Source organism: Streptococcus australis, from assembly GCF_015553625.1.
GTDB lineage: Bacteria > Bacillota > Bacilli > Lactobacillales > Streptococcaceae > Streptococcus > Streptococcus australis_B.
Map to the genome: position 1 here is coordinate 144812 of NZ_JADNGY010000004.1, position 57671 is coordinate 202482.

The window sequence follows — 57671 nt, forward strand, 5'->3', positions numbered from 1 at the left end:
GGAAGGAAATGAGCTTAAAACTTCTGTAACTGATATGGATAAAGAACCAGTTGATTCAGCTTACGACACAGTAGTAGACAACCGTCCAGAAGAAATCGAAAAAGACGGTAAGACTTATGTATTGGTACCAGCAGGTAACTACACAGTTGGTGAAGTTGATGACCAAGGCCACCTTACATCATCAGATGACACAACTGGTAAAGTAGCTGAACAAGATAAGAATGTTACTTATATCTACAAGCTTAAAGAAGAGCCAGCTCAACCAAAAGGTAGTGTCTATGTACACTATAAAGATACAGAAGGAAATGAGCTTAAAACTTCTGTAACTGATATGGATAAAGAACCAGTTGATTCAGCTTACGACACAGTAGTAGACAACCGTCCAGAAGAAATCGAAAAAGACGGTAAGACTTATGTATTGGTACCAGCGGGTAACTACACAGTTGGTGAAGTTGATGACCAAGGCCACCTTACATCATCAGATGACACAACTGGTAAAGTAGCTGAACAAGATAAGAACGTCACCTATGTATACAAACTGAAGGAAACTCCAGCTGAGCCGAAGAAGGGTGAAGTTATCATCACTTACATAGACGAAAATGGTAAGGAAATCGAAAAACCTCGTCAAGATACACCAAACTCACCATATGACACACCATATAACACCACTGAGGAAGGTGAAAAACCGAATACTATCAAGACACCAGATGGTAAGACCTATAAGATCGTACCAAAAGGTGACTACCCAGTAGGTAAAGTTGACGAAGATGGACATTTGGAATCATCTGATCCAGTTAAAGGTAAAGTTGACAAACCAAAATCAACCATCACTTACGTTTATAAAGAAGTGAAGGAAACCCCAGCTGAGCCTAAGGGTAACGTCTACGTACACTATGTAGATACAGAAGGTAAGACCATCAAGTCAGATGTGACCGACGAAAAAGCTCAACCAGTGGATAAAGACTACGACACAGTTGTAGACAACCGTCCACAAGAGATTGAATTTGAAGGCAAGACTTATGAATTGGTACCTGCAGGTAACTATACAGTTGGTGGAGTAGATGACCAAGGTCACCTCAAGTCTACTGATCCTACCACAGGTAAAGTGATCGAAGGCGATAAGAATGTAACGTATGTTTACAAACTGAAAGAAACTCCAGACAAACCTGTAGAACCAACTCCAGACAAGCCTGTAGAGCCAACTCCAGACAAGCCTGTAGAGCCAACACCAGACAAGCCTGTAGAACCAACTCCAGATAAGCCTGTAGAGCCAACTCCAGACAAGCCTGTAGAGCCAACTCCAGACAAGCCTGTAGAGCCAACTCCAGATAAACCAGTGAATCCAACACCAGATAAACCAGTGGACCCAACACCAGGTAAACCGGTGAATCCAACACCAGATAAACCAGTGGATCCAACACCAGGTAAACCAGTGAATCCAACACCAGGTAAACCAGTGAATCCAACACCAGGTAAACCAGTGGATCCAACACCAGGTAAACCGGTGGATCCAACACCAGGTAAACCAGTGAATCCAACACCAGGTAAACCAGTGGACCCAACACCAGGTAAAGGACAACTTCCAAATACTGGTGAAACTACATCTGTAGGATCAACTGTACTCGGACTAGTTGCAGGCCTTGTAGGATTCGTGGCATTTGGTCGTCGAAAAAAAGAAGACGAAAAATAATTCTTCTTTCTTTGGTGAAAGATTGATTTTGCTGAATTCCAAATAGCAAGGTCTACTCGATGACTAGAAAAGGTTTTATAGCCTTGAAAAAGGGGATGATGCATCCCCTTTTTTAGACTAGTCAATAATTTTTGTTATCACAATGAGATTTTTATAATAGGAGCCTCAAGTTCTAAACAGGTTGAAAGCTACAACCTGTTTGTCTCAAGAGGCTCTTTTTAATAGGTAAGAAAGTCATACAACTTCATTAATTTGGAACGTTGAAAGAAAGTTCTCCTTTGGAGGAATCACCTATCCATACGAGCTGGCACACTCAGAAATGGTCAATAGAAAAGTATGGGGTAAAATAATCAATTTTAAGACGACAAGATAAAATTTTTTTGATAGATATCACTATATAAAAAACGCTTTTTGTGGTAAAATAATACAGATCATAAAAGGAGTGACAAAATGGTAGAACCTAAGTATAAACGTATTTTAATTAAGTTATCAGGTGAAGCGTTAGCCGGTGAACGGGGTGTCGGAATTGATATCAAAACGGTTCAAAAGATGGCCCTTGAAATCAAAGAAGTTCATGACCTTGGAATTGAAATTGCTCTCGTTATCGGTGGAGGAAATCTCTGGCGTGGAGAACCTGCGGCGGAAGCAGGTATGGATCGCGTTCAAGCAGATTACACTGGAATGCTTGGAACAGTTATGAATGCCTTGGTGATGGCGGATTCTCTTCAACAGGTTGGAGTAGATACGCGTGTCCAAACAGCGATTGCTATGCAACAAGTCGCTGAGCCTTATATCCGTGGCCGCGCCCTTCGTCACTTGGAAAAAGAGCGTATTGTTATCTTTGGTGCAGGCATTGGTTCTCCATACTTCTCAACGGATACAACGGCTGCTCTTCGTGCCGCTGAAATTGAAGCAGACGCAATCTTGATGGCTAAGAATGGTGTTGACGGCGTTTATAATGCTGATCCAAAGAAAGACAAGACAGCTGTGAAGTTTGAAGAATTAACTCACCGTGATGTCATCAATAAAGGCCTTCGTATCATGGATTCGACAGCATCGACCATCTCAATGGACAATGATATTGACTTAGTCGTTTTCAACATGAATGAGCCAGGTAACATCAAACGCGTTGTCTTTGGAGAAAATATCGGTACTACCGTTTCTAATAATGTAGAAAAATAAGGAAGTTAGAGGAATAAAATGGCAAATCCAATCGTAGAAAAAGCTAAAGAAAGAATGTCTCAGTCTCACCAAAGTTTGGGACGTGAATTTGGAAGTATCCGGGCAGGTCGTGCAAACGCAAGTCTCTTGGACCGTATCTATGTTCAATATTACGGAGTTGATACTCCATTGAATCAAATCGCATCTATCACGATTCCAGAAGCCCGTGTGATGTTGATCACGCCTTTTGACAAGTCTTCATTGAAAGATATTGAGCACGCTTTGAATGCTTCTGACCTTGGTATTACTCCGGCTAACGATGGTTCGGTCATTCGCTTGGTCATCCCAGCTTTGACAGAAGAAACCCGTCGTGACTTGGCCAAAGAAGTGAAAAAAGTTGGTGAAAATGCTAAGGTAGCGATCCGTAACATCCGTCGTGATGCTATGGATGAAGCGAAGAAGCAAGAAAAAGCTAAAGAAATCACTGAAGATGAATTGAAGAATCTCGAAAAAGAAATCCAAAAAGTAACCGATGATGCTGTGAAACATGTTGATGAAATGACAGCACACAAAGAAAAAGAATTGCTTGAAGTTTAATCATTTCCAGCAGTTTACAGAGGAAATGAACTCAGTTGGCACTGCTGGCTGAGTTTTATTTCCATTAAGGGGCTATTGATGAGCTTTAGCCAGAAAGAAGGAAAAAATGAATACCAACCTCGCACATGATATCGTGGGCCTTGTAACGGATGAGAATGATCGCTTTTACTTTGTCCAAAAGGATGGGCAAACCTATGCCTTGGACAAGTCTGAAGGAGAGCGTGCTCTTGGAGAGTCTGTCAAGGGCTTTGCCTATACGGATATGAAGCAACGTTTGCGCCTGACCACACTTGAAGTCACTGCTCGTCGGAACCAATTTGGCTGGGGGACAGTGACAGAAGTTCGTAAGGACCTGGGTGTTTTTGTCGATACTGGTCTACCTGACAAGGAGATTGTCGTCTCTCTGGATATTTTGCCTGAGATCAAGGAACTATGGCCTAAAAAAGGTGATAAACTTTTTGTTCGCCTGGAAGTCGATAAAAAAGACCGGATTTGGGGTGTCTTGGCCTATCAAGAAGACTTCCAACGGATTGCTCGTCCAGCCTACAACAATATGCAGAATCAGAACTGGCCGGCTATCGTCTATCGCTTAAAACTTTCAGGGACCTTTGTTTACTTACCTGAGAACAATATGTTAGGCTTTATCCATCCAAGTGAGCGCTTTGCCGAACCTCGTTTGGGACAAGTCCTAGATGCCCGGGTTATTGGTTTCCGAGAGGTGGATCGGACCTTGAATTTATCCTTGAAGCCACGCTCGTTTGAAATGCTGGAAAACGATGCACAGATGATTCTGGCATATTTAGAAAACAACGGAGGCTTTATGACCTTGAATGATAAGTCCTCCCCAGAAGAAATTAAGGCAACCTTTGGCATTTCCAAGGGGCAGTTCAAAAAAGCTCTGGGAGGCTTGATGAAAGCAGGGAGAATCACACAGGATGCCTTTGGCACAGAATTAAAATAAGAGGAGTCCTATGCGAAAATCGTTTTATACTTGGTTGATGACAGAGCGCAATCCCAAAAGCAATGCTCCTAAGGCTCTTCTGGCAGATCTGGCCTTTCATGAGACAGCCTTTCCAAAGCATACAGATGATTTTGATGAGGTTAGTCGCTTTCTGGAAGAGCATGCCAGTTTCTCCTTTAATCTAGGAGATTTTGATGCAATTTGGGAAGAATACCTAGGTCATTAAGTACAAGAAAATCAAAGTGGGCCGGGGATGGTCAATTCTCGGTCTCTTTGTTATAATAGAGAAAACTTACAGAAATAGAGAGGTTCTTTATTTGAAAGAACATTCAATTGATATTCAATTAAGTCATCCAGATGATCTCTTCCATCTATTTGGATCCAATGAACGTCACTTGCGCTTGATGGAGCAAGAGTTGGATGTGGTCATCCATGCCCGAACAGAAATTGTACAGGTCATCGGTCAAGAAGAAGATTGTGAAAAAGCCAGACAAGTTATTGAGGCTTTGCTTATCTTGGTGAATCGTGGCATGACTATCGGGACGCCGGATGTTGTAACAGCTATTCAAATGGTTCGTAATGATGAGTTGGATAAGTTCGTGGCCTTGTATGAAGAAGAAATCATCAAGGATAGCTACGGCAAGCCCATTCGGGTCAAAACGCTAGGTCAAAAGATTTATGTAGATAGTGTCAAGCACCATGATGTGACTTTCGGGATTGGACCAGCAGGGACTGGGAAGACCTTCTTGGCAGTAACTTTGGCCGTGACCGCCCTCAAGCGTGGTCAAGTCAAGCGCATTATTTTGACTCGCCCAGCCGTGGAAGCAGGAGAGAGCCTTGGTTTCCTTCCAGGGGATCTCAAGGAAAAGGTAGACCCTTATCTACGTCCAGTCTATGATGCCCTCTATCAAATCTTGGGCAAGGACCAGACCACTCGGATGATGGAGCGGGAGATTATTGAGATAGCTCCCTTAGCTTATATGCGGGGTCGGACCTTGGATGATGCCTTTGTTATTCTTGATGAAGCGCAAAATACAACCATCATGCAGATGAAGATGTTCTTGACACGTCTTGGTTTTAACTCCAAGATGATTGTCAATGGAGACACTAGCCAGATTGACCTTCCTCGAAATGTCAAATCCGGCTTGATTGATGCCCAGGAGAAGTTAAAAAATATTTCTCAGATTGATTTTGTGCACTTCTCTGCTAAGGATGTTGTTCGCCATCCTGTAGTAGCAGAAATTATCCGGGCTTACGAGCCCCTCCCAAATCCAGTGCACAAAGAAAAACTGGATGTGGAAGAAGAAACGGAATAAAAGAAGAGGCAAAGATCAGAGGATCTTTGCCTTAAATTGACGATAAAATCATTTTCTAGACTTTCCTTAGGTGAGAACGGAGGTTAGGTGAAATTATCCAGTGGATGATTTCAGCAATCCAGGAAGTTCCATGACTAAATCAAGATACAAAGGGCGTCTGCGGATAAAGTCAAAATAGGAAGTTTGACGCAGAATCTTTTGATTCTAGAAAAACTTATCTTTTTGACACAATCCGCAGCCCGTGTTCAATTTTTATTGAGCCCCTTCGCTCTTTAATTTCTGGGCTCAGGCTAAAACAGTTTCCTAAACTGTTTTACTCTCAATTATTCCGAGTGCTTGAAACTAAATTGTTTCAGGCACTTTTCTCACAGCGGAAAATCTCTGAAAATGATTTAAAAAACTCAAAACAACTTGTTTTTTTTTTTCAAAACTTTTTTATTAGTTCATATGAAAAAATAAGTTGCTTATTTTTTCGATGATAATTCTTCAAATATATGATCGTTTAAACCAATTCGTCGATTGGAGTGAAGTTGCGTTCTAGACCTTCTGCAACTGGTTGGCTTGTGATATGGCCTTGGTAAGTAGTAACACCTTGGCGCAAGCCTTCGTCGAGGGCGATGGCCTTATGGAAGCCATTGTCAGCTAAAGCTTCGACATAAGGTAGGGTCACGTTGGTGAGGGCGATGGTAGAAGTGCGAGCGACAGCGCCTGGGATATTGGCAACGGCATAGTGGAGCACGCCATGTTTTTCGTAAACAGGCTCCGTATGCGTTGTGACACGGTCTGCTGTTTCAATAACCCCACCTTGGTCCACAGCTACGTCCACGATGACAGAACCTGGACGCATTTGTTTAACCATATCGTCTGTCACTAATTTAGGAGCTTTAGCCCCAGGAATCAGGACAGCTCCGATAACAACATCGGCATCACGGACACTGGCTTCAATGTTAAATGGATTGGACATGAGGGTTTGGATTTGGTGACCAAAGACATCTTCCAGAACGGCCAAACGTTTGGCACTGATATCCAAGATAGTCACTTGGGCGCCGAGTCCAAGGGCGATCCGAGCTGCGTGGGTTCCAACGACCCCGCCTCCGATGATGGTAACTTTCCCTTTAGGAACACCAGGTACCCCACCTAGGAGGACACCAGATCCACCTTCTTGTTTGGTGAGGAAGTGGGCCCCGATTTGCACGGCCATTCGTCCAGCAACCTCACTCATTGGCACCAAGAGTGGCAACTGTCCATCGATATCTCGAACGGTCTCGTAAGCTACCCCAGTTGTCTTAGCAGTCACCATGGCATCAGCTAATTCAGGAGCTGCAGCCATGTGCAGGTAGGTGAAGAGCAAGAGGTCTTCACGAAGGAAGTCGTATTCTTCAGCGAGGGGTTCTTTGACCTTGACCACCAATTCAGCTGCCCAAGCCTCAGCAGCGGTTGCGACAATAGTCGCTCCTTGCTTGCTGTAATCTTCATCCGCAAAGCCAGAACCAAGTCCGGCATTTGTTTCCACCAAAACTTGATGGCCCTTTCCAACCAAGCTGTGTACGCCAGCTGGTGTCAAACCAACACGATTTTCATTGTTTTTAATTTCTTTTGGAATACCAATTAACATGATTATTTCTCCTTACTTAGATTTAGGTGTAAAAAGGTCATTGGCATGAGATTGCTCTCCTAACTCAATGACCTTTTCACTCCTCATCTGATTGTTTTGATTGATTTAATTGTATAGAAAAGTGGGTTAAAAAGCAAGAAAAAATTGAGCTTGCCTTCCTTTATGTTATTTGCTAAACTAATCCCTAAAGAAGGAGTGTCAAATGGAAAATTTATATGTGAAGTTAGCGGCTTATCGAGAAATAGAGACTGAGCGCTTGCACTTGCGTCCGGTCACTCTAGAAGATGCACCGTCTATGTTTAAGTACGCTTCTAATGAAACAGTTACGCGCTATACCTTTACAACCAATCAAAGTCTTGAAGAGACGCGTAATAACATTGCCCTCTTTTACCTAGCTAGCCCACTTGGAAAATGGGGGATCGAGCTCAAAGAAAATGGAAAATTTATCGGGACGATTGATTTACTGGATTTGGATCTTTGTCTGAAGAAGGGGAGTATCGGCTATGTTCTGAATAAAGATTATTGGAACCAAGGTCTTGCGACAGAGGCTACCAAGGCAGTCATTGCCTTGGCTTTTGAACAGTTAGGGATGAACAAGCTCATTGCCGTTCATGATCAGGACAACCCAGCTTCTGGACGGGTGATGGCCAAATCAGGGATGAAATTTTCCCACGAAGAAGCTTATGCGATGCTAGACCTGCATGAAGAGGGGCGAATGGTGACGAGAGTTCATTATGTCCTCACGAAGGAAGAATATTTGGCAGAAAAATGAGTCAGGATATTGACAAAAGGCCTATCTCCATGATATAGTAGATAGGTACTGCTGGTTTAGCTCAGTCGGTAGAGCGCATCCATGGTAAGGATGAGGTCGCCGGTTCAATCCCGGCAACTAGCATAGAAGAAGAGAGAAGCTTAGAGAGGATCTAGGCTTCTTTTTTGTGCTTTAATTTCTAATTGAGTGCCTATTTATTGATCTTTTTTCAACAATTTTCAAAAAAACGTTGACAAGCACAGAAATCCGTGGTAAAGTTAGAACAACAAAGAGAAAGGAGAAAACCATCATGAACAAAGTAACATTCTTGATGACACAATTGAATACACAACTTCTCCAATCTCAGTTGAGTTCTATGTAAAAATTGAATGAAACCCAAGATGGAGGAGTCTGTCTTGGGTTTTTTGTATGCATTTTTGCCTGCCTTAACTGAATTGGTGACAGGCATCAGAAGGCCCAAGTGTGGACTGAGTACGTACTCAGCTCCTTGCTTGGGTTTTTTCTGTGCCATTTTGAAAGGGGAGAATATGATAGGAGCCTTATGGAAGTACATCTGGGAACATAAGTGGCTGTATCTCAGCATCGCTGTGGTCCTAGTGATTTATGATTACACCTTATTGATCCCGACGCAAGTCATCCAGCGCTTAGTGGATCATTTGAGTCAGCAGACGCTGACGCAATCCAACTTTGTATGGGATATGGTCCTCTTGGTGGGATCAGCCATCCTCAATTACCTGACGGCTTTTTATTGGCAGTTGCGACTCTTTCAGTCGTCAGTCCATTTCAAGGCGACCCTTCAGGGACAAGCTTTTCGTAAGCTAGTAGCTATGCGGCGTCCCTTTTTTGAGAAATTTCGCTCAGGGGACCTCTTGACGCGCTTTACGACGGATGTGGATGGCATGGCCGATATGGCTGGTTACGGGATGATGGTGCTCCTGTTTGGCGGTGGCTTGTTTGCCTTTATTATTCCGACCATGTTTTTCATTTCTTGGCAATTAACCTTGATTTCCTTTATTCCCATGATCTTCCTTGTCGTCTCTACCTATTTTTTGAGTAGAAAGCAGGAGGAGTATGTTGAGCAAAACCGGGAAGCGGTTGCTCAGTTGAACGATGAAGTCTTGGAGTCCATCGAAGGGATCCGGGTCATGCGGGCCTATAGTAGACGGGATCAGCAGGTCAAACAGTTTCAGAAGAAAACGGCTAGTCTATCCAAAACAGGGGACAAAATTGCTTCTATCCAATATTCTTTTGGCCCCTTAGCCCTGTTGTTTATTGGATTCTCGACAGTCTTGCTCCTGCTATTTGGAGGACAGTCCCTAGCAAGTGGGCAGTTGAGCCTTGGCAAGCTATTGGCCTTGCAGCTGTATTTGGTCTTTTTAATTGAGCCTATGTGGATGATGGCGGACCTGATCTTGGTCTATCAGACAGGGCAAATGTCCTATAAAAAACTAAAAGAAGTGATTGATGAGACAGATGATCTGGAGCCAGATGGTACACACTATTTAGAGCAGATCGATTCGGTAGAGTTTAAGGATTATTCCTTCAGTTATCCTGGTGCTGAGCGAAAGAGCCTATCAGGCATTGATTGGACTATCCAGCGAGGACAGACGGTTGGAATTGTTGGTCGTACCGGTGCAGGAAAGACTACCCTGGTTCGACAATTCTTGCGGCAATACCCAGTTGGTGAGGGAGAATTCTTGGTCAACCAGCAACCGATCGTGGACTACAACCGACACTCGATTGAAGAAAAAATTGGTTATGTTTCCCAAGAACATATTTTATTTTCTAAGTCTATCCGTGAGAATATAGCGCTTAGTAAAAAAGGAGCCAGCCAAGAAGACTTGGTGGAAGCAGTAGCCCAAGCTGCTTTTGCGGATGATCTCGAGCGGATGTCTCATGGAATGGACACCCTGATCGGTGAGAAAGGGGTCTCTGTATCAGGAGGTCAAAAACAGCGGATCTCTTTGGCGCGTGCCTTCTTAAGAGATGCAGATTTCTTGTTGTTAGATGATTCCCTTTCGGCAGTGGATGCGAAGACCGAACAGGCCATTATTGACACCATTCAAAAAGAACGAAAAGACAAGACGACCATCATTGTTTCTCATCGCTTGTCGGCTGTCCATCAGGCTGATTGGATCATCGTCTTGGATCAAGGACAGATTGTTGAAGAAGGCAGGGCTAGTGATTTATTAGCTCAAGAGGGCTGGTATTATGAACAATACCAACGGCAACAAAAACAGGAAGGAGAATAAGATGAAAGTATTGAAACGATTATTATCGAGAATCACGCTTTATCCAACTGTCTTTCTTGCTGGCTTTATTTGCCTCTTGCTAGCTACCATTTTTTCTGAATTGTCTCCCTTTCTTCTCCAAAAGATGATCGATGGGCCATTGACCGCACTGACCCACGGTGGCGGACAAGGGGACTTGCTTCAGATGGGAGCATTCTATCTCTTGGTCTTGAGCCTAGGGCAGCTGATTAGCTACATTGGAAATCGGATCTTGCTGCATGGAAGTAATCAAGTAACTGCTAGTCTGAGAGACCAAGCCTTTCAAGTCATGCAAGGGCTGCCTATTTCTTATTTTGATGATAAGCCGGCTGGGAAGATCGCGACAAGAATTGTCAATGATACAGAGACATTGAGGACCCAGTTTTATAACTCTTGTATGATTTTAGTCATCTATTTGGTACGCTTTCTCTTTATCCTAGGGATTCTCTTTTACCTGAGTCCTATGATGGGTCTTCTCTTGTGTTTGGTCTTTCCGATTTTCTATGGGATCCAGTATATCTACAAGGTCATGACGGACCAGCCCATGAAGGATTTCTTTGATGCGCGAAGCGAGGTCAATACCCAGGTCAATGAACTCTTGCATGGTGCCAGTATGATTCAGCTCTATCATCAAGAGTCTGGTGTGGTGGATGAGTTTGAAGCCACTACTCAGAAGATGTTAGGAGCCAATGATCGAATTCTCTTAGCCGATTCTATTGCTTCTTGGACCTTGACGGAATTGCTCAAGTTTTTAGTGATTGCAGGCATTTTGACTATCGCTGGGATTTCTTTCCTACAGGGTAATATCGGTGTGACGGCTGGTTTCTTATTTATCAATATTAACTATGTGATCAATCTGTTTGATCTCATGGCCAATCTTAGTCGTCAATTCCCAAATATTCGGCGATCACTAGAGACGGGGAGTCGCGTCCTTGCTTTCTTAGACCAACCCTTAGAGGCCGATGGTGCATCGGAACTGAAGATAGAAAAAGCTCAAGTCGTGTTTGACGATGTTCAATTTGCCTATGAAGAAGGCAAGCCAGTTCTGAAGGACATTTCCATCCAAGCTCATCCGGGTCAAACCCTTGCCTTGGTTGGCCATACCGGTTCGGGTAAATCCTCCATTATGAACTTGCTCTATCGTTTCTATGATCCGCAGGAGGGGGAAATCCGGATCGACGGCCAGAATATTCGCCATTTCTCTAGAGAGAGTCTTCGCTCCCATATGGGAATTGTCTTACAGGATCCCTATCTGTTCTCAGGGACCATTGCTAGCAATGTGGCCATGAGTCAAACAGATATCGACCGTGATCGCGTCTTGGATGCTCTAAAACAGGTCGGTGCCCTGCCTATGATCCAGAGATTAGAAAAGGGAATCGACCATCCAGTGGTTGAAAAGGGATCTGCCTTCTCAAGCGGGGAGCGCCAATTGATTTCCTTTGCGCGGACCCTCTACATGAACCCGAAAATTTTGATTCTGGACGAAGCAACCTCCCACATTGATACGGAGACAGAGGAGATCATTCAGAAGGCTATGGCAGTCCTGCAAAAGGGCCGGACGACCTTTATTATTGCCCACCGCTTATCGACCATTCAAGATGCAGATCAGATCTTGGTTCTATCAGAAGGGCTCATTGTCGAACGTGGGCAACATGCAGACTTGATTGCTCATGGTGGCATCTATGCCCAGATGCAAGCTATCCAACAGACGGTTGAATAAAAGGGCATTCTTCAAATAGTAAAAGTAGCGTGTATTCTAGTATATACGCTATTTTTATGCTATAATTGAAATGATAGTGAGGTGATCCAAGATGTATATTGAAATGGTTGATGAGACCGGTCAAGTCTCTGAAGAAATGATCAAACAAACCCAGGAAATTTTAGAATTTGCTGCAAAAAAATTGGGCAAAGAAGACAAGGAAATGGCAGTGACCTTTGTAACCAACGAACGTAGCCATGAATTGAACTTGGAATACCGGGACACGGATCGCCCAACGGATGTAATCAGTCTGGAATACAAACCAGAGATGGACATTGCTTTTTCGGAAGAAGATTTAGAAGACCATCCAGAGTTAGCCGAGATGATGGCTGAATTCGATACCTATATTGGAGAGCTTTTTATTTCTGTAGACAAGGCGCGTGAGCAAGCAGCTGAGTATGGTCATAGCTTTGAGCGCGAGATGGGCTTTTTAGCAGTGCATGGCTTCCTTCATATCAACGGTTATGATCACTATACGCCGGAAGAAGAAAAGGAAATGTTTGGCTTACAGGAAGAGATTTTGACAGCCTATGGACTCACAAGACAATAAACGAAAATGGAAAAATCGAGAACTGATTGCCAGTCTTGAATTTGCTTTAACAGGGATTTTCACAGCCTTTAAAGAGGAACGAAATATGCGTAAGCATGCACTTTCAGCTATCTTAGCGATTGTTGCAGGCTTCCTTTTTGGCATTTCAGCAACAGAGTGGCTCTTTCTACTCTTAAGTGTTTCTTTGGTCCTTGCCTTTGAAATCATGAATTCTGCTCTTGAAAATGTAGTGGATTTGGCGAGTGATTACCATTTCTCCATGCTGGCAAAGAATGCCAAGGATATGGCGGCAGGAGCGGTTCTCGTTATTTCGGGCTTTGCCTTTGTGACAGGTCTCATCATATTTGTGCCCAAGTTGTGGGCTTTGGTATTTGGATAAGAGGGAGACTTCCCTCAAGAAAGGAAACTATGACATTTAAATCAGGCTTTGTAGCCATTTTAGGACGTCCCAATGTCGGGAAGTCAACTTTTTTGAACCACGTCATGGGGCAAAAAATTGCCATCATGAGCGATAAGGCGCAGACAACGCGTAATAAGATTATGGGAATCTACACGACCGATAAGGAACAGATTGTCTTTATCGATACCCCAGGGATTCACAAACCCAAGACAGCGCTTGGAGACTTCATGGTAGAGTCGGCCTATAGCACCCTTCGAGAAGTCGATACCGTTCTCTTTATGGTCCCAGCAGACGAGCCACGTGGGAAGGGTGATGACATGATCATCGAACGCCTCAAGGCAGCCAAGGTGCCCGTCATCCTTGTGGTCAATAAGATCGACAAGGTCCATCCAGACCAACTTTTGGCGCAAATCGATGATTTCCGTAGTCAGATGGACTTCAAGGAAATTGTGCCGATTTCAGCCCTTCAAGGAAACAATGTTTCGCGTTTGATTGATATTTTGAGCGAAAACTTGGAAGAAGGTTTCCAATATTTCCCTGCTGATCAGATTACTGACCATCCAGAGCGTTTCTTGGTCTCTGAAATGATCCGTGAAAAGGTCTTGCACTTGACGCGTGAAGAAATTCCCCACTCTGTTGCCGTAGTGGTGGATTCTATGAAGCGGGATGAAGAAACAGATAAGGTTCATATCCGTGCGACCATCATGGTGGAACGTGATAGCCAAAAAGGCATTGTCATCGGAAAAGGCGGCGCCATGCTCAAGAAGATTGGAACCCTTGCGCGGAAGGATATCGAGCTGATGCTAGGGGATAAGGTCTTCCTAGAAACCTGGGTCAAGGTCAAGAAAAATTGGCGGGATAAGAAATTAGATCTTGCCGATTTCGGTTATAACGAAAAAGAATACTAAGAAGAGGTGGGCAGAAGCCTGCTTCTTGTTTTTGAAAGGAGCCCCATGCCCGAGTTACCAGAAGTAGAGACTGTCCGACGCGGTCTTGAGAAATTAATTCTTGGAAAAACCATTCAGTCAGTGGAAGTAAAGTATCCTAAGATGATTCATACGGATCTAGATGCTTTTTGTCAAGATCTTCCAGGTCAAGAAATTCGGGCCATGGGGCGCCGCGGGAAATACCTCTTGTTTTATTTGACGGATTTGGTTCTCATCTCGCATTTGCGGATGGAAGGCAAGTATTTCTTTTATCTAGACGAGGTCCCTCCTCGCAAGCATGCCCATGTCTTCTTTCGTTTTACGGATGGCAGCACCCTGGTCTATGAAGATGTTCGCAAGTTTGGGACCATGGAAGTCCTAGTACCTGAGCTTGTCGACAGCTATTTTTTGGCAAAAAAAATTGGTCCAGAGCCGACAGAAGCAGATTTTAAAGAACCAGCCTTCCAAGCAGCTCTTAAACAATCAAAGAAACCCATTAAGTCAGCTCTTTTGGACCAAAAATTAGTGGCTGGTCTGGGCAATATCTATGTAGATGAGGTCCTTTATCGAGCTAAGGTTCATCCAGCCCGTTTGGGTCAAAGCTTAACTGCTAGAGAAGCCAAAGCTGTTCGCAAAGAAACAATGGATGTCCTTGCCCAAGCTGTGGAAAAAGGTGGCTCGACCATTCGCTCTTACAGCAATGCCTTTGGAGAGGATGGAACCATGCAAGAGCAACACCTGGTCTATGGCAAGACAGGTCAACCTTGTAGTCGTTGTAGCACTCCAATCGAGAAAATCCAACTAGGGGGACGCGGAACCCATTTTTGCCCTCACTGTCAAAAGGAGAACTAGATGGCAAGAATCATCGGATTAACAGGAGGGATTGCTTCAGGAAAGTCCACTGTCACCTCCTATTTGAAAGAAAAGGGATATCCTGTCATTGATGCTGATCGAGTGGTCCATAACTTGCAGGCACCAGGTGGAGAACTTTATCAAGCTTTGGTAGATCATTTTGGAAGGGACATCCTCCTAGATACTGGAGACTTGAATCGTCCTGCTCTGGCTCAACGCATCTTTTCAAGCCAGAAAGAGATTGCCTGGTCCAACCAAGTACAAGGGGAGATCATTCGCAAAGCCCTGGCGCGAGAACGGGATCGCTTAGCTAAAACAGAAGACCTCTTTTTCATGGATATCCCCTTGTTAATCGAGCAAGGATATCTGGGCTGGTTTGACCAAGTCTGGCTGGTTTATGTGACGGAAGAGACCCAGTTGCAACGTCTAATGGAAAGAAACGCCCTAAGGGAGGTCCAGGCGCGCGATCGTTTGGCAGCCCAGATGCCTCTAGATGAGAAAAAAGCTTTTGTCGATCTTGTGATCGATAACAATAGCCAGCGTGATTGCCTCTATCAGGAAATCGATCGGGCTTTAGAACAAATAGAAAGAAGATGATCCTATTTCACTGGAAATCAATTGGCGTAAAAATCTTTTTATTGCCTGGATTGGCTGTTTTTTCGTAGGTGCCAGTCTTTCATTGGTGGTCCCTTTTATGGCTCTCTTTGTGGAGGAATTGGGGATGAAAGGTCCCGAAGTTCCTTTTTATGCTGGGATTGCAGTCGCCTCCTCCTCCTTGACATCTGCCCTGATGGCCCCAATCTGGGGGAGTTTGGCGGACCGTTATGGTCGGAAACCCATGATGTTGAGAGCCTCGATTGCTATGACCTTGACCATGGGAGGAATTGCTTTTGTCCCTTCCGTCTTTTGGTTGCTACTTCTACGCTTATTAAATGGTGTCTTCTCAGGCTTTGTCCCTAACAGCACGGCTCTCATTGCCAGTCAGGTGCCAAAGAATCAATCTGGATACGCTCTAGGAACCTTATCGACGGGAACTGTTGCCGGTACTTTGATGGGCCCCTTGTTGGGGGGATTGATCGCAGAGCAATTTGGTATGCGGAATGTCTTTCTCCTCGTTGGTTTTTTCCTCTTTCTTGTCTCTGTCTTGACTTGGTGGGGCATTGAGGAAGACTACCAACAAATATCGAAAGAGGAGCACCTTTCAAGCTGGGAATTACTGGCTTCTATCCAGCATAAGGACATTTTACTGGGCCTCTTTTTGACCAGTATGACCATTCAGATGATCGGCCAATCCATTTCTCCCATTCTTCCACTCTATGTGAGAGAGCTTGGCCAGAGCGACAATGTTATTTTTGTATCTGGGCTGATCGTATCAGCGATGGGGATTTCCAGTATCCTGACCTCGGGATGGATGGGAAAGCTCGGAGATAAAATTGGAAACCATCGCCTCTTACTTTTAGCTCTTCTCTATAGTGGCATCCTCTATATCTTCTGTGCCCTTGCTCAGACCCCTTTTCAATTAGGATTTCTTCGTTTCTTATTTGGAATTGGGACAGGAGCCTTAATGCCCGGAGTGACGGCTCTCTTAAATCGCCTGACTCCCAAGGAAGGAATTTCTCGGATTTTTAGTTACAATCAACTCTTCTTTTATATAGGGGGAGTTCTTGGTCCCATGATGGGCTCTAGTATTGCTATGCATGTCAATTACCATTGGGTATTCTATGGGACTGCTATTCTGGCCTTTATAGATTTGGCCTTCCTTTTATTCATCTTTAGAAAGTATTTGAAAGTGAGAGAAATCAGTGCGCATTAAAGTACAACTAACCTGCACGAGCTGTGGCAGTCAGAATTATTTGACAAGTAAAAATATGAAGACCCACCCTGAAAAAATTGAAGTTTTGAAGTATTGTCCCAAAGAGAGAAAAGTGACATTACATCTTGAAACAAAATGATTTTTATGGTAAAATAGATAAGATTTTAAGGAGTTTTTTAATTATGACTAAACCGTTGATTACTATTTTATTGGTACTATCTGTATTAATTATTATCGCTATTTTCATGCAACCAACTAAAAATCAATCTAGCAACGTATTCGATGCAAGTTCAAATGATTTGTTCGAACGTTCAAAAGCTCGTGGATTCGAAGCAGTGATGCAACGATTGACAGGAGTAATGATTTTCCTTTGGTTACTCATTGCGATGATTCTAATGGTATTATCCAGTAAATAAGATAGGCTTAGACATTGTCTTTGCCTATTTTTTCATCTATGTTTTGTTGGATAGGGAGATTGTCACTTGCAAAGAAATCTCTCTGAAAGAAAGAAAATAAAGGAGGCTGGGTATCCAGCACAAAATATGAAAAGTAAAATTATTGATTATTTAAAACAGGAGGGAAAAGCTCAGGTTGATCAATTGGCTCAAGCCATTGGCAGTACAGACGCCAAAGGTTTTCGTGAACTGATTAAGACCATTTCGCTGATGGAGCGACGTCGTCAACTAACCTTTGAAGAAAATGGTTTTTTAAGTCTCCTTGATGCCAAGCCAAAAGGCGTCATTACTGTGAAAGGGATTTTCCATGCTCATAAGAGTGGCTTTGGCTTTGTTAGCCTAGAGGGGGAAGAAGAGGACCTTTTTATTGGACGAAATGATGTCAACCATGCCATTGATGGGGATACAGTTGAGGTTGTAATCACCAAGGTCGCCGATCGGCAAAAGGGGACCGCGGCAGAGGGGAAAATCATTGATGTCTTGGAGCACAGCCTCCAAACAGTCGTCGGCCAAATCGTTTTGGATGAGGAAAAACCCAAATATGCAGGCTACATCCTTTCAAAGAATCAAAAGATTAGCCAACGCATTTACGTGAAAAAACCTGCCCTACAATTAGAGGGAACGGAAGTTCTCAAGGTAGCTATTGAACAGTATCCAAGTCGAAAACACAACTACTTTGTAGCCTCAGTACAAGATGTGGTTGGGCATGTGACAGATCCTGGGATCGATGTCTTGGAAGTCTTGGAGTCTATGGATATTGTCTCAGAATTTCCAGAAGCAGTCCTCAAAGAAGCAGAAAGCATCCCAGACCAGCCTAGTGAGAAGGACATGGAGGGACGTTTGGACCTTCGAGATGAAATCATCTTTACCATTGATGGTGCCGATGCCAAGGACTTGGATGATGCGGTTCACATCAAGCGCTTGGAAGGTGGGAATTTTGAGCTTGGCGTTCACATAGCCGATGTCTCTTATTATGTGACCGAAGGTTCTGCCTTGGACAAGGAAGCCCTCAACCGGGCGACCTCTGTCTATGTGACAGACCGGGTCGTGCCCATGTTACCTGAGCGTCTCTCTAATGGGATTTGTTCCTTAAACCCTCAAGTGGATCGCTTGACCCAGTCAGCCATTATGGAGATCGACCAGCGTGGTCGGGTACTTCGCTACCAGATCACCCAAACGGTCATTAAAACGACTTTCCGTATGACCTATAGCGATGTCAATGAGATCATTGCTGGGGACCAGGAGAAGCGTGAGGAATACCAAGCTATTGTGCCAAGTATCGAAGCCATGGTTGGTCTTCATCAGATCTTAGAAGGAATGCGGGAAAAACGAGGAGCCCTGAACTTTGATACCAGTGAAGCAAAAATCCTAGTCAATCCTCAAGGAAAACCAGTAGACATCGTCTTGCGTCAACGTGGGGTTGCGGAACGGATGATTGAATCCTTCATGCTGATTGCAAATGAGACAGTAGCAGAGCATTTTGCCAAACGAAAACTTCCCTTTATTTACCGGATTCACGAAGAACCCAAAGCAGAGAAAGTGCAAAAGTTTATCGATTATGCTTCTAGCTTTGGCCTACCAATTTATGGGACAGCTAGTTCCATGAGTCAGGAAACCTTGCAGGACATTATGAAGAAGGTAGAAGGGGAACCCTATGCTGATGTCTTGTCTATGATGTTGCTCCGTTCCATGCAACAAGCGCGTTATTCCGAGCACAACCACGGCCACTATGGGCTAGCAGCTGAGTTCTATACTCACTTCACCAGTCCGATTCGCCGGTATCCAGACTTATTAGTCCATCGCATGGTGCGAGAGTATGGAAAAGATTCTGAAGTGGCTAGCCATTTTGAACAGGTCATTCCAGATATTGCTAGCCAATCCTCTAGTCGGGAACGCCGCGCCATTGATGCGGAACGGGAAGTGGAAGCCATGAAGAAGGCAGAGTACATGGAGGACTATGTTGGCGAAGAGTACGATGCATTGGTGTCCAGTGTCGTCAAGTTTGGTCTCTTTGTTGAATTGCCAAATACCGTAGAAGGTTTGATCCACATCACTACCTTACCTGGTTTTTATCATTTTAACGAGCGCGATTTGACCTTGCGCGGGGAAAAATCAGGCGTCACTTTCCGTGTCGGTCAGGAGATCCGAATCAGGGTCGAAAGAGCGGATAAGATGACTGGTGAGATTGATTTTTCTTATATCCCAAGTGAGCTGGATTTGATTGAAAAAGTCACTAAAACATCGGGTCGTAAAGATCGAAATGGACACTCTAAGCGCCCTTCTTCTAAGAAAGAAGAACGAAAGCAAGGAGGCATTAGAGAGAACAAGCGCAAGCATTCTTCAAAAGACAAGAAGAAAAAGAGTAAGAAACCTTTTTACAAGGAAGTAGCTAAGAAAGGAGCTAAGCATGGCAAAGGGCGAGGGAAAGGTCGTCGCACAAAATAAGAAAGCAAGCCACGATTATACAATTGTTGATACCATTGAAGCAGGAATGGTCCTGACTGGTACAGAAATCAAGAGTGTTCGAGCAGCTCGTATCAACCTCAAGGATGGGTTTGCCCAAGTGAAAAATGGGGAAGTTTGGTTGAGCAATGTTCATATCGCTCCTTATGAAGAAGGCAATATCTGGAACCAAGATCCAGAGCGCCGTCGCAAACTTCTTCTTCATAAAAAACAAATCCAGAAATTAGAGCAAGAAACCAAAGGAACAGGGATGACGCTGGTCCCACTTAAAGTCTACATTAAAGACGGCTATGCCAAGCTCTTGCTGGGCTTAGCAAAAGGGAAGCACGATTATGACAAACGTGAATCCATCAAACGGCGGGAACAAAATCGCGATATTGCTCGTGTGATGAAACAATACAATACACGTTAAAACAAGAAATAGGAACAGCTGAAGCAAAGGCTTAAAACTGTTCCTATTTTTAATGATCTTTTTTGAAACCGCTTGCATTTCTATCTGGATAAGGGTATACTGAAGGTAGCGTTGGTATAGTTGTTTTTCGTCGGCTTGAAAATTTTTTCTAGCCTCTTTTGTAGTCATAAAGGAGATCGACTATGAGAAAACTACTGGTCAAACTAATGATTGCTTTCATGGCCTTTGCCTTGATTCCAGTTCAAGTTGCTCAGGCTTGCTCAGCCATCATTGTTGGGAAGGAGCTCACGACAGATGGTTCCATGCTCTTCGGGCGGACTGAAGACTATCCTTATGCTCCCGATGGTGGTCGCCACAATAAAACTTACGAAGTGGTACCTGCCAAAGACTATAAGGATGGGGATATGTTGGAGGATGAATCCAATGGCTTTGCTTATCCGCACTTGAGTCATGAAATGAAATATACCGCAACTTATGATGCGGCGCATGGAGATGGTTCCAACGGGAACTTCGGAGCACACGGCTTTAACGAAGCTGGTGTTTCCATGACCTCTACAGTATCGGCAACCCCACACGATAAAATTTTGAAAGCAGACCCACTCGTGAAAAATGGATTGGCTGAGGCTGCTATGGTAGACTTGGTTCTTCCACGTGCCAAAACAGCTCGTGAAGGAATTGAGTTGGTTGCCAAGGTACTTGATGAAAAAGGATCTGCCGAAGGAAACATTATTGTCGTAGCAGATAAAAATGAACTCTGGTACATGGAAATCCTATCTGGACACCAATATGTAGCTATTAAATTCCCTCAAGACCGCTATGCCATCTTTGCCAATACCTACTATCTAGGAAATGTGGATTTCAAGGACAAGGACAATGTCATTGCTTCGAAAGATGTGGAAGCAGTTGCTAAAAAGGCAGACCACTACAAGACTGATAAAGATGGGAACTTCCATATCGCAGACTCTTATGGTCCAGATGAATATACCGAACGCAACCGCTCACGGACCTATGCAGGGATTACCTTGATGGATCCGAAAGCGGATGTCAAATATGATGATAAGCACTTTGACCTCTTGCGCAAACCAACGGATCCTTCTAAGAAGTATAGTCTAGAGGATGTTTTCGCTGAACAACGGAACCGGTTCGAACACCTCAAACAATATACTCCAGATGACTTGGTGGAACCAGGTAAAGAAGTAGATACCAATAAGTATAAGTATGCTCTTGGAAATGAAAACGTCATCAACGCCCACGTTTACCAAATTAAGAAGGACTTGCCAACTCCATTTGGTGGTGTCGTTTGGTTGGGGCTCGCTCAAAGCCGGAACACGCCTTATGTGCCATTCTATGGTATTGTCAACGATACCTATGCACCATTCAAAGTTCGCTCTGCCAAATACGATCCAACTTCTTGGTATTGGGCTGTTTGGCATATTGACCAAATGGTCATGAAATACCCAGACCTCTTTGGCAACAGCATCCAAGAGAAGTGGAAAGAATTGGAAAAAGGCTGGATCAAGGAACAAGCGGCTTTGGATCAAAAATATAGTGGACTCACTGATGACCAAGCGAAAGCTACTGCAGACGAAGTAACAAGTGACTCACTTAAACGTGCGGAAACGATCTTCAAACAAATCAAGCAAGTTGAAAGCGAGATGGAAGATAAGATTCGTACAGAAAAAGGTTTGGAAGCAGACTTTGTTTATGATGGCTATAACAAGGCCAATCTGGTAGCAGCAGCTCAAGCTGAAAAAGACGCATCGAAAGAAACTGATAAGAAGGAAGAAACAGCTTCTAGTCAATCATCTAGCAAGGCAAGTGATTCAAACAGCAGTTTATCTGCCGTCTTAGGAGTTTTGGCTCTTGCAGGATTTGGCTTGGCAGGTTTCTACTTTAAAAAATCAAAAAAGAATGAAAATGAAGAATAAGTAGACAGAGACTGTTAAATCAGCATCCTGCCTCAACTGGATTCTAAGAGAGTGGAATAGAAGTCTTCACAAAAGGAGCTTGTAATTCCACTCTTTTTATTGTTATTTGCATGCAATTTTTGTATGATAGGGATAGATAGAAAGAAGGAGAAGAAACGGATGCCTGAAAAATTAATTGCCTATAAACGGATGCCTTTGTGGACCAAGGATACCATGCCTGAAGCAGTCCAAAGAAAACACAATACCAAAGTAGGTACTTGGGGAAAGATTACCGTCCTAAAAGGAAAACTCAAGTTTGTTGAGCTGACGGAAGATGGGGAAGAAGTAGCCAGCCATGTTTTTGAGGCAGGTGCGGATAACCCGATGGCACAACCGCAAGCTTGGCACCGTGTAGAGGCCCTTACAGATGATGTGGAATGGTTTTTGGAATTCTACTGTGAGCCCAAAGATTACTTCCCCAAAAAATATAATAGCAATCCCGTCCATTCGGAAGTGCTAGAAGCCATGGAGTCCCTTTCTCCAGGAAAGGCCTTGGATTTGGGGTGTGGACAAGGACGAAATGCTCTCTTTTTGGCCCAGCATGGCTTTGAAGTGACAGCAGTCGATCAAAATGAATTAGCCCTAGAGATCCTACAAAGTATTGTAGAGCAAGAAGATTTGGAAATGACTGTGGGGCTCTATGATATCAATTCAGCGAACTTAAAGCAAAGTTATGACTTGATTGTCTCAACGGTTGTCCTCATGTTCTTGCAAGCGGATCGCATTCCAGCGATTATTCGAAATATGCAAGACCAGACCAATCCAGGTGGCTATAACTTGATCGTTTGTGCCATGGATACAGAGGACTATCCTTGCCAGGTTCCTTTTTCCTTTACCTTTAAGGAAGGCGAGCTAGCAGACTACTACAAGGATTGGGAACTCGTTAAATACAATGAAAATCCAGGGCATCTGCACCGACGTGATGAAAATGGCAATCGAATTGCCTTACGCTTTGCGACCATGCTAGCCAAGAAAATATAAATAGCTCTCTAGACAAGGACACCCTTGCAGTCGTCCTTGTCTTTTTATATCTGAAAACTTTCTGAAAATACTTGATTTTTCACAGAAAAGGAGTAGACTGTTAGTGTATCTTTCAAGAATTTTGAGGAGAAGCGCGTGAAACTCTATGTTCAACTGATGATTATCTTTACCATCTCTTTGATTGGGGAAGGGATATCGACCCTCTTTCATTTGCCAATTCCAGGTAGTATTATTGGTCTACTGATTCTATTTCTTTGCTTGCAGTTGAAATGGCTTCGTATCCGCCATGTGAATCTGGTCGGATCTTTTCTCTTAGCCAATATGACGATTTTATTTTTACCTCCAGCGGTTGGGATTATGGATAAGTTTGATGTCATCCAGCCCTATTTATTGCCCATCGTATTGATTATTTTAGGGGCTATCATCATCAATGTAACCCTCATTGCGCTTGTTGTTGGCTTTATCAAGACAAGGTATGAGGGGGATTATGAAGGAGGGAAGAAATAATGGAAAGTTTGTGGTCAAATCCTCTCTTTGGGATTTCTTTATCAGTCTTTGCCTATCTGATTGGGATGATGATTTTTCGTCGCTTTCCCCATCCGATCACGACCCCCCTCTTAGTTGCAACGGTCTTGATCATTGGATTTTTAAAGCTGACAGGGATTTCCTATAAGGCCTATAATATTGGCGGAACCTACCTCAGTAATTTGATTGTGCCCTCAACGGTTGTCCTGGGAATTCCCTTGTATAAGAGTTTCCATCTGATGAAACACCATGCCAAGAGTATTCTTCTTAGTAGTTTTCTAGCAGTAGTAGTCAACACAGTTTTTACAGCTGTCTTGGCTAAGCTTTTTGGGATGAAGTACTTTCTAGCTATTTCCCTCTTTCCTAAGTCTGTGACAACAGCCATGGCAGTGGGGATTGCTGAAAAAATGCAGGGAATTACTACCATTACCCTGGTTGTCGTTGTAGCGACAGGTATCCTGACCAGTGTACTAGGACCAACGATTCTTAAATTCCTAAAAGTAGAGGATCCTGTTGCCATTGGTTTGGCTCTTGGGGGTACAGGTCATGCGGTAGGGACTGGTACAGCCTTTCAGTATGGTCAAGTAGCCGGAGCTATGGGTGGCTTAGCAATTGGGATAACTGGCGTTTTCTACGTCTTTATAACTCCCCTTGTCGCGAGCCTGATTCTTTCCTAAAAAGGTAGAGAGTATTCAGAAAAAGCTTGGAAGAAGTTCCGAGCTTTTTTGTGTACAGTTAGATAGAGAAGGTTGTTTAATAATTTGAAGGTCAAATAATTTTCAGATAGATTACTAATTGATTACAGTCGTTGTAAGCGCTTGCCAAACTTTGGTTCAAAAGGTATACTAAAAGAGGTTATACGGTTAATATCTAGTTAAAGGAGTTCAATATGAAGAAACGTTATGCTCGATCAGCCTTGGGCTTGATCACTGCTCTCTTCCTCTTTGTCCAACCGGTAGAGGCCTGTACAGGTTTTATCATCGGTAAAAAGTTAACAGCAGATGGGAATGCTTTGTACGGACGTACGGAGGACTTAGAACCAAACCACAATAAGAACTTTGTGGTCAGAGAACGAACTTATAACAAGAAAGGGGAGGTCTTTGAAGATGCCACCAATGGCTTTAAGTATGAGCTCCCAGAAGTAAGTTATAAATATACAGCTGTCCCAGATGTTACACCAGAACAGGGTGTATTTGATGAAGCTGGTTTTAATGAGCATGGTGTGTCCATCTCGGCGACCGTCTCAGCTTCAGCAAATGACAACATTAAAAAGGTCGATCCTTATGTAAAGGACGGCTTGGCTGAGTCTGCCCTCACCACTGTCGTTCTTCCAAGTGTCAAAACGGCTCGTGAAGGAGTCGAGCTCATTGCGAAAATTGTGGAAGAAAAAGGGGCAGCAGAAGGAAATATTGTGACGATCGCGGACAAGGAAGGTATCTGGTACATGGAGATCCTTTCTGGTCACCAATATGTAGCGATTCTCTTCCCAGAAGATCGCTATGCAGTCTTTCCAAATACCTTCTTCTTAGGACATGTCGATTTTTCAGATAAGGAACGGACTATTGCCTCGAAGGATGTTGAAAAAGTGGCCCGTGATGCAGGAACCTATAAAGAAATCGATGGCCAGTTCCATGTTTCCCAATCCTACAATCCTCCTTTGCATGAGGCAGATCGTTCTCGTGTTTGGTCTGGTATTAAGTCACTGGATCCAGATGCAGATGTGAACTACGATGACGAGTATTTTGACTTGATGCATACAACGGATCGAAAATTGACGCTACGAGATGCGATGAATCTCCAACGCAATCGGTTAGAAGGAACAGACTTCAAACCACAAGATCAAATGGAGTTGGATGGAAAAGGGATTCCAGAAAAAGGGAAGTTTGATGAAGTTTATAAATACCCGATTTCGAACCCGAATGTCATGGAAGCCCATATTTTCCAATTAAAGGAAAATGTTCCTGATAGTGCAGGTGGGGGAACCATGTGGTTAGCGATGGGAAGCCCACGAAATGCTCCTTACCTGCCTTACTATGGCAATATCACCAATACCTACCAAGCCTATCAAGAATTAGGAACAGCCTATAATCCCCAATCTTGGTATTGGACCATGTCTCGCATTAATGATTTAGTTGCCAAATATCCTGATTTATTCGGAGATGGGGCCATCCGTACTGAAATGGAACGCTTAGAATCTCAATGGATGGCTGAGCAAGAAATCAGTGATCAAGAACAAATCGCCCTCGCTTCACAGCCAGAGCAGGCGAGCCTAAAAGCGACAGAAACGAGCATGACTCGAGCTCAAAAGACCTTCGATCGTCTGCAAGAAATTCGTCAAGAAGCAGAAGAAAAGGTGATTGCTCAATATGGACAAGGTGCTATTGACGATTTAACAGATGAAGAAGATGCAAACCAAGAAGAAGAGATCAATTTGGTACCGTTTGACTATGACTTTGTCATTACAATTGGCTTAGCCCTTGTGACAGTGATAGGAGTAGGAATTTTCTTCATCAAATCAAAGAAAGCAAAGGGAGGTAAGAAGGATGAATAAGTTTCAACGAATATTGCTCTTCCTATTTCTGGTCTTAGCAGGGATTGGGATGGAGTTTGAGCTAGGCTCTCTCTCTCAACAAGAGTTTAGCCAAGTAGCAGGAAGAGATTTGGTATTAAATCTGCTCGTTTTAGCGGTGATTGTCGTTCCTCTTTATCTCTTTATTAAGCGACTTGCAAAAAGATTTGAGGTTCCTCTTCTTGTTTTGTGGGCGACCATGTTTGGAGGTGCTTTTGTTGCTGGCTGGCTCAGTTTTTCAGGGAACAGCCTCATTGACCATTTCAATAGTCATCTCATTCAGGATGTTAGTACCTTTAATAAATGGACAGATGCTTTGACAGCTCCTTTTGCTGAAGAATTTTTCAAAGCTCTAGTGGCTTTCTGGATCCTCTTGATTTTGGGTCGCAAGGATTTAAAATCGATTTTAATTGCCGGCTTTGGATCTGGTCTTGGTTTCCAAATCATTGAGGATCTTGGTTATGTGGCGCGTCAAACGCGATCTGGAGACCTCTCAGCAGTGACAGAGGCAGTGAACCGCATTTCTGGTGGTTTAGCATCTCATGCAGTCTACACAGCTGTTGTATCTGTTGGAGCCTTTCTTATCCTATCTCAGTGCACCAAGCAAAAAGAAAAGCTCTTTGGTCTCTGGTGTGTAGTTTCCACGGTGGCCAATCACTTCTTATGGAACTCTCCATTCTATGAAACAGATCATCGGGTTAATATTTTAGTAGGCTTGCTCTTTGCCTTTCAAGTAGGAACCTTTATTGAGGTCGTTCTCTTTGCTCATAAAAATCCGAATCTAAACCTTTTAAAGAAAAATTAAGGAAAAGATTCAGTAGGTATCATACATGAAAAAGCTTAGAAACTTTTGTTTCTAAGCTTTTTTCTAGATTCTATTTGCTTTCTTCTTTTTTCTTAAGACCAAAGAAGGCTAAGACGGATGTCAACAGAGCGAGCATGTAGATAGCAGGAGAGTCGGAAGTTCCTGTTTCTGGTAGGGTAGCAGAGCCCGCTGTGAATGTTTTAGCGACTGTCACTGACAAGTGATGGTTGTTGGCCTTGATCTGTGTATCGTCTTTAGCAGATGTTAAAGTATTCTTTGTTTGGCTAGCTAGCTGATTAGGAGAATTCGTACCAACTAGAGCTGGAATGTATGTTTGATCCATTTTACCGGTAGATGGATTAGTTGGTTGAGCATTTTTACCGGTAGATGGGATAACTGGTTGGTCATTGCTTCCTGGGTAGGACTTTGGATTAGCAGGATCTGTTCCTTGTTTGATTTCCTCAATATCTGCCACACCATCTCCATCTGTATCTTTGTTAGCAGAAATAGAAATGGTACGAGAATTTGGATTGATGGTTGCATAGGCTGTGAGATCTGCCTTAGCAAGGTAATCTGCAAAGGCAACGCCCATGGAAGGACCTTCCTCACGAGCTCCACCTAACATGGTGTAGCCATCCCCACCTGCTGCTAAGAAGTCATTGGTAGTCAAGTAGTAATCCTTAGCAAGGTTGAGCGGTTCATATTGACCAGTTTCTGGGTTTTTAATTTCGATATAGAGGACGCGTTTTTCAGCTGGTAGGGTTGTATCGTAATAAACTTTCGCTCCAGATACTTGGAGGAAGCCACCGCTTGGTTCAAGAAGGGGTTGACCGTTTTCGTCAAGAACAGTTTTGCCATCTTTTTCTTGTAAAATAGAGCCAAGAGATTTAGCAAACATATCGGCAATATTTTGACCAGTTACTTTAATTTGAGAGATGGTATTCCCAAATGGGAGAACAGCAATAACGTTTCCTTTGGTGATTGGCTTATCTTTTGCAATGGTTTCGCGCAAGCCACCACCGTTGGTTACAGCAAGGTCAGTCTTGTGACTAAAGCCAGTTTGTCCATATTCGTAGAGGGCATCCGCTACAACATTTCCAAGGTTGGTCTCGCGGACACGGACATTTTCCCGTTGACCATTTAGTTCTACCGGACTATTGTCACGAACGATTTTTGCATTCTCAGCATCGTACTGTTCCTTGATTTTTTGGACCATGGCAGCTACTTTGGCATTTGGCACGACATTTTTGGTTGAAGCTGCTGAAATTTGTTGAGGGTTACCAAGCAATTGGTTGGCTTGGTAAGTAATTTTACCGATATTGTTCAGGTAGCTACCGGTTTGGTTATAGGTGACATTATCTCCGTATGTGGTTGATTGAACAGTATGGGAATGCCCATCAATAACGGTGACGCGTTTTCCTTTCAGTTTTGAGTTTTTAGAAAGTTCTTCAGCTAAGGTAGATCCTCGCCATTCGATTGGTGTAGTCGTATCTACTCCCAAGTGAGCAAGGACAACATAGTTTTTGTAAGTCTTGCCTTCTGCAGTAGCGCGTGCTTCAATTTCATCGATGACCTTGTTTACTTCTGAAATAGGATCTGTAAAGGTAACACCTTGGACATTCTTAGGGTGAGTTTTAGTGGCTGTTTCAGGCGTTGTCACCCCGATGACGACAAACTCATCCCCAACGACATTCTTATCTTTATCTACAATGGTGGAAGCCTCAAATAAACGAGCACCGTTGATGTAGGTGTTGGAGCTGAGAAGTGGGAAGTTCAAGATTTCTTTGTATTTCTTAGCCTCATCCAAACCAAAATCGAACTCATGGTTTCCGACTGCCATAGCATCGTAGCCAATTTCGTTCAAAATTTTAGCTCGTTCTTCCCCTTTTGAACTATTTGAAATCGGTAGTCCTTGGAAGGCATCTCCAGCATCTACGACCAAAGTAGATGGATTTTTCGCCCGTTCTTCATCGATGACTGCGGCTAATTTAGCATCACCAATCACACCCTTTTCTTCGACGATCCGACCATGGACATCGTTGGTATGAATGATATTTGCTTCAGGCAAGTCAGCTGAGCTCTCTGTAGCGCCTTCTGAAGTAGCTGTATTAGCTTCTGTTGAAGCAGGAGTAGCAGCATCTGTAGCATTTGTGGAAGCAGCAGCTACTTCAAGGTTAGTTTCTGGAGCTGTTTGCTCATCTGCAGCTACCTGAGAAGCTAGGAAGGCAGGAGCAAGCAATAAGATCGGTAAAAGAAGTTTCTTCTTTTTCATAAACGGTCCTCATTTCTATTTTTTTCCATACTAAATATTATAGCTAAAAAGGAAAGAAAAGGAAAACGTTTTCTGATAGTTGGGCAAATAATCTTGTGAGAGCGTTTAGGTTCCAGCTAATTGCTCTTATCCATAAAAAAAGAAAACTGTCGTTTTCTCATTTTCTTATTCAGTTATGGGTTGGTTCCAAGTGGTAAAGTCAGTTACACTTAATACGACTGTAGCGATTTCAATCGGCTCTTCTTTTGCACCAGTTGACAACCATTTTGTGATTACGGCTTCAATCGTAGCTGCAAAGATCTCAACAGCATACTTATAAGGAACTTGGAATTTATTAACCAAGTGGTCTTTGGCGTGTGGAGTATCGTCAAGAAGTTGCAGGGTGAAATTTTTCATTAGAAAATGAAACTCTTGGTAATCCATCTGCATCAAGGCATAGATAAAGTCATAATTATCTTGAATATATTGAAGTGAGGCAAGAAAATTTGCTCGATTGACGGTGCTTGTAGCGAAAAGTTCTCCCAACTCGCCTAAAAGTTCAGATTTTAGCTGGTTGAACATATCTTGTTTGTCTACATAATGGAGGTAAAAGGTACCTCGATTAATGCCGGCTTCCTTTGTTAGTTGGCTAATTGTAAGACTTTCAAGTGATTGTTCAAGAAGCAGGCGTGATAGGGCGCTTCGGATAGCATTTTTAGAATTCGTTTTTCTCTTTTTTCGGGTCATAGTTCCTCCTTTATCATGTATTTGGTATAAATGTTGTTCACTAATCATCATATTATACAGAAATCAAATTTATTCATCAACAGAATAAAATTTTAGTATCATTCTATAAGTCTAAATGGCTTGAAATCAGGTCTTATTCTTATACTGTAAAAGCCATTTTGGAAGGATTATAAAATTTTTTCCCAGATCTACTTTCAAAGGGGCTATTATATAAAAATGAAAGAAAAACTTGAAATATCAGTTATTTAAACGATCATAACAATTCATACTTATTTGTTATTATATCACAAACTAAGGAGAGGAGGGCAGATGATGCTTGGAGATTTCTATATCAGGAACTAGATAAGATCAAGCTTTTTCCTTGTCTATTTTTGCATAGAAAAGTATTAGTTTATTGGATAGCTTTATTCATAAAATAGAGGAAATGCATCCCTCACAAATTTCTTGTTTTTTAGTCGTTTTAAGGGATTGATTGTTCTTGGTCTTCCGGTAAAAAAGGACTATAATAAAGATAGGAACTTGTGTTTAAGTGGGAGAAAAGATATGGCTTATATTGAGATGAAACATAGTTATAAACGCTATCCGTCAGGAGAAACTGACATCATTGCCAATAAAGATGTTACTTTTGAAATTGAGAAAGGCGAATTGGTCATCATTTTGGGGGCATCAGGCGCAGGAAAATCAACAGTCCTCAATATTTTGGGAGGTATGGATACCAATGATGAAGGGGAGGTTTTAGTGGATGGGAAAGCCATCTCAAGCTTCTCCTCGCACCAACGAACGGATTATCGCAGAAATGATGTTGGCTTTGTCTTCCAGTTTTATAATCTCATCCCTAATTTGACAGCCAAGGAAAATGTTGAGCTGGCTTCTGAAATTGTTTCTGATGCCTTAGATCCTGAACAAGTCTTGAGAGAGGTTGGATTGGGTGAGCGTTTGAACAACTTTCCAGCCCAGCTATCTGGTGGGGAACAACAACGGGTAGCCATTGCGCGCGCAGTGGCTAAGAACCCTAAGATTCTCCTTTGTGATGAACCAACAGGGGCTTTAGACTACCAAACCGGTAAACAGGTTTTAAAGATTCTTCAGGACATGTCTCGTAAAAAAGGGGCAACAGTGATTATCGTCACTCATAATGCTTCTTTAGCGCCAATAGCCGATCGTGTCATTCAGATGCATGATGCTCAAGTAAAATCGGTGACCATCCATAACACTCCACTAGATATCGATAGCCTAGAGTATTAGGGAGGTTGTTCATGAAGCGAAAAGTATATTGGAAAGATCTATTCCATTCTTTTACTAGTTCCAAAGGGCGCTTTTTATCCATTTTAACACTGATGATGCTAGGAACCTTAGCCCTCGTCGGTTTAAAAGTAACGACCCCAAATATGCATCGGACTGCCCAACGCTTTATTGACCAACAAGAGATGTTGGACCTAGCAGTAATGGGGGATTTTGGTTTGGACAAGACTGATCAAGAGGAACTGAGAGGCTTGACTGGGGCTCGCTTGGAATTTTCCTACTTGACGGATGTGACAATAGATGGAAAGGACAAGGCTATTCGACTTTTTTCCACTCCAGAAGCCATCTCGCGCTTTCAGCTGACTTCAGGGCGACTTCCGCAGAAACAAGATGAGGTAGCTCTAGCAGCATTTTGGAAAGATAGTTACCAGATTGGGGATCAGATAAGTATCCATGCAAAGGCAGGAAGTCCATCTGTTCTAAAGTCAAAAAATTATCGAATTGTTGGCTTTGTAAAGTCTGCTGAGATGTGGTCCGAAAAAGACTTGGGACAAGCTACGAGTGGAAGTGGTTCCTTAGATGCTTATGGGGTCCTCTCAAAAGGAGCCTTTACTAGTCCTGTTTATAGCCTTGCTCGGATTCGGTTTGATGATTTGAGGGGGCTAAACCCATTCTCAACTAGCTACCAAGATCGTCTGGCCTCCCATCAAAAGGAGCTGGAAAAACTCCTAGCTGGAAATGGACAGGAGCGCTATCGAAAACTTCAGGCTGATGGGAAACAAAAGATCAAAAAAGGCCAAGAAGAACTCGATGGTGCAAACAAACGGTTAGCAGAAGCGCGTGAAAAGGCAGGCCAAGCACAGACACAATTGACGGAGCAAGCCAATAAACTAAATCAGCTTTCTACACTCTTTCCCAAAGAAGAATTAGAAGCGAGACGACGCGAGTTGGCAGAAGCCCAAAAGCAACTAGATCAGGAATTGGTCAACATACAGACGGGTGAATCAGAACTAGCAACTAAACAAAAGGACCTGGAAAAGACAAAGGAAGAATTAGAGAATCTAGCTCTACCAAACTATCATGTTTACGATCGAAAAACCATTCCAGGCGGACAGGGTTACCTCATGTATAGTAATGCCAGTGCCAGTATCTCCGAGGTAGGCAATCTATTTCCTGTGGTGCTCTACGCAGTCGCTGCCATGGTCACCTTTACGACCATGACTCGTTTTGTTGATGAAGAATGGAGCCATGCTGGCTTGTTCAAAGCCTTGGGCTATCGAACGAAAGATATCTTGGCAAAGTTTCTCCTGTATGGCTTTGTTGCTGGAACAGTTGGGACAGGCCTAGGAACTCTTATCGGTCATTATGTTCTATCGGGGACCATTTCGCAAATTATCACTCAGGGGATGGTCGTAGGACCAAGCCAACAATATTTTTATTGGTCCTATACTTTGTTAGCCTTAGGACTTTCTCTCCTTTCTAGTGTCTTTCCAGCTTATTTGGTTGCTAGAAGAGAATTGAAGGAAGAGGCCAGTCTGCTCCTACTCCCCAAACCACCAGTTTCTGGATCCAGTATTTTGCTTGAGCGCTGTCGTTTTGTGTGGAAACGTCTTAGTTTCACTCAAAAGGTGACAGTAAGGAATATTTTTCGTTACAAACAGCGGATGATTATGACTATCTTTGGTGTTGCTGGTTCGGTAGCCCTTCTCTTTGCGGGTCTGGGAATTCAATCATCTGTCGGTGAAGTACCCCAACGTCAGTTTGGGGAAATCCTTAAATACGATATGATTCTCTCGATCAAATCCAGTCTGACAGACGAAGAGGAACAATCCTTGAAGAAGCGCTTGAAGCAGGCAGATATAAAAGAAACAGAAGCCATTTTTACAAAACGACTGGAGGCTTCTTATCCATCCGGACTTGGAAAGCAAACAGTTACATTAATGGTATCATCAAAAAACAGCTTGGAACCTTTTATCAGTCTCCGCTCAGAAGAGGGAGGACTCGACCTATCCAATGGGGCGGTGATTAGTAGTAAATTAGCGCAATTAGCTAAGGTGGGAGTTGGGGATGACTTACGGCTAGATGGTCATAAGATTAGGGTAGCTGCGATTACTGAAAATTATGTAGGCCATTTCGTCTATATGAATCAAGCAAACTATCAGAAAATCTATGGAAAAAAGGCTAAGAAGAATGCCTATTTGGTCCGATTACAGTCACCTTCGCATCAGTCGGTCCAGAAGGTCAGTCGGGACATGATGGAAGATGGAGCCGTGCTTGCTGTCACGCAAAACACTTCCTTGATTTCTCTCTTTCATTCCGTAGCCCAATCATTGAATAAGACCATGATGATTTTAGTTCTAGTATCTATTTTGCTGGCGATTGTTATTTTATACAATTTAACCAATATCAATGTTGCAGAACGAATCCGTGAGTTATCAACCATAAAGGTATTAGGTTTTCATCATCAAGAAGTCACACTTTATATTTATCGAGAAACCATCCTTTTATCTCTTGTTGGGATAGGATTGGGCCTGGTAGGAGGCTATTATCTCCATCGCTTCTTGATTGCCATGATAGCCCCAGATGCCATTCTCTTTTATCCACGAGTAGCTCTTGGTGTCTATCTTTATCCTATTGTTGGTGTCATTCTGATCCTAGCTATTCTAGGAATCTTGGTCAATCGCCATCTACGCAAGGTAGATATGCTGGAGGCTTTGAAATCTGTTGAATAGAAAATAAACTTCTACCCAAGGGTGGAAGTTTTTAATAGCTTTGGTATAATGAGAAAAGGAGAAGAGACATGATAAAAATTGCTTTGCTTTCGGATATACATGGGAATACAACTGCTTTAGAGGCTGTGCTTGCAGATGCCAAGCGTGCAGGTGTAGAAGAATACTGGTTATTAGGAGATGTCCTTATGCCAGGGACTGGTAGACGCCATCTCTTGAACCTTCTTGAGGAACTGCCCATTACCGTACAGATTCTAGGAAATTGGGAAGATAGCTTGTGGCGAGCGATGAAGGGATTGCTGGATCCATCAAGGGCTAGTCACCGTTATTTGATGCGCCATTGCCAATATATTCTTGAAGAGATTCGACCAGAAGAAATAGAGTCTATGCAAAGTCTGCCCATGCAAGTGCATCGGGAAGTTTCTGGATTAAGAGTGGGCATCACCCATCATTTGCCGGACAAAAACTGGGGACGAGAATTGATTCATATAGGGGACCAGAAAGATTTTGATCGCCTCGTAAGCAATCCTCCATGTGATATAGCAGTCTATGGCCATATCCATCAGCAGTTTTTCCGATATGGAAGTGGTGGAGAGCTCATCTTGAATCCGGGCTCCATCGGACAACCCTTCTTTTTGCAGGCCAATCTTCGAAAGGATCTTCGTGCCATGTATGCCATCCTAGAGTTTGATGACCGGGGCTTGAAAGATGTTGACTTTCGGCGGGTGACCTATGATATTGAGAGAGAACTCCAACTGGCCAAGGATCTGAAACTCCCTTACTTCCAAGTTTACTATGAAAGTTTAGTCAATGGAATCCACCATACCCATAATCATGAGCTTCTACATGAAATAGCTCAGCGAGAGGGACATAATGTAGAAGTAGACGCATGGTTAAGGGAGTTTTTCAACTAGTGTAACAGTTGACATTACAACAAATTAGGGTATAATAGACTAAAAGAAAGAACTCTAACGTCGGAAGAATAAATGTACTAGTTACTAATGGCTTTATACCCAGTTTAAAACATTCCTACCTGGATGGAAGAGAGGATAGCAATGCAAATTTCAAGTCGTTTTACCATTGGAACTCATGTATTAGTGATGATTGCTTTAAAAGGAGACTGTACCAAGGTGACCAGTGATATGATTGCTGGCAGCGTTGGAGTGAACCCTGTCATTATTCGGAAGACCTTGTCCCAATTAAAAAAGGCAGGATTGATCCATGTGGCGCGTGGAACAGGTGGCGCCGAGATGGCCAAAGAATTGGAAGCAATTAGTTTGTTAGATATCTATCAGGCTGTTGAATGCCTTGGGAAGACTGGTCAATTATTTGGTTTCCACGATCATCCAAATCCAGACTGTCCGATTGGAAAAAATATTCATGGAGTACTCGATGGAAAACTTGAAGAGATTCAATTGGCCATGGAAAAGGAAATGTCTCAGACCAGTCTCAAAGAAGTGGTAGAGCAAGCTAGGAAGCAAATGGAGTTGGCAACCGTTTCTTGATTTGAGTCTGTGAGAAACTCGATGTAAAAAAGCCTTTCAGTTTAGACCGAAAGGCTTTTTGTTTTGTTTGACTAATGATTTAAAGTTTGTCTGATTTTTATTTTTTACCGGCTAGAAAACTAACTAGAGTAAATCCAATTGCAAAAATCCATGTCCAGTAACGATTAGGAATGAACATGAAGGAAGAACGATCGCGAAAAGCAATGCGTTGTCCTGTTGCTTCATCAATCATATACCGCACTTGATCGGAAACAAATTTTTTTGTCAGTAGATAATTAATGCCAGCAGCAAATATGCCCCAAACACATCCAAAAATAATGCTATCATTTTTTTCGTTTATATTAAGATGCAGAACTGAATAAATCACATTTGCTAAAAATGCTCCGATGATGAAAGCAAGGGGAACGAGCAAGCCTTTACCACGCCAAACAATCATAAAACAATCTCCTTATTACTAACTTAATCAAAATAGAGCAAGTCTTTGCTAGTTTCGGTAAAGAGGCCAAAGCCATCTTTTGTCACATAGCCACAGTCTTCAATCCGAACACCGACTTTTCCAGGAATATAGATACCTGGTTCGACAGAGAAGCACATGCCTTCTTCGATAACCATGTCATTTCCTTCCATGATAGAAGGAAATTCATGCACATCCATCCCAATGCCGTGTCCGAGGCGATGGTTGAAGTATTCGCCGTAACCTGCTTTTTCAATGACACTGCGAGCAGCGCGATCGACGTCGTGAGCCGTCACACCAGGTTTGATCATATCCAGAGCAGCTTGTTGAGCTTCTAAAGTTAAGTGGTATATTTCTTTTTTGAAGTCATCTGGTTTTCCAACCGCAACGGTACGAGTCATATCGGAAGCATAGCCGTTCACCATACATCCCAAGTCGAAGAGAAGAAGAGCATCCTTTTCAATTTTGTTGCTTCCAGGGATGCCATGAGGGTTGGCTGCATTGTTGCCGGTTAAGACCATGGTTTCAAAGCTCATTTCGTAGCCCAAGCGTTTGATGCCAAAGTCGATCTCTGCGACGATATCAGTTTCAGTTTTTTCCAGAGAGATGGCGTCAAATCCCATGTTGACAGCCTTATCCGCATATTGACCAGCAACTAACATTTTTTGGATCTCATCAGCAGATTTGATCAAGCGCATGCGGTTAATCCGAGGGCTGAGATTGGTAAATGTTGCTTGTTCAAAGACTGAACGAAGTCCATGGTATTTGGTCAAAATCAAATTATCAAATTCCAAAGCGACTTTTTTGGCTTCTGGATTGGCGCTAGCTCCTTTGATTTTTTCCCAAGGATTTTCAGAATCCACATAACCAACCACTTGGAAATCCACAACAGCAGTCGCCCGTTCTACCTCAAGAGCAGGAACAAACAGAAGTGGTTCATGGTCTGGATAGACAAATAGGAAGAGCTGACGTTCGTGAGGATCGCTATAGAATCCTGTTAAGTAGTTGATAGTGACAGGGTCAGAAACTACTGCAATATCCGTTTTTTCGGTTTCAAGAAATGCTACAATTTGATCTAATTTAGACATAAGCTACCTTCTTTCTATTGATAATATTTTGTCAAATTTTTCCTAAAAAATCAAGAGTTTGCAAAAAGATGTCAAAATGCTTGAAAGTGTTTACAATAAGTGATAAAATAGTTGTTATAGAAGACTGAAAACGAAATTTTCAATAAAGAAAGGAAGTATTATGAATACAGACGATACTGTAACCATTTACGATGTTGCCCGAGAAGCGGGTGTATCAATGGCGACTGTTAGCCGTGTCGTGAACGGTAATAAGAACGTTAAGGAAAATACTCGTAAAAAAGTATTGGAAGTCATTGAACGTTTGGACTATCGTCCGAATGCGGTTGCTCGTGGACTTGCGAGTAAGAAAACCACAACGGTAGGTGTTGTGATTCCAAATATTACCAATAGTTACTTCTCTACTTTAGCTAAAGGAATTGATGATATCGCAGAAATGTATAAATACAATATCGTCCTTGCCAACAGCGATGAAGACGATGATAAAGAAGTTTCTGTTGTCAACACTCTTTTCTCAAAACAAGTCGATGGAATTATATTCATGGGCTACCACTTAACAGAAAAGATTCGTTCTGAATTCTCTCGTTCTCGGACGCCGGTGGTCCTTGCTGGGACAGTCGATGTCGAACATCAATTGCCAAGTGTCAATATCGATTACAAGCAAGCGACAGTAGACGCGGTTACACTATTGGCTAAACGAAATAAAAAGATTGCTTTTGTAAGTGGACCATTAGTAGATGATATCAACGGTAAGATTCGCTTGGCTGGCTACAAAGATGCTTTGAAAGCAAAAAAATTGTCTTACAGTGAAGGCTTGGTCTTTGAGTCTAAGTACCGCTATGAAGAAGGCTATAACTTGGCTGAACGCATCATTGCATCTAAAGCAACAGCAGCCTTTGTAACTGGGGATGAATTGGCAGCAGGTTTGCTTAATGGTCTAGCTGATCAAGGTGTGAACGTACCGGAAGATTTTGAGTTGATTACCAGTGATGATTCACAAATTACACGCTACACTCGTCCAAATCTTTCAACTGTTGGCCAACCACTTTATGATTTGGGAGCTATCAGTATGCGGATGCTGACAAAAATTATGCATAAGGAAGAATTGGAAGAAAGAGAAGTTCTTCTTGCCCATACCATCAATCATCGTGGGACTACGAAGAAGTAAAAATCAAAGGAAGCCAAGGCTTCCTTTTTTCTTGTCTCTGCATGAATCTCCGGTAAAACTTGAAGGGGTCTGCTAAATTAGGTATAATAGAGGGTATGAAAGTATTACTGTATTTAGAAGGAAAATCCGTTTTACAAAAATCGGGGATCGGTCGAGCTCTCCAACACCAGATGCATGCCTTGGATTTGGCTGGAATTCCCTACACAACAGATATTTTAGGAGACTACGATGTGGTTCATATTAATACCTATGGTCCTCGGAGTTTGTTGCTATTACATGCTACCAAACGTCGAGGGAAAAAGGTCATTATGCATGGACATTCCACACGGGAAGATTTCCAAAATTCATTTATTGGGTCCAATTTGTTTGCTCCCTTATTTGGCAAATATTTGGCTCATATGTATAAAAAAGCCGATTTTATTATTACCCCTTCAGAGTATTCGAAACAACTGATTCAGTCCTACGGGGTCAAGACTCCAATTGTCGCTGTTTCTAATGGGATTGATTTGTCTAAATATAAAAAAGATCCCAAAAAAGAAGAGGTTTTTCGGAAGCACTTTAATATCCAAGAAGGAGAGAAGGTCGTTTTATGTGCGGGTCTCTACTTTAGACGAAAAGGGATTGAAGACTTTGTAGAAGTGGCTCGTCGGATGCCAGATGTCCGCTTTATTTGGTTGGGGTCGATTAATAAATGGTTAATCCCTCGGGCTATTCGTCGTCTGGTAGAGAAAGACCATCCGAGCAATGTGGAATTCCCTGGCTATTTTAAAGGAGCTGTTTTCCAAGGGGCCATGACGGGTGCGGATGCCTTCTTCTTCCCGTCTTACGAAGAAACGGAAGGGATTGTTGTCCTAGAGGCCTTAGCGGCTCACCAGCATGTCGTCCTCCGGGATATTCCAGTTTATCATGGTTGGGTGGACCAAGAGTCGGCAGAATTATGTCATTCGGTGGATGAATTTGTGGACTCTCTTGAAAAAGTCTTGTCTGGTCAAGTGGATAAGCGAGATGCGGGAGACCGGGTCGCTCAAAGCCGCTCAATTGATTTGGTAGCCGATCAACTAGTCAAAGCTTATCAGCAGGTATTGGAGATGTAATATGCGTATTGGATTATTTACAGATACTTATTTTCCGCAGGTATCGGGGGTTGCGACCAGTATTCGAACTCTTAAAACAGAATTGGAGAAGTTGGGACATACTGTTTTTATCTTTACGACGACGGATAAGGATGTCAACCGCTATGAGGACTGGCAAATTATCCGCATTCCAAGTATCCCTTTCTTTGCTTTTAAGGATCGGCGGATTGCTTATCGAGGGTTTACCAAGGCTTTGGCCATTGCCAAACAATACAAACTGGATATGATCCATACACAGACAGAGTTTTCTTTAGGACTACTCGGAGTTTGGATTGCTAAGGAGCTTCGGATTCCAGTGATTCATACCTATCATACCCAGTATGAGGATTATGTGCGTTATATTGCTAAGGGGATGGTTATCCGACCAAGTATGGTCAAATACATCGTCCGTGGGTATATGAATGACTTGGATGGGGTAATCTGTCCAAGTGAGATCGTCTATGACCTCTTGCTGAAATATAAGGTCAAGGCTGAAAAACGGATTATTCCAACAGGAATTGAGTTGGCAAAGTTTGAACGACCTGAAATCACGCAAGTGGAGACGCAAGCCCTTCGTGAAAAATTAGGAATTCAAGAGGGTGAAACCATGCTCTTGAGCTTGTCACGGGTTTCTTATGAAAAAAATATCCAAGCAGTTATTGCGGCATTGCCTAAAGTGTTAGAAGAAAATGCGCATATTAAATTGATTGTGGCAGGAGATGGGCCTTATTTAGGGGATTTGAAAAAACAGGTGCAAAAATTAGGCATCGAACAGGCTGTGATCTTCACAGGGATGATTCCACCGAACGAAACAGCTCTTTACTATAAAGCGGCAGATTTCTTCATTTCTGCTTCAACGAGTGAGACGCAAGGTCTTACTTATCTGGAGAGCATCGCTAGTGGGACCCCCCTAATTGCTCAGAAAAATCCTTATTTAGATAATGTGATCAATGATCGGATGTTCGGAATCTTGTATGACCAGGAAGAAGATTTGGCTGCAGCTATTTTAGAAGCGACCATAGCCACCCCAGAGAAGGATGAGGCTAAGTGGGAGGAGAAGCTGTATGAAATTTCTTCTACAAACTTTGGTCGCAGGGTCTATGAGTTCTATCTAGACGCCATTATTTCGAAAGATTTTTATAATGAGCGTCATCCTGAGGAAAGTCGTACCAAACGGGTAACCAAGTCCATTGTGAAAATTCCACAAAAGGTCATCGCTATGCCAGTGAATGGGTCTGTGCGAATCATGAAGGGATCTTTTAAACAGGTCAAGAAAATTCGTCATATCACCAAGTTGTTGGATTAGCCTTCATCCAATAAGCAAGGGGCCTAAAGAAGGGCTTCTTCCTTATTGGATGGGATTTTTTTTCTCTTGCAAAAATTTTCAATCGTGCTATAATACTAGTCAGAGACATATCAAATCTAGGAAATCTGATAGAGAGCGCGTGGAGCTGGAAATCGCGTAGAGGATGGATTTGGGACTACTCGAGATACTTTTATGCAAACATAAAACGGTGGCCACGTTAGAGCCAATCAGAGGTGAGACTCTTTTTGAGTGTCATAAATGAAGGTGGAACCACGTTGCGACGTCCTTTTTGGATGTCGCTTTTTGTTTTTCTTGATTTAAGACTACATAATAAGGAAACACTTCTGTTTTAGAAATAATAGATAACCAATATAAGGAGAACATCATGATTAAGATTACTTTCCCAGATGGCGCTGTTCGTGAATTCGAATCTGGCGTTACAACTTTTGAAATTGCCCAATCAATCAGCAATTCCCTAGCTAAAAAAGCTCTTGCTGGTAAATTTAACGGCAAACTCATCGATACGACTCGTGCGATCACTGAAGATGGAAGCATTGAAATTGTGACACCTGATCACGAAGATGCCCTTCCAATTTTGCGCCACTCAGCAGCCCACTTGTTCGCTCAAGCTGCTCGTCGCCTTTTCCCAGACATCCACTTGGGTGTTGGGCCAGCGATTGAAGATGGTTTCTACTACGATACAGACAACCAAGCAGGTCAAATTTCTAACGAAGACCTTCCTCGTATCGAAGAAGAAATGCAAAGAATCGTTAAAGAAAACTTCCCATCTATCCGTGAGGAAGTGAGCAAGGATGAAGCACGTGAAATCTTCAAAAACGACCCTTACAAGTTAGAATTGATTGAAGAGCACTCTGAAGATGAAGGCGGTTTGACCATCTATCGTCAAGGTGAATATGTGGACCTTTGCCGTGGACCTCACGTCCCATCAACTGGTCGTATCCAAATCTTCCACCTTCTCCATGTAGCAGGTGCTTACTGGCGTGGAAATAGCGACAACGCGATGATGCAACGTATCTACGGTACAGCTTGGTTTGATAAGAAAGACTTGAAAAACTACCTTCAAATGCGTGAAGAAGCCAAAGAGCGTGACCACCGTAAACTTGGTAAAGAGCTTGACCTCTTCATGATTTCTCAAGAAGTTGGACAAGGACTTCCATTCTGGTTGCCAAATGGTGCGACCATTCGTCGTGAATTAGAACGTTATATCGTTGACAAAGAGTTGGCTTCAGGCTACCAACACGTCTATACTCCACCACTTGCTTCTGTAGAACTTTACAAGACTTCTGGTCACTGGGATCACTATCAAGAAGATATGTTCCCAACTATGGATATGGGTGACGGTGAAGAATTTGTTCTTCGTCCAATGAACTGCCCGCACCACATCCAAGTATTCAAACACCATGTTCACTCTTACCGTGAGTTGCCAATCCGCATCGCTGAAATCGGTATGATGCACCGTTACGAAAAATCTGGAGCCCTTACAGGTCTTCAACGTGTACGTGAAATGTCTCTTAACGATGGTCACCTCTTTGTGACTCCAGAACAAATCCAAGAAGAATTCCAACGTGCCCTTCAGTTGATTATCGATGTTTATGAAGACTTCAACTTGACTGAATACCGCTTCCGTCTCTCACTTCGTGACCCTCAAGATACCCACAAGTACTTTGACAACGATGAGATGTGGGAAAATGCCCAAACTATGCTTCGTGCAGCACTTGATGAAATGGGCGTAGACTACTTTGAAGCAGAAGGGGAAGCTGCCTTCTACGGTCCAAAATTGGATATCCAGGTTAAGACAGCTCTTGGTAAAGAAGAAACTCTTTCTACGATCCAGCTTGACTTCTTGCTTCCAGAACGCTTCGACCTTAAATACATCGGAGCTGATGGTGAAGAGCACCGTCCAGTTATGATCCACCGTGGGGTTATTTCAACTATGGAACGCTTCACAGCTATCTTGATTGAGAACTACAAGGGTGCCTTCCCAACATGGCTAGCACCACACCAAGTAACCCTTATCCCAGTTTCTAATGAAAAACATGTGGACTACGCATGGGAAGTAGCGAAGAAACTTCGTGACCGTGGGGTTCGTGCCGATGTGGATGAACGCAATGAGAAAATGCAATTCAAGATCCGGGCTTCACAAACGCAAAAGATTCCTTACCAATTGATCGTTGGTGACAAGGAAATGGAAGAGCAAGCCGTCAACGTTCGCCGTTATGGTCAAAAAGAAACAGAAACCATGCCGGTAGATGCATTTGTCGAATTGATTCTTGCTGATATCGCAAATAAATCTCGTGTTGAAAAATAAAAGATAGAAAGAGGCTGGGACAAAAGTCCTAGCCTCTCAATTGTCTTTGGATTGTCGATCAAGACGCAGTGGTTGAGTGGGCTCTACTACGCTGATTTCATCAGCTTTTACAGCCCTAATCAACTGTGCGGAGGTGGGACGACGAAATAGAATTCTAACGAATGACCGATTTCTGTCCCACTCTCTTTTGTATTGATGAAAAATAATAATTTAAGAGGTGTTTTACTAGCTTCTATTATCTAGATATCATTTTTCCATTGCACAACCTTTTTCTTTCTCTTTCTTTACAAATCAAAGTATAACTCCCATTTTTCAAAGAAATTTGCTATAATGAAAGGACAGAGATTTGAAGAAGCAAAGAAAAAATAGAAGTAGGTACATGTATGAAGAAAATTCTTGTTGTAGATGATGAAAAGCCGATTTCGGATATTATAAAATTCAATATGGCCAAAGAAGGCTATGAAGTCTTGACTGCCTTCGATGGAAAAGAAGCACTGGCTATTTTTGAAGCTGAGAGCCCAGATATTTTGATCTTGGACCTCATGCTTCCTGAAATTGATGGTTTGGAAGTAGCACGTACCATTCGAAAGACCAGTAATGTGCCGATTATTGTCTTATCTGCAAAAGATACAGAATTTGATAAGGTCATCGGTCTTGAAATTGGTGCGGATGACTATGTGACTAAGCCATTCTCAAATCGTGAGCTTCAAGCTCGCGTAAAAGCTTTATTGCGTCGGACAGAACTAACGGTAGAATCACAGACAGAGTCTACATCAGATTCAGATATTGTGATTGGTGATTTGAAAATCATTCCGGATGCCTTCCTTGCTCAGAAAAAAGGCAAAGAGCTCGAGTTGACCCATCGCGAATTTGAGCTGCTCTATCACTTGGCAACCCATGTAGGCCAAGTCATGACCCGTGAGCATTTGCTGGAAACAGTCTGGGGCTACGATTATTTTGGAGATGTTCGGACAGTGGACGTAACGATTCGACGTTTGCGTGAAAAAATCGAAGATATTCCAGGCCGTCCGGAGTATATTTTAACGCGCCGCGGTGTCGGTTACTATATGAGAAACAATGATTAATCACATCAAAGAAGTCATGACCTCTTATAATTTTGTTTTTATATTACTCACTCTTGGATTTATTATCGTGGTGGCCTTGCTGATTCTAGAAAATCGTCGGGATAACATGAAGCTACGCCTGTTGAATGATAAAATTAAGAGTTTGATTGCTGGAGAATATTCAGATATTATTGATTTACAAGGAGGTCCTGGATTGACAGAGATTTCCAACAGTATCAATGATTTATCAGAAGTTATCCGTTTGACGCATGAAAATTTGGAGCAAGAAACCAAGCGCTTGACCAGTATTCTTTCCTATATGACAGATGGGGTTTTAGCGACCAATCGTCGTGGGCAGATTATCCTAGTCAATGAAATGGCTGCCAAACAACTTAAAGTCGTGGTCGAAGAGGTCATGAACATCAGTATTCTGGATTTGCTTGGTATTAGTGAAGAGTATGAACTGCGAGACTTGATTACCAATGTTCCAGAATTGACGATCGATTCGCAGGATGAAAATGGGGAGTACATCTCTTTACGGGTTCGCTTCGCCTTGATTCGGAGAGAATCTGGTTTTATTTCTGGTCTAGTTGCCGTTTTGCATGACACAACCGAACAGGACAAGGAAGAGCGGGAACGTCGTTTATTCGTATCCAACGTTAGTCATGAACTCCGAACCCCACTGACCAGTGTCAAATCCTACTTGGAGGCCTTGGATGACGGAGCGATTTCCGAGCCAGTTGCACCGGAATTTGTTAAAGTATCTTTGACAGAGACCAACCGGATGATGCGGATGGTGACGGATTTATTGAGTCTTTCACGGATCGATAATGAAACCAGTCAATTAGATGTTGAATTGACTAACTTTACAGCCTTTATCACCTTCATTTTGAACCGCTTCGATAAGATGAAGAACCAGGCTGGAGAGAAGAAATATGATATTGTTCGTGATTATCCTATTTCTCCTGTCTGGGTTGAAATTGACACAGATAAGATGACGCAGGTTTTAGACAATATCTTAAATAACGCTATTAAATATTCCCCAGATGGTGGGGAAATTCGTGTGGGGATGAAAACAACGGATGCCCAGTTGATTATTTCGATTTCAGATGAGGGATTAGGGATTCCTAAAAAGGACCTTCCTCGTATTTTTGACCGCTTTTATCGCGTGGATAAGGCACGTAGTCGCGCCCAGGGTGGGACTGGTTTAGGACTTGCCATTGCGAAGGAAATTATCAAGCAGCACAAAGGATTTATTTGGGCCAAGAGTGAATATGGAAAAGGTTCTACTTTCACGATTGTCCTACCATATGATAAAGATGCTATCCTGGATGATGGATGGGATAATGAGGATGAATAAGAAAACTAATGGATGAAAAAGGGTTTAAATATAGTATTTTAGCTTCAGGATCGAGTGGTAATTCGTTTTACTTAGAGACTCCTAAGAAGAAAATTCTAGTAGATGCAGGCTTGTCCGGGAAGAAAATTACAGGTTTGCTTGCAGAGATTGATCGCAAACCCGAAGATCTTGATGCTATTTTGATCACACATGAACATTCAGATCACATTCATGGCGTTGGTGTGCTAGCTCGTAAATACGGGATGGACCTATACGCCAATGAAGCTACCTGGAAGGCCATGGAGGGAAGCAAGTACCTTGGGAAGGTCGATGACTCCCAGAAACATCTTTTTGAAATGGGCAAGACCTTAACCTTCGGAGATTTGGATGTGGAAAGTTTTGGTGTCAGCCATGATGCTGCGGCTCCCCAGTTCTATCGGTTCATGAAGGATGGGAAGAGCTTTGTCATGCTGACGGATACAGGTTATGTCAGTGATCGAATGGCAGGGATTGTTGAAAATGCAGATGGCTATTTGATCGAGTCCAACCACGATGTGGAAATCCTACGAGCTGGCTCTTATGCTTGGCGATTAAAGCAACGGATCTTATCCGATTTGGGCCACCTCTCTAATGAAGATGGTGCAGATGCCATGATTCGGACCCTAGGCAATAAGACCAAAAAGATTTATCTGGGCCACTTATCCAAGGAAAACAATATTAAAGAATTGGCCCATATGACCATGGTTAATCAACTGGCTCGAGCAGATCTAGCAGTGGGGCACGATTTTGACGTCTTGGATACTTCTCCAGATACAGCGACTCCATTAGTAGATATCTAGATGATTAAAAAAGGAGATGAGCTCATCTCCTTTTTAGGTCAGTAGTGTAGGCTTGAAATGAGTGGAAAGGATAGGAGCAGTTAGTTTGAAATATGTGTATATAACAGTAGGGTTTATTTCCTTAGGGTTAGGGATTATTGGGATTCCATTACCTATTTTACCAACGACCCCGTTTCTTTTATTAGCTATGGCTTGTTTTGCCAAGAGTTCTCAACGCTTTGAAAAATGGTTGCATGGGACCAAGTTGTACCAAACTTATGTAGCGGATTATCGGGAAACCAAGTCGATCTCTAAAAAGCGGAAAAAAAGAATTATTCTACAAATTTATCTTTTGATGGGGATTTCCATTTACCTGGCACCACTCTGGTTTGTGAAATTAGGTCTACTGGGATTAACTATTTTTATCAGTTATTATTTGTTCAAAGTGATTCCGGATAAGGAAGAATGATATAAGGACAGAATAGGTCCTAAATCCTATCGTGAAAACAAGGGAAAGGAGTGCGAGACGCACTCTTTTTTGGTATAATAGAGGGGTGTATCTTTTGGACGGAATAGGTTACAGGATTCAATCCAGATGCATAAATGAAGAAAGAAAGTAGTAACGTGATGCAAGCCTTATATAACCTTCTTGTTGAGAAATTTCGGCTGACTTTTGACGATACAGAATTGTTGGAAACAGCTTTTACACATACCTCATATGCGAATGAGCATCGCCTCTTAAAAATTTCACATAATGAACGTTTGGAATTTTTAGGAGACGCTGTTCTCCAGTTAGTGATTTCCGAATATTTATTTGCCCTCTACCCAAGTAAGCCAGAGGGAGATTTGTCAAAAATGCGTTCCATGATTGTTCGTGAGGAAAGCCTAGCAGGTTTTTCCCGTGATTGTGGTTTCGATCAATTTATCAAACTTGGCAAGGGAGAGGAAAAATCTGGTGGACGTAACCGAGATACCATCTTAGGGGATTTGTTTGAAGCTTTTTTAGGCGCCTTACTCTTGGATAAGGGAGTGGAGATGGTGCGGAACTTCATTCAGCAAGTCATGATTCCTAAAGTCGAAGCAGGTCAATTTGAGCAAGTGATTGACTATAAGACGCGCTTGCAAGAAATCCTTCAAATCCATGGGGATGTCTTGATTACCTATGAAGTGACGAGTGAGTCAGGACCGGCTCATGCCAAAGAATTTGAAGTGCAAGTGTCTGTCAATGGGAAAATCATCGGTCAAGGACGTGGCCGGTCTAAAAAGGCTGCAGAGCAAGAAGCAGCAAAAAAAGCAGTGGAGAATAAGGTGGATCCCTCATGTATTTAAAGGAAATTGAGATTCAAGGATTTAAGTCTTTCGCAGATAAGACCCGGGTCATCTTTGACCAAGGGGTAACCGCAGTGGTGGGCCCTAATGGATCTGGAAAATCGAACATTACGGAAAGTCTGCGCTGGGCCTTAGGGGAATCGAGTGTCAAGAGCCTTCGTGGTGGCAAGATGCCGGATGTGATTTTTGCAGGGACTGAAACTCGGAAACCCTTAAACTACGCCTGCGTAACGGTAGTACTGGATAACCGGGATGGCTTTATCAAACAGGCTGCTAAAGAAATCCGCGTGGAGCGTCATATTTATCGCTCGGGTGATAGTGAGTACAAGATTGATGGTAAGAAAGTCCGTTTGAGAGATGTCCATGATCTCTTTATGGATACTGGACTGGGGAGAGATTCTTTCTCTATTATTTCCCAAGGGAAGGTTGAAGAAATCTTTAACTCCAAACCAGAAGAGAGACGGACTATTTTTGAGGAAGCCGCTGGGGTTCTTAAATTTAAGACGCGTCGCAAGGAAACGGAATCTAAGTTGGTTCAGACCCAGGATAATTTGGACCGTCTGGAAGACATTATTTTTGAGTTAGAGGGGCAAATCAAACCTCTTGAAAAGCAAGCCCTTGTGGCCAAACGTTTCTTAGAATTGGATCAACAACGCCAGGTTCTTTATTTGGATGTTTTGATTGCACAAATTGAAGTCAATAAAAAAGACTATGATCAAGCAGTCCAAAAAGAGGCCTCTATCCAGGAGCAATTAAAGGCTTATTACCAGAAAAGAGAAGAGTACGAGGCAGAAAGCCTCCGATTGAAACAGAGTCGTCAGGCCCTTCAACACCAATTATCAGATGATCAGGCTAGCCTCATAGAATTAACTCGCCTCTTAAGTGATTTGGAGAAACAAATCGAATTGGCACGCTTGGAGTCCCAACAGGTCGCTCGAAGTCGTCAGGAAAATCAAGAGCGGGTCAATAGTCTGGAAGAGCGCCTACAAGTTCTTCGGAACCAGTTGGAAGAAAAACAAGCCAATACAAAGAGTCTTCAAGAAGAACTACAAAAGAGCCAAGTAGCTCTGGAAGGTTTGGAGAAAGAGTTGGCCAGCTTCTCAGAAGATCCAGATCAGGTGATCGATTATTTACGTGAAAAATACGTGGCCTTGATGCAGGATGAAGCGGAGCGGTCAAACGAATTAACAACCATTGAAAATCAATTGGAAGCCTCAGCTCAATTGTCACAAAGTAAAAAGGAAGATTACCAAAATCAAATCCAAATGGTGACAGAATTGCAGGAAAAAGAGCAGGTTGCTCAAAAAGCTTATCAAGGAGCTCAAGAGCATCTGAAACACTTGCTTGATACCTATCAATCAGAGGCAAAACGGTTTGAGGAAGCTCGCCAGGCTTATCAAGAAGCGCAAGCCAAGATGTTTGATTTACTGGATCAAAGCAAGGAAAAACAGGCTCGAATTAACAGTTTAGAGGCGATTCAAAAAAATCATAGTAATTTTTATGCGGGCGTGAAGAGTGTCTTGCAAGAAGCGACTCGCTTAGGCGGGATTGTGGGAGCTGTCAGTGAAAAACTTTCCTTCTCACCAGAGTATCAGACTGCCTTAGAGATTGCTCTAGGAGCCAGCAGTCAGCATATTATCGTAGAAGACGAAGGAGCAGCAACACGGGCAATCGAACATCTGAAGAAGAATCGCTCGGGTCGGGCAACCTTCCTTCCTTTGACAACCATTAAACCACGCTACCTTGCAGGAAAGAATCAAGAACTGATTGAAGCCTGTCCAGGGTTCCTAGGGATGGCTAGCAGTTTGGTGGACTATGATCCTTCCCTCGAGTCGATTTTTCAAAACCTTTTGGGTGTCACAGCTATTTTTGATACGATTGAGCACGCCAAGGCGGCTGCTCGCAAGGTTGCCTACCAAGTTCGTATCGTGACGCTGGATGGAACTGAACTGCGCACAGGTGGTTCCTATGCAGGTGGTGCAAATCGAAGCAATAATTCGATTTTCATCAAGCCAGAACTGGATCGCTTGCACCAAGAATTGGCCTCTCTTCAGAAGAACTTGCGAGAAGTAGAAGGGCATGTTCAAGAGCAACAGGACCAAGTGAGCCAATCACAAGAAACACTAGAATCTTTGAAAGGCCAAGGAGAAGGGGCGCGACTAGAAGAGCAACGCCTTCAATTGGCTTTTGAGCAGGCTCACCAGCAACTCTTGGATGCCCAAGAACTGTTAGAACTTATCCGTACAGAGCTGGATGAAGGTAGCGACCAGGAGCTCCTCCAAAAACGGGATCACTTACAAGCGCGCCTGAAAGAAATTGAGGCGGAAAAAGAGCAAGTCACTGCTGAGATTGAAGAAGTCAAGCTCAATAAAGATGTTGTTGTTGAGAAAATTGAAAATTTACGAGCAGCCATAGCCAAGCTCCAATTACAGAAAACAGAGTTGAAGAGTCGATTGACCTATGACCAGACAGATGCCGAACGCTTGCAACAAGAGTTGGCTTCTACTGAACGGGAAATCCAAGCTCTCCAATATGCGATTGAGCAGGGAGAAGATCGACATGAGCAAATCGATGTTTCTGTCCTTGAAAAACAACTGCAAGCAACCCTTCAAGAGAAAACCGCTCTGGAGCAAGCTGTGATTCGTAAGCAATTTGAATTAGAGGATTTGGAAGGCCAGTCTGAAGATGTAGCAGGTCATATGGAACAAGCCCGTCGTCAAAATGAGGAGTGGATTCGCCTACAGGCCAAAGCAGAATCCAATCGTGATCGCTTGTCGGATAAGCTAAATAAATTGATGTTAGCTCTGACCGATGAATTCAAGATGAGTTTTGAAGAGGCATCTAATCAGGCCAACGAACTAGAAAATCTAGCCCAGTCTGAGCAAGTCTTAAAAGACTTGGAGAAAGCGATTAAAGCCTTAGGACCTGTCAATATTGATGCTATCGAACAATACGATGAGGTCAAGACTCGGTTTGATTTCCTTTCCAGTCAACGAGAAGATGTCTTGGCAGCGAAGAATCTTCTTCTTGAAACCATTAATGACATGAATGATGAGGTGAAAGAACGCTTTAAGTCTACGTTTGAAGCGATTCGTGAATCCTTCCGAATAACCTTTAAACAGATGTTTGGGGGAGGATCAGCAGATCTCATCCTGACGGATGGGGATCTCTTATCAGCTGGGGTCGAGATTTCTGTCCAACCACCTGGCAAGAAAATTCAATCCTTGAATTTGATGAGTGGTGGAGAAAAAGCTTTGTCAGCATTAGCCCTTCTCTTCTCAATCATTCGTGTCAAGACTATTCCATTTGTCATCTTGGATGAAGTAGAAGCGGCTCTAGATGAAGCCAATGTTAAACGGTTTGGAGATTACCTCAATCGTTTTGATAAGGAAAGTCAGTTTATTGTGGTTACCCACCGTAAGGGAACCATGGCTGCAGCAGATTCCATCTACGGAGTGACCATGCAAGAATCAGGAGTCTCTAAGATTGTATCTGTAAAACTGAAAGATATAGAAGGAATGGATAATGGAAATTAAATTAGTCGCAACAGACATGGATGGGACCTTTCTGGATGAAAATCATGAATTTGATCAAGCATTATTCCTAAAGGTGCTAAAGAAATTTCAAGAAAAAGGGATCTACTTTGCTGCAGCAAGTGGTCGGTCTCTCCTCTCTTTGAAGACAATCTTTAAAGAGGTTCAGGATCAGATTATTTTTATAGCTGAAAACGGCAGTGTTGTTGAGTTTCATGGTGAAGATGTCTATGAAGCGACCATGAGTCCTGAATTTTACCAAGCCATGTTTGCCAAGTTACAAGAAAGTCCTTATTTCGATAAAAATAAGTGCTTGTTAACGGGAAAACGCGGGAGCTATGTTTTAAAGACCGTTGATCCAGACTATCTAGCTGCTTCACAAAACTACAATGAAAATATTCAAATGGTGTCTGATTTTTCAGAAATTGATGATCTTGTCTTTAAGATGACCACCAATTTTGACCAAGAAGTATTAGCGGAAGGGGAAGCCTGGGTTACCCAAAATGTTGAGGGTGTTAAGGCTATGACCACTGGTTATGAGTGCATTGATATTGTCTTGGATTATGTGGACAAGGGAGTCGCCATCCAAGCCCTCATGGATCAGTTGGGCATTAGTCGGGACCAAGTCCTAGCTTTTGGAGATAACCTCAATGATCTTCATATGATGCAGGTGGTTGGCCATCCAATTGCGCCAGAAAATGCCCGTCCAGAGATTTTGGAATTGGCTGAAAAAGTATTAGCTCACCATTCGACAGGATCTATCCTTCGCTTCATGGAGGAAGAATTATGAGTCAGATTAAGGTTATCGCACTAGACTTGGACGGTACTCTCTTAAACTCAGAGAAGAAAATCTCCCCTCGGAACTTAGCTGCCATTCGTGCAGCTCAAGAAAAAGGGGTCAAGGTAGTTTTGACGACGGGTCGTCCCCTCAAGGCTATGGATTTTCTGCTTCAAGAGATTGGGACTGCCGGCTTGTCAGATGAATACACCATTACGTTTAATGGTGGCTTGGTACAAAAGAATACAGGAGAGATCATTGCCAAAACAGTTTTCTCTCGAGATGATGTCCTTCGGATTTATGAAGAGACAGAGGCCCTTGGCTTGCCCTTGGACGCTATTAGCGAAGGGGATGTTTATACACTTGCATCTGATCAAGAATCTCTTTATCCCCTCTATAATCCTTATTTGAACTTTATTCCTGTTTCTATTGAAGATTTGTCCAGCCAGATTTCCTATAACAAGTGTGTGACAGCCTTTCATCAGGACTATTTGGATAGCGCTATTCCAAAGATTTCTCCTGAATTAGGGGAGCGTTTTGAGATTTTTAAATCGAGGGACATGCTCTTGGAATGGTGCCCCAAAGGAGTTCAAAAGGATAGAGGCTTGGAGGCCTTGGTAGGGTATTTAGGAATCGATGCTAGTCAAGTCATGGCTTGCGGTGATGAAGCCAATGATGCCAGCATGTTAAAATGGGCAGGACTCGGAATCGCTATGGCCAATGCGGTGGATGAGGTGAAGGAGATTGCCACTCTAGTCTCGGACTACACCAATGATCAAGATGCAGTCGGAAGAGCGATTGAAGAATATGTATTGAAGGAGGGTCAATAATGGGATTATTTGACCGACTATTTGGAAGAAAAGAAGAAACAAAACCACAAACCCAAGATCTTACAGAAGAGATTGGGGGAAGCGAGGAAGGAGCAAGCTCGCCAGCTGAGCCTGTATCAAATAAGCCTTCACAAAGTGATGAGGCTAAGATTTCGGCAATGGAAGCCTACTACGCTGAATTAAAAGAGCGAATGGCTGCCGAATCAGCGAGACCATCTCAAGAGTCGAAAGCATCTAGTGAAAAAGTGCCTTTAGAAGAGCCTGTAAATCAGGAAACAGCTGTCGAAGAAGAGGCACCTTCTCAAGTAGAGCAGGAAACCTCTCCTGAGGAAGTATCTGAGACTTCCCCTGTGACTGGAGATCAGACTTTAGATGCAGAATCCCTACAAGAAGTGGGTGTTGATGAGGAGCACCCAGATTCTTCTTCAGATCTTGTCCAAGAAGCGCTGGAAGAGGAAGTTCTTGTAAGAACTGAAACAACATCTGAGACTTCAAGCCCTTTTCAAGAGTCTGACAAACTAGTGGAAGAAGAGCCTGAAGGTGTGCCGGAATTGGATGTGGTAAGGGAAGCACCAATCGTTGAAGAAGAAATTGCTGAAAGTTCTGAGGAAGGAACCGAAGAGCTTGAAGTGGGATCGCCAGTAGAGGAAGCTACTAGCGAATCCGAGATTTCAGAAGAGATTGAGGAAGAGTCTTTAGTAGAAGAAACTACAAGTGAGCCAGAGATTGCTGAACCTACAGAAACGGTTCAAGAAAAATACAATCGGAGCTTGAAGAAAACTCGGACAGGCTTTGGAGCAGCACTTAATGCATTCTTTGCCAACTTCCGTTCTGTCGACGAAGATTTCTTTGAAGAGTTAGAAGAACTCTTGATTATGAGTGACGTAGGGGTCCAGGTCGCTTCGAATCTGACAGAAGAGCTCCGCTATGAAGCCCGTTTGGAAAATGCCAAGAAACCGGATGCCTTGCGTCGCGTGATCATTGAAAAATTGGTGGATCTCTACGAAAAAGATGGCCAATACAATGAGCAAATTAACTTTAAAGAGGGCTTGACTGTCATGCTCTTTGTGGGAGTGAATGGCGTTGGGAAAACTACCTCTATCGGAAAATTGGCTCATAAGTACAAGAAGGAAGGGAAAAAGGTGATGTTGGTCGCAGCAGATACCTTCCGGGCAGGTGCCGTTGCGCAGTTAGCTGAATGGGGACGCCGTGTGGATGTGCCTGTTGTCACTGGTCCTGAAAAGTCAGACCCTGCAAGTGTTGTCTTTGATGGAATGGAACGGGCTGTGGCAGAGCAAGTCGATGTATTAATGATTGATACGGCTGGTCGTCTTCAGAACAAAGACAATCTGATGGCTGAATTAGAAAAAATCGGTCGCATTATCAAGCGGGTGGATCCTACAGCCCCTCACGAAACCTTCTTGGCATTAGATGCTTCCACAGGACAGAATGCTCTGGTCCAAGCCAAGGAATTCTCCAAGATCACGCCTATTACTGGAATCGTCCTCACTAAAATTGATGGAACAGCTCGAGGAGGAGTGGTCCTTGCAATCCGAGAAGAGTTGGATATTCCTGTAAAATTAATTGGTTTTGGTGAAAAAATCGATGACATCGGTGAATTCAATTCTGAGAACTTTATGCGTGGCTTGTTAGAAGGCTTGATATAAACAAAAAGAGAGTGGGACAGAAATCGGTAATTCGTTAGAATTCGATTTCGTCATCCCACCTCCGCACAGTTGAGTAGGGCTGTAAAAGCTGATGAAACCTGCGTAGTAGAGCCCGCTCAACCACTGCGTCTTGCTCGACAATCCAAATACAACTGAAAAGAGGCTAGGACTTTTGTCCCAGCCTCTTTTCAGTTGTATTATTTGTAAGATGGATAGATTATTCTTCAATCGTTGGTTGCCAGACCCATTCAGCATTGTAATCCTTCAAGAGGTCGAAGGATGCTTGAGGTCCCATGGTTCCAGATTTGTACTCATGAAGAGGGACTTGATTTTCTGCCCATAATTTCTCAATCCGGTCAATCAAGTTCCAAGATGCTTTTACTTCGTTCCAGTGGCTAAAGTTGGTAGAGTCATTATTTAAGACATCATAGATTAACTTTTCGTAAGGCTCTGGAGAAGCACCGGTCGCTGTCGCATCAGTTTCATAATCCAAGGATATCGGAGCGATCTGGAATTGCTCGCCGACTTCTTTCCCGTTGACAGAGAGAGAGAAGCCTTCGTTTGGTTGGATGTAGATGGTCAGCACATTGGGTTCAATTTCTTGACCAAAAATAGAGTCCATCTGTTTAAAGACCACATTCACATGGGTTCCCTTTTTTGTGAGACGTTTTCCTGTACGGAAGAAGAAAGGTACTCCACGGAAGCGATCACTATCCACAAAGAAGGCACCAGAAGCAAAGGTTTCGGTCATGGATTCAGGGTTGACATTTGGTTCACTACGGTAAGAGATGTCCTTTTTCCCTTGGATTTTTCCAGAACGATACTGGCCTCGAATAAACAATTTCTTTAATTCTTCTTCAGAAGGATTGACCAATTGTTCAAAAACTTTTACCTTCTCTTTACGGATGTCTTCCTTGGTGAAGGAAGCTGGTTTGTCCATCGCTAAGAGAGAAAGCAATTGAAGGGTATGGTTTTGAACCATGTCGCGGAGGGCACCAGATTCATCATAGTAGCCACCACGCTCTTCCACACCCAGACGTTCTGCAAAGGTGATTTGGACATTGTCGATATAGTCACGGTTCCAAATGTTTTCAAAGATTAGATTGGCAAAACGGAGGGCAAAAATAGACTGGATCATTTCTTTACCAAGGTAATGATCAATTCGGAAAATTTGCTCTTCCTCAAAGGTTTCTTCCAGTTCTTTGTTGAGCTGACTGGCTGTTTCTAAGTCAGTTCCAAATGGTTTTTCTACGATTAGACGCTCAAAGCCTTTTCCATCCACAATTCCTTCAGATTTCAAATGTTTGGCAATGGTTCCAAAGAACTGGGGTGCCATGGATAGGAAGAAGAGTTTATTGTGGTCAGCTTGGTAGGTGTCATTGAGCTGATTTTGGAGTTCACGAAGCTTGATGTAGTGCTCGGTATCATTAACATCGTGGCTTTGGTAGTAAAAGTGGCTAGCGAATTCTTGCGCCTGTTCAGGACTATCTGCTAAATCCGAAATGGAGTCAACGACAACTGATTCAAAGTATTCTTTGCTCCAAGGACGACGAGCTGTTCCAATCACTGCAAAATGCTCTGAAAGATTACCAGCTTTATAGAGTCTAAAAAGGGAAGGGTAGAGTTTGCGGTGAGCTAAATCTCCACTAGCCCCGAAAATGGTTACAATTACTTTTGAAGACATGTTCATACCTATTTTCTAACTTGATAAACCATATTCTACCATAAAATTCAGAAAATTTCTCTTTGAAAGTAAAAGTATTCTGACTTTCATAGGAAATAAAAGGAGAAGAAAGCACAAAAAAAGGTTGGACCAAAAGGTCACAACCTGCAGAGTGATAGACTGCCTAGAATACCCGATAAACATAAGGATTGGCGGGTTTTTCTACCTGATGAGCTTCCCTTATGTCTAAGACCGGAAGACTTTGGCCAAGCTGTTTATGGTATTGGATCTTTAGAGTTCCAGTAGCTTGGACCCAAGTATTATCGTCATAGGTTTGGGAGGCTCCTTTGGTCAACAGACCATAGACTCCTGAGTCGGCGATACAGTGGATAATCCCGAAACGGAAAAGGAACTGGCTGCCCGGATCTTGAGGATCCTTATAAATAAATCCGGTTAGGGTAAAGGTTTTTCCAGCAAATTCATCTGGATAGTCGTAGATGACTTCCATGACTTCCATGTAGTTTTCTGTCGTTATCTGGATATGATCTTGCTTGAGGTACTTCTTAGCTGCAGCTCTCATCTCGGATTCATAAGCAGACTTGGTAAAATAACTGCTTGTGTCAGGCTTTAGATATTGGTTGGTTGTTCCTTCGTCATTTTGAATATCCTTAGAAGAGCCAGCTGCGATGGGGAAATGATAGCCCTTGGCTGAAACCGTTTGGGAATCCAAGGTCACTGTCGGGAAACCAATTCCAACGATCAAAGGAATCAGGAGTAGAATGATACTCATGACTTTGGCTTTTTTACTGGTTAGGTGACTATGAACGGGCAGATTCTTCATCCAAATATAGAGCTGGACGACAGCCAAGAGGAAGGAAAGAATCATAGAGATATAGGCTAAATAGGAATAATGCATATTAATGTATTGGTTGAGCTTACCAGAAAGCTGCAAATACATAGTCAGTTCGAAATAGCCTGCTAAAATGAGAAATCGAATCATAGGACCACCCCCACAAACCAAGCATAAACCAAGACAACTAGGCTGACGATGCTAATAAATTGGACAATAAAGCGATTGGTCAGATAATTCTTCATCATCAAGAGGTTCTTGACATCTAGCATGGGACCGATAACCAGGAAGGCTAGGACAGGAGCTAAGCCAAAACTAGAGAGGAGGGAGGAGCCAATAAAGGCATCTGCCTCACTACACAATGAGAGCAGGAAGGAAAGAAGCATGAGGAGGAGAATGGCTAAGAGTGGTGTCGCTGAAATAGAAGTCAGCACTCGAGTTGGCACATAGACCTGAACCACGCTGGCAAACAAACAACCAAAGACCAGATACCGTCCAGTGTCGAAAAACTCATCAATGGCCTGCACAAATACTTGGAAAAAGCGTTGAGCAGCAGATAGTTTAGAAAAGTCATGTATATGGACTTCCTTGCGGTTGGCCCGTTGAATAGAAGCGGTTTGGAAAAATCCTAGGAAAATACCCAGAACAGTCGCTACCAAGATAGAGCCGATAGCTCGTAAGAGAGCCATTTGAAAAGAATTGCCAAAGGCGGAATAGGTGGCAAAGAGCACAATGGGGTTAATAACTGGCGCTGTTACTAGAAAGGGCACAGCTGTATAGCTAGGGACCTTCTTTTCTAAAAAGCGATTGATAATAGGGACGATGCCACACTCACAGGAAGGGAAAATAAAACCAATCAAGGTCCCAAACAAAATTCTTCCCCATTTATTTTTAGGGAGAGCTCGATACACTTTTTCAGGGGTGATATAGACATCGATTGCCCCTGAAATCAGACTTCCAATCAGAACAAAAGGAAGGGCTTCAATCATAATCGAAAGAAAAATTGCTCCAGC

Annotated in this window: 50 protein-coding genes, 1 tRNA gene and 1 pseudogene (1 of these 52 cut by a window edge); 44 read left to right on the forward strand and 8 right to left on the reverse strand. The window is 42.9% G+C overall.

What is annotated here, in order from left to right; translation table 11 throughout:
- From I2D56_RS04880 to I2D56_RS04905, 6 genes are all read left to right on the forward strand, one after another.
- The coding region (locus tag I2D56_RS04880; RefSeq protein ID WP_195348090.1) for an LPXTG cell wall anchor domain-containing protein at positions 1 to 1690 on the forward strand (1690 nt) is incomplete at its 5' end.
- Positions 1691 to 2140: 450 nt separating this feature from the next.
- Positions 2141 to 2872: a UMP kinase gene (gene pyrH, locus I2D56_RS04885; RefSeq protein WP_006595852.1), complete on the forward strand. Its 732-nt coding sequence runs from the start codon at positions 2141 to 2143 to the stop codon at positions 2870 to 2872.
- An 18-nt stretch (positions 2873 to 2890) separates the two neighbouring features.
- Positions 2891 to 3448, forward strand: coding sequence for a ribosome recycling factor (gene frr, locus I2D56_RS04890; protein WP_154853491.1), 558 nt, complete (start codon positions 2891 to 2893; stop codon positions 3446 to 3448).
- A 106-nt stretch (positions 3449 to 3554) separates the two neighbouring features.
- Entirely contained in the window at positions 3555 to 4409 is an 855-nt protein-coding gene (gene cvfB / locus I2D56_RS04895) for an RNA-binding virulence regulatory protein CvfB (protein WP_195348091.1), read from the forward strand.
- 10 nt (positions 4410 to 4419) lie between these two features.
- Positions 4420 to 4635, forward strand: coding sequence for a YozE family protein (locus I2D56_RS04900; protein ID WP_023023987.1), 216 nt, complete (start codon positions 4420 to 4422; stop codon positions 4633 to 4635).
- Positions 4636 to 4726: 91 nt separating this feature from the next.
- Complete coding sequence (locus tag I2D56_RS04905) at positions 4727 to 5725, forward strand: PhoH family protein (protein ID WP_195348092.1); 999 nt, start codon at positions 4727 to 4729, stop codon at positions 5723 to 5725.
- Between the two features lie 502 nt (positions 5726 to 6227).
- Here the strand turns inward: I2D56_RS04905 and ald are convergent.
- Positions 6228 to 7340, reverse strand: coding sequence for an alanine dehydrogenase (gene ald / locus I2D56_RS04910; protein ID WP_195348093.1), 1113 nt, complete (start codon positions 7338 to 7340; stop codon positions 6228 to 6230).
- 202 nt (positions 7341 to 7542) lie between these two features.
- Between ald and I2D56_RS04915 the strand changes: the two genes are divergently transcribed.
- From I2D56_RS04915 to I2D56_RS05010, 20 genes are all read left to right on the forward strand, one after another.
- Positions 7543 to 8112 (forward strand): GNAT family N-acetyltransferase, encoded by a 570-nt coding sequence (locus tag I2D56_RS04915; protein ID WP_195348094.1) that lies wholly within the window; start codon positions 7543 to 7545, stop codon positions 8110 to 8112.
- Between the two features lie 50 nt (positions 8113 to 8162).
- Positions 8163 to 8235 (forward strand) — tRNA-Thr (locus I2D56_RS04920).
- Between the two features lie 404 nt (positions 8236 to 8639).
- Positions 8640 to 10364 (forward strand): tetracycline efflux ABC transporter Tet(46) subunit A, encoded by a 1725-nt coding sequence (gene tetA(46), locus I2D56_RS04925; protein WP_195348095.1) that lies wholly within the window; start codon positions 8640 to 8642, stop codon positions 10362 to 10364.
- Position 10365: 1 nt separating this feature from the next.
- A complete protein-coding gene (tetB(46), locus tag I2D56_RS04930) occupies positions 10366 to 12102 on the forward strand; it encodes a tetracycline efflux ABC transporter Tet(46) subunit B (protein ID WP_195348096.1) in 1737 nt (578 codons plus the stop codon).
- Between the two features lie 91 nt (positions 12103 to 12193).
- The gene (gene ybeY / locus I2D56_RS04935) at positions 12194 to 12691 is read left to right on the forward strand and encodes an rRNA maturation RNase YbeY (RefSeq protein ID WP_048689623.1); all 498 of its coding nucleotides are present in this window, start codon (positions 12194 to 12196) and stop codon (positions 12689 to 12691) included.
- Positions 12672 to 13070 carry a diacylglycerol kinase family protein gene (locus tag I2D56_RS04940; protein WP_195348097.1) on the forward strand — a complete coding sequence of 133 codons (399 nt, stop codon included), beginning with the start codon at positions 12672 to 12674 and terminating at the stop codon, positions 13068 to 13070. Before ybeY ends, I2D56_RS04940 begins: the two co-directional genes overlap by 20 nt.
- A 29-nt stretch (positions 13071 to 13099) precedes the next feature.
- Positions 13100 to 13999, forward strand: coding sequence for a GTPase Era (gene era / locus I2D56_RS04945; RefSeq protein ID WP_003004993.1), 900 nt, complete (start codon positions 13100 to 13102; stop codon positions 13997 to 13999).
- Between the two features lie 45 nt (positions 14000 to 14044).
- Positions 14045 to 14869 (forward strand): DNA-formamidopyrimidine glycosylase, encoded by an 825-nt coding sequence (mutM, locus tag I2D56_RS04950; RefSeq protein WP_195348098.1) that lies wholly within the window; start codon positions 14045 to 14047, stop codon positions 14867 to 14869.
- On the forward strand, positions 14870 to 15466 hold the full coding sequence (gene coaE, locus I2D56_RS04955; RefSeq protein WP_195348099.1) for a dephospho-CoA kinase: 597 nt from the start codon (positions 14870 to 14872) through the stop codon (positions 15464 to 15466).
- A 16-nt stretch (positions 15467 to 15482) separates the two neighbouring features.
- Positions 15483 to 16682, forward strand: coding sequence for a multidrug efflux MFS transporter (locus I2D56_RS04960; protein WP_324250352.1), 1200 nt, complete (start codon positions 15483 to 15485; stop codon positions 16680 to 16682).
- Positions 16672 to 16821 (forward strand): 50S ribosomal protein L33, encoded by a 150-nt coding sequence (rpmG, locus tag I2D56_RS04965; protein ID WP_081453577.1) that lies wholly within the window; start codon positions 16672 to 16674, stop codon positions 16819 to 16821. Before I2D56_RS04960 ends, rpmG begins: the two co-directional genes overlap by 11 nt.
- 43 nt (positions 16822 to 16864) lie before the next feature.
- A complete protein-coding gene (secG, locus tag I2D56_RS04970) occupies positions 16865 to 17098 on the forward strand; it encodes a preprotein translocase subunit SecG (RefSeq protein ID WP_006595869.1) in 234 nt (77 codons plus the stop codon).
- Positions 17099 to 17224: 126 nt separating this feature from the next.
- Entirely contained in the window at positions 17225 to 19582 is a 2358-nt protein-coding gene (gene rnr / locus I2D56_RS04975; protein ID WP_195348100.1) for a ribonuclease R, read from the forward strand.
- Positions 19545 to 20012: an SsrA-binding protein SmpB gene (gene smpB / locus I2D56_RS04980; protein ID WP_195348101.1), complete on the forward strand. Its 468-nt coding sequence runs from the start codon at positions 19545 to 19547 to the stop codon at positions 20010 to 20012. Before rnr ends, smpB begins: the two co-directional genes overlap by 38 nt.
- 182 nt (positions 20013 to 20194) lie before the next feature.
- Entirely contained in the window at positions 20195 to 21940 is a 1746-nt protein-coding gene (locus I2D56_RS04985; RefSeq protein ID WP_195348102.1) for a C69 family dipeptidase, read from the forward strand.
- A 159-nt stretch (positions 21941 to 22099) separates the two neighbouring features.
- Entirely contained in the window at positions 22100 to 22960 is an 861-nt protein-coding gene (gene tehB, locus I2D56_RS04990) for an SAM-dependent methyltransferase TehB (protein WP_048689588.1), read from the forward strand.
- A gap of 135 nt (positions 22961 to 23095) precedes the next feature.
- Positions 23096 to 23467: a CidA/LrgA family protein gene (locus I2D56_RS04995; RefSeq protein ID WP_061564218.1), complete on the forward strand. Its 372-nt coding sequence runs from the start codon at positions 23096 to 23098 to the stop codon at positions 23465 to 23467.
- Positions 23467 to 24162, forward strand: a complete 696-nt coding sequence (locus tag I2D56_RS05000; RefSeq protein ID WP_195348103.1) for an LrgB family protein — start codon at positions 23467 to 23469, stop codon at positions 24160 to 24162. Before I2D56_RS04995 ends, I2D56_RS05000 begins: the two co-directional genes overlap by 1 nt.
- Positions 24163 to 24374: 212 nt before the next feature.
- A complete protein-coding gene (locus I2D56_RS05005; protein WP_195348104.1) occupies positions 24375 to 26036 on the forward strand; it encodes a C69 family dipeptidase in 1662 nt (553 codons plus the stop codon).
- Positions 26029 to 26859 (forward strand): PrsW family glutamic-type intramembrane protease, encoded by an 831-nt coding sequence (locus I2D56_RS05010; RefSeq protein ID WP_129269621.1) that lies wholly within the window; start codon positions 26029 to 26031, stop codon positions 26857 to 26859. Before I2D56_RS05005 ends, I2D56_RS05010 begins: the two co-directional genes overlap by 8 nt.
- Before the next feature lie 70 nt (positions 26860 to 26929).
- Here the strand turns inward: I2D56_RS05010 and nt5e are convergent, their stop codons facing one another.
- Both nt5e and I2D56_RS05020 read right to left on the reverse strand, forming a co-directional pair.
- The gene (gene nt5e / locus I2D56_RS05015) at positions 26930 to 29131 is read right to left on the reverse strand and encodes a cell surface ecto-5'-nucleotidase Nt5e (RefSeq protein WP_195348105.1); all 2202 of its coding nucleotides are present in this window, start codon (positions 29129 to 29131) and stop codon (positions 26930 to 26932) included.
- Positions 29132 to 29296: 165 nt separating this feature from the next.
- Positions 29297 to 29857 carry a TetR/AcrR family transcriptional regulator gene (locus I2D56_RS05020; protein ID WP_048789594.1) on the reverse strand — a complete coding sequence of 187 codons (561 nt, stop codon included), beginning with the start codon at positions 29855 to 29857 and terminating at the stop codon, positions 29297 to 29299.
- A gap of 543 nt (positions 29858 to 30400) precedes the next feature.
- Here I2D56_RS05020 and I2D56_RS05025 point away from each other — a divergent pair.
- The 4 genes from I2D56_RS05025 to I2D56_RS05040 all read left to right on the forward strand — a co-directional run bounded on the left by I2D56_RS05025 (position 30401) and on the right by I2D56_RS05040 (position 35333).
- Positions 30401 to 31102 (forward strand): ABC transporter ATP-binding protein, encoded by a 702-nt coding sequence (locus I2D56_RS05025; protein ID WP_006597027.1) that lies wholly within the window; start codon positions 30401 to 30403, stop codon positions 31100 to 31102.
- An 11-nt stretch (positions 31103 to 31113) separates the two neighbouring features.
- Positions 31114 to 33831 carry an FtsX-like permease family protein gene (locus I2D56_RS05030; RefSeq protein WP_195348106.1) on the forward strand — a complete coding sequence of 906 codons (2718 nt, stop codon included), beginning with the start codon at positions 31114 to 31116 and terminating at the stop codon, positions 33829 to 33831.
- Between the two features lie 68 nt (positions 33832 to 33899).
- Positions 33900 to 34742 (forward strand): metallophosphoesterase family protein, encoded by an 843-nt coding sequence (locus I2D56_RS05035; RefSeq protein WP_195348107.1) that lies wholly within the window; start codon positions 33900 to 33902, stop codon positions 34740 to 34742.
- Between the two features lie 141 nt (positions 34743 to 34883).
- The gene (locus I2D56_RS05040; RefSeq protein WP_123159020.1) at positions 34884 to 35333 is read left to right on the forward strand and encodes an Rrf2 family transcriptional regulator; all 450 of its coding nucleotides are present in this window, start codon (positions 34884 to 34886) and stop codon (positions 35331 to 35333) included.
- A gap of 97 nt (positions 35334 to 35430) precedes the next feature.
- Here the strand turns inward: I2D56_RS05040 and I2D56_RS05045 are convergent, their stop codons facing one another.
- Entirely contained in the window at positions 35431 to 35769 is a 339-nt protein-coding gene (locus tag I2D56_RS05045; protein ID WP_195348108.1) for a hypothetical protein, read from the reverse strand.
- Positions 35770 to 35792: 23 nt separating this feature from the next.
- Positions 35793 to 36875 (reverse strand): M24 family metallopeptidase, encoded by a 1083-nt coding sequence (locus I2D56_RS05050; RefSeq protein WP_120701743.1) that lies wholly within the window; start codon positions 36873 to 36875, stop codon positions 35793 to 35795.
- A 160-nt stretch (positions 36876 to 37035) separates the two neighbouring features.
- Between I2D56_RS05050 and ccpA the strand changes: the two genes are divergently transcribed.
- From ccpA to ftsY, 14 genes and pseudogenes are all read left to right on the forward strand, one after another.
- Positions 37036 to 38040 (forward strand): catabolite control protein A, encoded by a 1005-nt coding sequence (gene ccpA, locus I2D56_RS05055; RefSeq protein ID WP_006595886.1) that lies wholly within the window; start codon positions 37036 to 37038, stop codon positions 38038 to 38040.
- Positions 38041 to 38135: 95 nt separating this feature from the next.
- Entirely contained in the window at positions 38136 to 39134 is a 999-nt protein-coding gene (locus tag I2D56_RS05060) for a glycosyltransferase family 4 protein (protein WP_195348109.1), read from the forward strand.
- Between the two features lies 1 nt (position 39135).
- The gene (locus I2D56_RS05065) at positions 39136 to 40458 is read left to right on the forward strand and encodes a glycosyltransferase family 4 protein (RefSeq protein ID WP_123159024.1); all 1323 of its coding nucleotides are present in this window, start codon (positions 39136 to 39138) and stop codon (positions 40456 to 40458) included.
- 163 nt (positions 40459 to 40621) lie between these two features.
- Positions 40622 to 40811: pseudogene (locus I2D56_RS09925) on the forward strand (hypothetical protein).
- A gap of 32 nt (positions 40812 to 40843) precedes the next feature.
- Positions 40844 to 42787, forward strand: coding sequence for a threonine--tRNA ligase (gene thrS / locus I2D56_RS05075; protein ID WP_195348110.1), 1944 nt, complete (start codon positions 40844 to 40846; stop codon positions 42785 to 42787).
- Between the two features lie 383 nt (positions 42788 to 43170).
- Positions 43171 to 43872 (forward strand): response regulator YycF, encoded by a 702-nt coding sequence (gene yycF, locus I2D56_RS05080; protein ID WP_125374347.1) that lies wholly within the window; start codon positions 43171 to 43173, stop codon positions 43870 to 43872.
- Complete coding sequence (vicK, locus tag I2D56_RS05085) at positions 43865 to 45211, forward strand: cell wall metabolism sensor histidine kinase VicK (protein WP_154853455.1); 1347 nt, start codon at positions 43865 to 43867, stop codon at positions 45209 to 45211. Before yycF ends, vicK begins: the two co-directional genes overlap by 8 nt.
- An 8-nt stretch (positions 45212 to 45219) precedes the next feature.
- Entirely contained in the window at positions 45220 to 46029 is an 810-nt protein-coding gene (locus I2D56_RS05090; RefSeq protein ID WP_048689535.1) for an MBL fold metallo-hydrolase, read from the forward strand.
- 85 nt (positions 46030 to 46114) lie between these two features.
- Positions 46115 to 46477 (forward strand): YbaN family protein, encoded by a 363-nt coding sequence (locus I2D56_RS05095; RefSeq protein ID WP_006596984.1) that lies wholly within the window; start codon positions 46115 to 46117, stop codon positions 46475 to 46477.
- Between the two features lie 158 nt (positions 46478 to 46635).
- A complete protein-coding gene (gene rnc, locus I2D56_RS05100; RefSeq protein WP_129269696.1) occupies positions 46636 to 47337 on the forward strand; it encodes a ribonuclease III in 702 nt (233 codons plus the stop codon).
- The gene (smc, locus tag I2D56_RS05105; protein WP_195348111.1) at positions 47328 to 50873 is read left to right on the forward strand and encodes a chromosome segregation protein SMC; all 3546 of its coding nucleotides are present in this window, start codon (positions 47328 to 47330) and stop codon (positions 50871 to 50873) included. Before rnc ends, smc begins: the two co-directional genes overlap by 10 nt.
- Positions 50863 to 51660, forward strand: coding sequence for an HAD family hydrolase (locus I2D56_RS05110; RefSeq protein WP_195348112.1), 798 nt, complete (start codon positions 50863 to 50865; stop codon positions 51658 to 51660). Before smc ends, I2D56_RS05110 begins: the two co-directional genes overlap by 11 nt.
- Complete coding sequence (locus tag I2D56_RS05115) at positions 51657 to 52478, forward strand: Cof-type HAD-IIB family hydrolase (RefSeq protein WP_195348113.1); 822 nt, start codon at positions 51657 to 51659, stop codon at positions 52476 to 52478. The genes I2D56_RS05110 and I2D56_RS05115 overlap by 4 nt, the downstream gene beginning before the upstream one ends.
- Positions 52478 to 54145 (forward strand): signal recognition particle-docking protein FtsY, encoded by a 1668-nt coding sequence (ftsY, locus tag I2D56_RS05120; protein ID WP_195348114.1) that lies wholly within the window; start codon positions 52478 to 52480, stop codon positions 54143 to 54145. The genes I2D56_RS05115 and ftsY overlap by 1 nt, the downstream gene beginning before the upstream one ends.
- A 217-nt stretch (positions 54146 to 54362) precedes the next feature.
- On the opposite strand, the gene zwf is transcribed toward ftsY, so the two are convergent.
- The 3 genes from zwf to I2D56_RS05135 form a co-directional block, all read right to left on the reverse strand.
- Positions 54363 to 55829, reverse strand: coding sequence for a glucose-6-phosphate dehydrogenase (gene zwf / locus I2D56_RS05125; protein WP_117744492.1), 1467 nt, complete (start codon positions 55827 to 55829; stop codon positions 54363 to 54365).
- Positions 55830 to 55992: 163 nt separating this feature from the next.
- The gene (locus tag I2D56_RS05130) at positions 55993 to 56808 is read right to left on the reverse strand and encodes a TIGR03943 family putative permease subunit (RefSeq protein ID WP_120701753.1); all 816 of its coding nucleotides are present in this window, start codon (positions 56806 to 56808) and stop codon (positions 55993 to 55995) included.
- Positions 56805 to 57671 carry the 3' portion of a permease gene (locus tag I2D56_RS05135; RefSeq protein ID WP_117744490.1) on the reverse strand. The gene runs 39 nt beyond the window's last position, so the window shows 867 of its 906 coding nt (coding positions 40–906); its start codon lies off the right edge, out of view; it ends in the stop codon at positions 56805 to 56807. The genes I2D56_RS05130 and I2D56_RS05135 overlap by 4 nt, the downstream gene beginning before the upstream one ends.

Bases quoted from the DNA above. Each gene is read 5' to 3' on its own strand.
- pyrH (WP_006595852.1), top strand. From the start codon at position 2,141: ATGGTAGAACCTAAGTATAAACGTATTTTAATTAAGTTATCAGGTGAA.
- frr (WP_154853491.1), top strand. From the start codon at position 2,891: ATGGCAAATCCAATCGTAGAAAAAGCTAAAGAAAGAATGTCTCAGTCT.
- cvfB (WP_195348091.1), top strand. From the start codon at position 3,555: ATGAATACCAACCTCGCACATGATATCGTGGGCCTTGTAACGGATGAG.
- I2D56_RS04900 (WP_023023987.1), top strand. From the start codon at position 4,420: ATGCGAAAATCGTTTTATACTTGGTTGATGACAGAGCGCAATCCCAAA.
- ald (WP_195348093.1), bottom strand. From the start codon at position 7,340: ATGTTAATTGGTATTCCAAAAGAAATTAAAAACAATGAAAATCGTGTT.
- I2D56_RS04915 (WP_195348094.1), top strand. From the start codon at position 7,543: ATGGAAAATTTATATGTGAAGTTAGCGGCTTATCGAGAAATAGAGACT.
- ybeY (WP_048689623.1), top strand. From the start codon at position 12,194: ATGTATATTGAAATGGTTGATGAGACCGGTCAAGTCTCTGAAGAAATG.
- I2D56_RS04940 (WP_195348097.1), top strand. From the start codon at position 12,672: ATGGACTCACAAGACAATAAACGAAAATGGAAAAATCGAGAACTGATT.
- era (WP_003004993.1), top strand. From the start codon at position 13,100: ATGACATTTAAATCAGGCTTTGTAGCCATTTTAGGACGTCCCAATGTC.
- mutM (WP_195348098.1), top strand. From the start codon at position 14,045: ATGCCCGAGTTACCAGAAGTAGAGACTGTCCGACGCGGTCTTGAGAAA.
- coaE (WP_195348099.1), top strand. From the start codon at position 14,870: ATGGCAAGAATCATCGGATTAACAGGAGGGATTGCTTCAGGAAAGTCC.
- secG (WP_006595869.1), top strand. From the start codon at position 16,865: ATGACTAAACCGTTGATTACTATTTTATTGGTACTATCTGTATTAATT.
- rnr (WP_195348100.1), top strand. From the start codon at position 17,225: ATGAAAAGTAAAATTATTGATTATTTAAAACAGGAGGGAAAAGCTCAG.
- smpB (WP_195348101.1), top strand. From the start codon at position 19,545: ATGGCAAAGGGCGAGGGAAAGGTCGTCGCACAAAATAAGAAAGCAAGC.
- I2D56_RS04985 (WP_195348102.1), top strand. From the start codon at position 20,195: ATGAGAAAACTACTGGTCAAACTAATGATTGCTTTCATGGCCTTTGCC.
- tehB (WP_048689588.1), top strand. From the start codon at position 22,100: ATGCCTGAAAAATTAATTGCCTATAAACGGATGCCTTTGTGGACCAAG.
- I2D56_RS05000 (WP_195348103.1), top strand. From the start codon at position 23,467: ATGGAAAGTTTGTGGTCAAATCCTCTCTTTGGGATTTCTTTATCAGTC.
- I2D56_RS05005 (WP_195348104.1), top strand. From the start codon at position 24,375: ATGAAGAAACGTTATGCTCGATCAGCCTTGGGCTTGATCACTGCTCTC.
- I2D56_RS05010 (WP_129269621.1), top strand. From the start codon at position 26,029: ATGAATAAGTTTCAACGAATATTGCTCTTCCTATTTCTGGTCTTAGCA.
- nt5e (WP_195348105.1), bottom strand. From the start codon at position 29,131: ATGAAAAAGAAGAAACTTCTTTTACCGATCTTATTGCTTGCTCCTGCC.
- I2D56_RS05020 (WP_048789594.1), bottom strand. From the start codon at position 29,857: ATGACCCGAAAAAAGAGAAAAACGAATTCTAAAAATGCTATCCGAAGC.
- I2D56_RS05025 (WP_006597027.1), top strand. From the start codon at position 30,401: ATGGCTTATATTGAGATGAAACATAGTTATAAACGCTATCCGTCAGGA.
- I2D56_RS05030 (WP_195348106.1), top strand. From the start codon at position 31,114: ATGAAGCGAAAAGTATATTGGAAAGATCTATTCCATTCTTTTACTAGT.
- I2D56_RS05035 (WP_195348107.1), top strand. From the start codon at position 33,900: ATGATAAAAATTGCTTTGCTTTCGGATATACATGGGAATACAACTGCT.
- I2D56_RS05040 (WP_123159020.1), top strand. From the start codon at position 34,884: ATGCAAATTTCAAGTCGTTTTACCATTGGAACTCATGTATTAGTGATG.
- I2D56_RS05045 (WP_195348108.1), bottom strand. From the start codon at position 35,769: ATGATTGTTTGGCGTGGTAAAGGCTTGCTCGTTCCCCTTGCTTTCATC.
- I2D56_RS05050 (WP_120701743.1), bottom strand. From the start codon at position 36,875: ATGTCTAAATTAGATCAAATTGTAGCATTTCTTGAAACCGAAAAAACG.
- ccpA (WP_006595886.1), top strand. From the start codon at position 37,036: ATGAATACAGACGATACTGTAACCATTTACGATGTTGCCCGAGAAGCG.
- I2D56_RS05060 (WP_195348109.1), top strand. From the start codon at position 38,136: ATGAAAGTATTACTGTATTTAGAAGGAAAATCCGTTTTACAAAAATCG.
- I2D56_RS05065 (WP_123159024.1), top strand. From the start codon at position 39,136: ATGCGTATTGGATTATTTACAGATACTTATTTTCCGCAGGTATCGGGG.
- thrS (WP_195348110.1), top strand. From the start codon at position 40,844: ATGATTAAGATTACTTTCCCAGATGGCGCTGTTCGTGAATTCGAATCT.
- yycF (WP_125374347.1), top strand. From the start codon at position 43,171: ATGAAGAAAATTCTTGTTGTAGATGATGAAAAGCCGATTTCGGATATT.
- vicK (WP_154853455.1), top strand. From the start codon at position 43,865: ATGATTAATCACATCAAAGAAGTCATGACCTCTTATAATTTTGTTTTT.
- I2D56_RS05090 (WP_048689535.1), top strand. From the start codon at position 45,220: ATGGATGAAAAAGGGTTTAAATATAGTATTTTAGCTTCAGGATCGAGT.
- rnc (WP_129269696.1), top strand. From the start codon at position 46,636: ATGCAAGCCTTATATAACCTTCTTGTTGAGAAATTTCGGCTGACTTTT.
- smc (WP_195348111.1), top strand. From the start codon at position 47,328: ATGTATTTAAAGGAAATTGAGATTCAAGGATTTAAGTCTTTCGCAGAT.
- I2D56_RS05110 (WP_195348112.1), top strand. From the start codon at position 50,863: ATGGAAATTAAATTAGTCGCAACAGACATGGATGGGACCTTTCTGGAT.
- I2D56_RS05115 (WP_195348113.1), top strand. From the start codon at position 51,657: ATGAGTCAGATTAAGGTTATCGCACTAGACTTGGACGGTACTCTCTTA.
- ftsY (WP_195348114.1), top strand. From the start codon at position 52,478: ATGGGATTATTTGACCGACTATTTGGAAGAAAAGAAGAAACAAAACCA.
- zwf (WP_117744492.1), bottom strand. From the start codon at position 55,829: ATGTCTTCAAAAGTAATTGTAACCATTTTCGGGGCTAGTGGAGATTTA.
- I2D56_RS05130 (WP_120701753.1), bottom strand. From the start codon at position 56,808: ATGATTCGATTTCTCATTTTAGCAGGCTATTTCGAACTGACTATGTAT.